The 55,106-nt window shown below is 45.4% G+C and carries 61 protein-coding genes, 2 tRNA genes, 1 other RNA gene and 1 riboswitch (2 of these 65 cut by a window edge); of the genes, 29 read left to right on the forward strand and 35 right to left on the reverse strand.

Annotated features, from left to right (window positions below):
• The 5 genes from resB to CLV27_RS04590 form a co-directional block, all read left to right on the forward strand.
• Window positions 1-327: the final stretch of a cytochrome c biogenesis protein ResB gene (resB, locus tag CLV27_RS04570; RefSeq protein WP_132526283.1), read on the forward strand. It extends 1,002 nt beyond the left edge of the window; 327 of the gene's 1,329 nt are visible here — the last part of the coding sequence; its start codon lies beyond the left edge, outside the window; the stop codon is at window positions 325-327.
• Window positions 324-1,331: a c-type cytochrome biogenesis protein CcsB gene (gene ccsB / locus CLV27_RS04575; RefSeq protein WP_132526285.1), complete on the forward strand. Its 1,008-nt coding sequence runs from the start codon at window positions 324-326 to the stop codon at window positions 1,329-1,331. The genes resB and ccsB overlap by 4 nt, the downstream gene beginning before the upstream one ends.
• A 67-nt stretch (window positions 1,332-1,398) precedes the next feature.
• Complete coding sequence (locus CLV27_RS04580; protein WP_132526287.1) at window positions 1,399-2,208, forward strand: YihY/virulence factor BrkB family protein; 810 nt, start codon at window positions 1,399-1,401, stop codon at window positions 2,206-2,208.
• Window positions 2,205-3,059 (forward strand): pantoate--beta-alanine ligase, encoded by an 855-nt coding sequence (gene panC / locus CLV27_RS04585; protein ID WP_132526289.1) that lies wholly within the window; start codon window positions 2,205-2,207, stop codon window positions 3,057-3,059. Before CLV27_RS04580 ends, panC begins: the two co-directional genes overlap by 4 nt.
• Before the next feature lie 17 nt (window positions 3,060-3,076).
• Window positions 3,077-3,478 (forward strand): secondary thiamine-phosphate synthase enzyme YjbQ, encoded by a 402-nt coding sequence (locus tag CLV27_RS04590; RefSeq protein ID WP_132526291.1) that lies wholly within the window; start codon window positions 3,077-3,079, stop codon window positions 3,476-3,478.
• Between the two features lies 1 nt (window position 3,479).
• Here the strand turns inward: CLV27_RS04590 and rnpB are convergent.
• Window positions 3,480-3,809: RNase P RNA component class A (gene rnpB / locus CLV27_RS04595), an RNA gene on the reverse strand.
• A gap of 29 nt (window positions 3,810-3,838) precedes the next feature.
• Entirely contained in the window at window positions 3,839-4,153 is a 315-nt protein-coding gene (locus CLV27_RS04600) for an MTH1187 family thiamine-binding protein (RefSeq protein WP_132526293.1), read from the reverse strand.
• A 79-nt stretch (window positions 4,154-4,232) separates the two neighbouring features.
• Here CLV27_RS04600 and CLV27_RS04605 point away from each other — a divergent pair, with 79 nt between their 5' ends.
• Genes CLV27_RS04605 through CLV27_RS04640 form a run of 8 tightly spaced genes read left to right on the forward strand, consistent with a single transcriptional unit; the run spans window position 4,233 to window position 10,485 of the window.
• On the forward strand, window positions 4,233-5,756 hold the full coding sequence (locus tag CLV27_RS04605) for a helicase HerA-like domain-containing protein (RefSeq protein WP_132526295.1): 1,524 nt from the start codon (window positions 4,233-4,235) through the stop codon (window positions 5,754-5,756).
• A gap of 2 nt (window positions 5,757-5,758) precedes the next feature.
• On the forward strand, window positions 5,759-7,030 hold the full coding sequence (locus tag CLV27_RS04610; RefSeq protein ID WP_132526297.1) for a cation diffusion facilitator family transporter: 1,272 nt from the start codon (window positions 5,759-5,761) through the stop codon (window positions 7,028-7,030).
• Complete coding sequence (locus CLV27_RS04615; protein WP_132526668.1) at window positions 6,999-7,586, forward strand: LabA-like NYN domain-containing protein; 588 nt, start codon at window positions 6,999-7,001, stop codon at window positions 7,584-7,586. Before CLV27_RS04610 ends, CLV27_RS04615 begins: the two co-directional genes overlap by 32 nt.
• Entirely contained in the window at window positions 7,546-8,193 is a 648-nt protein-coding gene (locus CLV27_RS04620; protein WP_132526299.1) for an MBL fold metallo-hydrolase, read from the forward strand. The genes CLV27_RS04615 and CLV27_RS04620 overlap by 41 nt, the downstream gene beginning before the upstream one ends.
• Window positions 8,190-8,699: a metal-dependent hydrolase gene (locus tag CLV27_RS04625; protein WP_132526301.1), complete on the forward strand. Its 510-nt coding sequence runs from the start codon at window positions 8,190-8,192 to the stop codon at window positions 8,697-8,699. Before CLV27_RS04620 ends, CLV27_RS04625 begins: the two co-directional genes overlap by 4 nt.
• Entirely contained in the window at window positions 8,696-9,358 is a 663-nt protein-coding gene (fsa, locus tag CLV27_RS04630) for a fructose-6-phosphate aldolase (RefSeq protein WP_132526303.1), read from the forward strand. The genes CLV27_RS04625 and fsa overlap by 4 nt, the downstream gene beginning before the upstream one ends.
• 25 nt (window positions 9,359-9,383) lie before the next feature.
• Complete coding sequence (locus CLV27_RS04635) at window positions 9,384-9,932, forward strand: hypothetical protein (RefSeq protein WP_132526305.1); 549 nt, start codon at window positions 9,384-9,386, stop codon at window positions 9,930-9,932.
• A gap of 19 nt (window positions 9,933-9,951) precedes the next feature.
• On the forward strand, window positions 9,952-10,485 hold the full coding sequence (locus CLV27_RS04640; protein ID WP_132526307.1) for a GIY-YIG nuclease family protein: 534 nt from the start codon (window positions 9,952-9,954) through the stop codon (window positions 10,483-10,485).
• 12 nt (window positions 10,486-10,497) lie between these two features.
• Here the strand turns inward: CLV27_RS04640 and CLV27_RS04645 are convergent, their stop codons facing one another.
• From CLV27_RS04645 to CLV27_RS04660, 4 genes are all read right to left on the reverse strand, one after another.
• Window positions 10,498-10,737 carry a KH domain-containing protein gene (locus tag CLV27_RS04645; RefSeq protein ID WP_132526309.1) on the reverse strand — a complete coding sequence of 80 codons (240 nt, stop codon included), beginning with the start codon at window positions 10,735-10,737 and terminating at the stop codon, window positions 10,498-10,500.
• A gap of 11 nt (window positions 10,738-10,748) precedes the next feature.
• On the reverse strand, window positions 10,749-10,979 hold the full coding sequence (gene rpsP / locus CLV27_RS04650) for a 30S ribosomal protein S16 (RefSeq protein ID WP_132526311.1): 231 nt from the start codon (window positions 10,977-10,979) through the stop codon (window positions 10,749-10,751).
• Between the two features lie 63 nt (window positions 10,980-11,042).
• Window positions 11,043-12,389 (reverse strand): signal recognition particle protein, encoded by a 1,347-nt coding sequence (gene ffh, locus CLV27_RS04655; protein WP_132526313.1) that lies wholly within the window; start codon window positions 12,387-12,389, stop codon window positions 11,043-11,045.
• Window positions 12,382-13,110, reverse strand: a complete 729-nt coding sequence (locus CLV27_RS04660; protein WP_132526315.1) for an MBL fold metallo-hydrolase — start codon at window positions 13,108-13,110, stop codon at window positions 12,382-12,384. Before CLV27_RS04660 ends, ffh begins: the two co-directional genes overlap by 8 nt.
• Before the next feature lie 126 nt (window positions 13,111-13,236).
• On the opposite strand from CLV27_RS04660, the gene CLV27_RS04665 reads away from it, so the two are divergent.
• The 3 genes from CLV27_RS04665 to CLV27_RS04675 all read left to right on the forward strand — a co-directional run bounded on the left by CLV27_RS04665 (window position 13,237) and on the right by CLV27_RS04675 (window position 15,781).
• Window positions 13,237-13,323: transfer RNA gene (locus tag CLV27_RS04665), tRNA-Leu, on the forward strand.
• Between the two features lie 22 nt (window positions 13,324-13,345).
• Window positions 13,346-14,947, forward strand: a complete 1,602-nt coding sequence (locus CLV27_RS04670) for a DUF262 domain-containing protein (protein WP_132526317.1) — start codon at window positions 13,346-13,348, stop codon at window positions 14,945-14,947.
• Window positions 14,948-14,962: 15 nt separating this feature from the next.
• Complete coding sequence (locus CLV27_RS04675) at window positions 14,963-15,781, forward strand: SIR2 family NAD-dependent protein deacylase (RefSeq protein WP_132526319.1); 819 nt, start codon at window positions 14,963-14,965, stop codon at window positions 15,779-15,781.
• On the opposite strand, the gene CLV27_RS04680 is transcribed toward CLV27_RS04675, so the two are convergent.
• Window positions 15,703-17,268 (reverse strand): ArnT family glycosyltransferase, encoded by a 1,566-nt coding sequence (locus CLV27_RS04680; RefSeq protein ID WP_132526321.1) that lies wholly within the window; start codon window positions 17,266-17,268, stop codon window positions 15,703-15,705. The two genes, CLV27_RS04675 and CLV27_RS04680, sit on opposite strands and share 79 nt — an antisense overlap.
• Window positions 17,258-17,494, reverse strand: a complete 237-nt coding sequence (locus CLV27_RS04685; protein WP_132526323.1) for a hypothetical protein — start codon at window positions 17,492-17,494, stop codon at window positions 17,258-17,260. The genes CLV27_RS04680 and CLV27_RS04685 overlap by 11 nt, the downstream gene beginning before the upstream one ends.
• A 61-nt stretch (window positions 17,495-17,555) precedes the next feature.
• Here CLV27_RS04685 and CLV27_RS04690 point away from each other — a divergent pair, with 61 nt between their 5' ends.
• From CLV27_RS04690 to CLV27_RS04700, 3 genes are read left to right on the forward strand one after another with little or no spacing between them, the layout of a single operon-like run.
• Window positions 17,556-19,112, forward strand: a complete 1,557-nt coding sequence (locus tag CLV27_RS04690) for an ArnT family glycosyltransferase (protein ID WP_132526325.1) — start codon at window positions 17,556-17,558, stop codon at window positions 19,110-19,112.
• On the forward strand, window positions 19,099-20,061 hold the full coding sequence (locus CLV27_RS04695; RefSeq protein WP_132526327.1) for a glycosyltransferase family 2 protein: 963 nt from the start codon (window positions 19,099-19,101) through the stop codon (window positions 20,059-20,061). The genes CLV27_RS04690 and CLV27_RS04695 overlap by 14 nt, the downstream gene beginning before the upstream one ends.
• Entirely contained in the window at window positions 20,051-20,956 is a 906-nt protein-coding gene (locus CLV27_RS04700) for a lysylphosphatidylglycerol synthase transmembrane domain-containing protein (RefSeq protein WP_132526329.1), read from the forward strand. Before CLV27_RS04695 ends, CLV27_RS04700 begins: the two co-directional genes overlap by 11 nt.
• Here the strand turns inward: CLV27_RS04700 and CLV27_RS04705 are convergent.
• From CLV27_RS04705 to thpR, 8 genes are read right to left on the reverse strand one after another with little or no spacing between them, the layout of a single operon-like run.
• Complete coding sequence (locus CLV27_RS04705; protein ID WP_243644877.1) at window positions 20,933-21,433, reverse strand: shikimate kinase; 501 nt, start codon at window positions 21,431-21,433, stop codon at window positions 20,933-20,935. The genes CLV27_RS04700 and CLV27_RS04705 overlap by 24 nt on opposite strands.
• 2 nt (window positions 21,434-21,435) lie before the next feature.
• On the reverse strand, window positions 21,436-22,245 hold the full coding sequence (locus CLV27_RS04710) for a hypothetical protein (protein WP_165863683.1): 810 nt from the start codon (window positions 22,243-22,245) through the stop codon (window positions 21,436-21,438).
• Between the two features lie 32 nt (window positions 22,246-22,277).
• Window positions 22,278-23,522 carry a tetratricopeptide repeat protein gene (locus CLV27_RS04715; protein ID WP_132526333.1) on the reverse strand — a complete coding sequence of 415 codons (1,245 nt, stop codon included), beginning with the start codon at window positions 23,520-23,522 and terminating at the stop codon, window positions 22,278-22,280.
• Window positions 23,476-23,922 carry a TIGR00725 family protein gene (locus CLV27_RS04720; protein WP_132526335.1) on the reverse strand — a complete coding sequence of 149 codons (447 nt, stop codon included), beginning with the start codon at window positions 23,920-23,922 and terminating at the stop codon, window positions 23,476-23,478. Before CLV27_RS04720 ends, CLV27_RS04715 begins: the two co-directional genes overlap by 47 nt.
• A gap of 2 nt (window positions 23,923-23,924) precedes the next feature.
• The gene (locus tag CLV27_RS04725) at window positions 23,925-24,815 is read right to left on the reverse strand and encodes a KaiC domain-containing protein (protein WP_132526337.1); all 891 of its coding nucleotides are present in this window, start codon (window positions 24,813-24,815) and stop codon (window positions 23,925-23,927) included.
• A gap of 42 nt (window positions 24,816-24,857) precedes the next feature.
• Window positions 24,858-26,249 carry a phosphoglucomutase/phosphomannomutase family protein gene (locus CLV27_RS04730; RefSeq protein WP_132526339.1) on the reverse strand — a complete coding sequence of 464 codons (1,392 nt, stop codon included), beginning with the start codon at window positions 26,247-26,249 and terminating at the stop codon, window positions 24,858-24,860.
• A gap of 37 nt (window positions 26,250-26,286) precedes the next feature.
• On the reverse strand, window positions 26,287-27,441 hold the full coding sequence (locus CLV27_RS04735) for a DUF445 family protein (RefSeq protein ID WP_132526341.1): 1,155 nt from the start codon (window positions 27,439-27,441) through the stop codon (window positions 26,287-26,289).
• On the reverse strand, window positions 27,434-27,982 hold the full coding sequence (gene thpR, locus CLV27_RS04740; protein ID WP_132526343.1) for an RNA 2',3'-cyclic phosphodiesterase: 549 nt from the start codon (window positions 27,980-27,982) through the stop codon (window positions 27,434-27,436). The genes CLV27_RS04735 and thpR overlap by 8 nt, the downstream gene beginning before the upstream one ends.
• Before the next feature lie 59 nt (window positions 27,983-28,041).
• On the opposite strand from thpR, the gene pyk reads away from it, so the two are divergent.
• Window positions 28,042-29,442, forward strand: a complete 1,401-nt coding sequence (gene pyk / locus CLV27_RS04745; protein ID WP_132526345.1) for a pyruvate kinase — start codon at window positions 28,042-28,044, stop codon at window positions 29,440-29,442.
• A 12-nt stretch (window positions 29,443-29,454) separates the two neighbouring features.
• Window positions 29,455-30,795 (forward strand): SLC13 family permease, encoded by a 1,341-nt coding sequence (locus CLV27_RS04750; RefSeq protein WP_132526347.1) that lies wholly within the window; start codon window positions 29,455-29,457, stop codon window positions 30,793-30,795.
• 5 nt (window positions 30,796-30,800) lie between these two features.
• Here the strand turns inward: CLV27_RS04750 and CLV27_RS04755 are convergent, their stop codons facing one another.
• The 3 genes from CLV27_RS04755 to proC all read right to left on the reverse strand — a co-directional run bounded on the left by CLV27_RS04755 (window position 30,801) and on the right by proC (window position 33,758).
• Window positions 30,801-32,126 (reverse strand): TolC family protein, encoded by a 1,326-nt coding sequence (locus CLV27_RS04755; RefSeq protein ID WP_132526349.1) that lies wholly within the window; start codon window positions 32,124-32,126, stop codon window positions 30,801-30,803.
• A gap of 73 nt (window positions 32,127-32,199) precedes the next feature.
• On the reverse strand, window positions 32,200-32,937 hold the full coding sequence (locus CLV27_RS04760; RefSeq protein WP_132526351.1) for a UPF0280 family protein: 738 nt from the start codon (window positions 32,935-32,937) through the stop codon (window positions 32,200-32,202).
• A 2-nt stretch (window positions 32,938-32,939) separates the two neighbouring features.
• Window positions 32,940-33,758: a pyrroline-5-carboxylate reductase gene (gene proC / locus CLV27_RS04765; protein WP_132526353.1), complete on the reverse strand. Its 819-nt coding sequence runs from the start codon at window positions 33,756-33,758 to the stop codon at window positions 32,940-32,942.
• 98 nt (window positions 33,759-33,856) lie between these two features.
• On the opposite strand from proC, the gene CLV27_RS04770 reads away from it, so the two are divergent.
• Together CLV27_RS04770 and CLV27_RS04775 are read left to right on the forward strand one after the other, a co-directional pair.
• Window positions 33,857-33,943 (forward strand) — tRNA-Leu (locus CLV27_RS04770).
• Between the two features lie 146 nt (window positions 33,944-34,089).
• On the forward strand, window positions 34,090-34,509 hold the full coding sequence (locus CLV27_RS04775) for a hypothetical protein (RefSeq protein ID WP_132526355.1): 420 nt from the start codon (window positions 34,090-34,092) through the stop codon (window positions 34,507-34,509).
• A 43-nt stretch (window positions 34,510-34,552) separates the two neighbouring features.
• Here CLV27_RS04775 and CLV27_RS04780 read toward each other — a convergent pair whose 3' ends face one another.
• The 9 genes from CLV27_RS04780 to CLV27_RS04820 all read right to left on the reverse strand — a co-directional run bounded on the left by CLV27_RS04780 (window position 34,553) and on the right by CLV27_RS04820 (window position 41,443).
• On the reverse strand, window positions 34,553-34,729 hold the full coding sequence (locus CLV27_RS04780) for an ATP-binding protein (RefSeq protein ID WP_132526357.1): 177 nt from the start codon (window positions 34,727-34,729) through the stop codon (window positions 34,553-34,555).
• Between the two features lie 12 nt (window positions 34,730-34,741).
• Window positions 34,742-35,299, reverse strand: a complete 558-nt coding sequence (gene frr / locus CLV27_RS04785; RefSeq protein ID WP_132526359.1) for a ribosome recycling factor — start codon at window positions 35,297-35,299, stop codon at window positions 34,742-34,744.
• Entirely contained in the window at window positions 35,296-36,018 is a 723-nt protein-coding gene (pyrH, locus tag CLV27_RS04790; protein WP_243644878.1) for a UMP kinase, read from the reverse strand. The genes frr and pyrH overlap by 4 nt, the downstream gene beginning before the upstream one ends.
• Before the next feature lie 69 nt (window positions 36,019-36,087).
• Window positions 36,088-36,684 carry a translation elongation factor Ts gene (gene tsf / locus CLV27_RS04795; protein WP_132526363.1) on the reverse strand — a complete coding sequence of 199 codons (597 nt, stop codon included), beginning with the start codon at window positions 36,682-36,684 and terminating at the stop codon, window positions 36,088-36,090.
• 30 nt (window positions 36,685-36,714) lie between these two features.
• Complete coding sequence (gene rpsB / locus CLV27_RS04800) at window positions 36,715-37,449, reverse strand: 30S ribosomal protein S2 (RefSeq protein ID WP_165863691.1); 735 nt, start codon at window positions 37,447-37,449, stop codon at window positions 36,715-36,717.
• A 236-nt stretch (window positions 37,450-37,685) separates the two neighbouring features.
• Entirely contained in the window at window positions 37,686-38,870 is a 1,185-nt protein-coding gene (locus CLV27_RS04805) for an NAD(P)/FAD-dependent oxidoreductase (protein ID WP_132526367.1), read from the reverse strand.
• Window positions 38,871-38,921: 51 nt separating this feature from the next.
• Complete coding sequence (locus CLV27_RS04810; protein WP_243644879.1) at window positions 38,922-39,710, reverse strand: sulfite exporter TauE/SafE family protein; 789 nt, start codon at window positions 39,708-39,710, stop codon at window positions 38,922-38,924.
• 3 nt (window positions 39,711-39,713) lie between these two features.
• Entirely contained in the window at window positions 39,714-40,031 is a 318-nt protein-coding gene (gene cutA, locus CLV27_RS04815; protein ID WP_132526369.1) for a divalent-cation tolerance protein CutA, read from the reverse strand.
• A gap of 74 nt (window positions 40,032-40,105) precedes the next feature.
• A complete protein-coding gene (locus CLV27_RS04820; RefSeq protein WP_132526371.1) occupies window positions 40,106-41,443 on the reverse strand; it encodes an MATE family efflux transporter in 1,338 nt (445 codons plus the stop codon).
• A 9-nt stretch (window positions 41,444-41,452) separates the two neighbouring features.
• Between CLV27_RS04820 and CLV27_RS04825 the strand changes: the two genes are divergently transcribed.
• Complete coding sequence (locus tag CLV27_RS04825; protein WP_132526373.1) at window positions 41,453-41,926, forward strand: GNAT family N-acetyltransferase; 474 nt, start codon at window positions 41,453-41,455, stop codon at window positions 41,924-41,926.
• On the forward strand, window positions 41,926-42,771 hold the full coding sequence (gene nfo, locus CLV27_RS04830; protein ID WP_132526375.1) for a deoxyribonuclease IV: 846 nt from the start codon (window positions 41,926-41,928) through the stop codon (window positions 42,769-42,771). Before CLV27_RS04825 ends, nfo begins: the two co-directional genes overlap by 1 nt.
• A gap of 38 nt (window positions 42,772-42,809) precedes the next feature.
• On the opposite strand, the gene CLV27_RS04835 is transcribed toward nfo, so the two are convergent.
• From CLV27_RS04835 to CLV27_RS04850, 4 genes are read right to left on the reverse strand one after another with little or no spacing between them, the layout of a single operon-like run.
• Window positions 42,810-44,720 carry a TonB-dependent receptor plug domain-containing protein gene (locus tag CLV27_RS04835; protein ID WP_132526377.1) on the reverse strand — a complete coding sequence of 637 codons (1,911 nt, stop codon included), beginning with the start codon at window positions 44,718-44,720 and terminating at the stop codon, window positions 42,810-42,812.
• Between the two features lie 4 nt (window positions 44,721-44,724).
• Window positions 44,725-45,444 (reverse strand): ABC transporter ATP-binding protein, encoded by a 720-nt coding sequence (locus tag CLV27_RS04840; protein WP_165863685.1) that lies wholly within the window; start codon window positions 45,442-45,444, stop codon window positions 44,725-44,727.
• On the reverse strand, window positions 45,431-46,348 hold the full coding sequence (locus CLV27_RS04845; RefSeq protein ID WP_165863686.1) for a FecCD family ABC transporter permease: 918 nt from the start codon (window positions 46,346-46,348) through the stop codon (window positions 45,431-45,433). Before CLV27_RS04845 ends, CLV27_RS04840 begins: the two co-directional genes overlap by 14 nt.
• The gene (locus CLV27_RS04850; protein ID WP_132526383.1) at window positions 46,330-47,094 is read right to left on the reverse strand and encodes an ABC transporter substrate-binding protein; all 765 of its coding nucleotides are present in this window, start codon (window positions 47,092-47,094) and stop codon (window positions 46,330-46,332) included. Before CLV27_RS04850 ends, CLV27_RS04845 begins: the two co-directional genes overlap by 19 nt.
• Before the next feature lie 32 nt (window positions 47,095-47,126).
• Window positions 47,127-47,313: riboswitch (cobalamin riboswitch) on the reverse strand.
• A 59-nt stretch (window positions 47,314-47,372) separates the two neighbouring features.
• Here CLV27_RS04850 and CLV27_RS04855 point away from each other — a divergent pair.
• From CLV27_RS04855 to pyrF, 3 genes are read left to right on the forward strand one after another with little or no spacing between them, the layout of a single operon-like run.
• A complete protein-coding gene (locus CLV27_RS04855; protein ID WP_132526385.1) occupies window positions 47,373-48,590 on the forward strand; it encodes an aminotransferase class I/II-fold pyridoxal phosphate-dependent enzyme in 1,218 nt (405 codons plus the stop codon).
• Between the two features lie 15 nt (window positions 48,591-48,605).
• Entirely contained in the window at window positions 48,606-49,889 is a 1,284-nt protein-coding gene (locus CLV27_RS04860; RefSeq protein ID WP_132526387.1) for a homoserine dehydrogenase, read from the forward strand.
• Between the two features lies 1 nt (window position 49,890).
• Window positions 49,891-50,598: an orotidine-5'-phosphate decarboxylase gene (gene pyrF, locus CLV27_RS04865; protein WP_132526389.1), complete on the forward strand. Its 708-nt coding sequence runs from the start codon at window positions 49,891-49,893 to the stop codon at window positions 50,596-50,598.
• On the opposite strand, the gene CLV27_RS04870 is transcribed toward pyrF, so the two are convergent.
• Genes CLV27_RS04870 through CLV27_RS04880 form a run of 3 tightly spaced genes read right to left on the reverse strand, consistent with a single transcriptional unit; the run spans window position 50,587 to window position 54,447 of the window.
• Window positions 50,587-51,171, reverse strand: a complete 585-nt coding sequence (locus CLV27_RS04870; protein ID WP_132526391.1) for a flavin reductase family protein — start codon at window positions 51,169-51,171, stop codon at window positions 50,587-50,589. The genes pyrF and CLV27_RS04870 overlap by 12 nt on opposite strands.
• Window positions 51,165-52,313, reverse strand: a complete 1,149-nt coding sequence (locus CLV27_RS04875; RefSeq protein ID WP_132526393.1) for a pyridoxal-phosphate-dependent aminotransferase family protein — start codon at window positions 52,311-52,313, stop codon at window positions 51,165-51,167. The genes CLV27_RS04870 and CLV27_RS04875 overlap by 7 nt, the downstream gene beginning before the upstream one ends.
• A 22-nt stretch (window positions 52,314-52,335) precedes the next feature.
• Window positions 52,336-54,447: an ATP-dependent helicase gene (locus CLV27_RS04880; RefSeq protein ID WP_243644880.1), complete on the reverse strand. Its 2,112-nt coding sequence runs from the start codon at window positions 54,445-54,447 to the stop codon at window positions 52,336-52,338.
• A 202-nt stretch (window positions 54,448-54,649) separates the two neighbouring features.
• Between CLV27_RS04880 and CLV27_RS04885 the strand changes: the two genes are divergently transcribed.
• Window positions 54,650-55,106, forward strand: partial view of an FIST C-terminal domain-containing protein gene (locus tag CLV27_RS04885; RefSeq protein ID WP_132526395.1) — the start only. It continues 695 nt past the right edge of the window; the window shows 457 of its 1,152 coding nt (coding positions 1-457); its start codon is at window positions 54,650-54,652; its stop codon lies beyond the right edge, outside the window.

The raw sequence follows: 55,106 nt of genomic DNA on the forward strand, positions 1-55,106 counted from the left end.
TATAAAGTTCCAAAAACGGACGTAACCTTTGCCGTTGTTGATTTTAAACCCGTCTTTTACACAGGTCTTCAGGTATCAAAAGACCCCGGCACTTGGATAGTCTGGGTAGGAAGCACTATATTGATAGTTGGTTTAATAGTTGCCTTCTTTATTCCCCACAGGAGAGTCTGGGCAAGAATTGAAAAGAAGGGGGAAAGGAGAGTAAGGCTCGTGATTGGAGGACTCACCAACAAGGGAACGGAAGGCCTTGCAAGGGAGCTAGAAGAAGTCCTACGGGCTGTCAAGTCTTCATACTGTCCAAATACCCGTAGGGAGGAACAGTCATGATTAGCTCCGTAACCCTCTTTAACGCAGGAATGGTGGCCTTTTTCTTTGCATTCCTCTTCTACACCATCCACACGTTCTCAAAGAGCTCTTGGTCTGGGAAACTTGCAACCCTTGCAGGCTGGTTGGGAGTCCTCATTCAGGGCACAGCGTTCATCGTAAGGGGAATAGAGAAGGCAAAGGTAAATATGGTTTCCGACTGGTTGGCCTTTTACAAGTACGCCCCCTTTACAAACATGTATGAGTCCCTAATGCTTTTTGGATGGACTGCAGTTCTCCTATACCTCCTCTTTGAGTGGAAGTATAAGAACAAAGCTTTCGGAATGTTTGTAATTCCTTTAGCACTGATTGGAGAGCTCTCAACCCAGATACTTGGCTTTAACCCAGAAGCTCAGCCCTTAGTTCCCGCTCTCCAGAGTAACTGGCTACTCTTCCACGTTGTTACTACCTTTGTCGGTTACGCTGCAGCTGCCGTAAGTGCTGGAGTAGCTTATGCCTACTTCTCAAAGAGAGAGGACACTACCCAAAAAGACTGGGCAGTTATCTTCGTTACAACGTGGTTCATCTTCTTCTTTATCATCTACTCAGCTTACAGGGAAAACGTTCCCTACTACCTCGCCATTTCAGCCGTTGCTGCTGTAGTCTTCTGTGCTTTCCTCTACGTCTTAAAACGTTACGGTATTTCAAGGATATTCCCCTCAGTTGAAACGATGGAACAGATAATGTACCAGTCGGTTGCCGTTGGATTTGTATTTCTCACAATTGGAATAATTCTTGGGGCTGTCTGGGCTAAATATGCTTGGGGCGGTTACTGGTCCTGGGACCCAAAAGAGACTTGGTCATTAATCACGTGGCTCGTTTATGCAGCCTACCTTCACGCCCGCTATATTAAAGGGCTTTCTGGGAAACCCCTTGCCTACTTCACAATTGTAGGTTTCTTAAGCGTAATCTTTACCTACTACGGCGTTAACCTGATAATTCCCGGCCTCCACAGCTACGCCCAGTAGTGGGCGTGGCTTTCCTCTAACCGTGTTAAAATGGTGAAAGAGACTAAAGAAAGGAATACAGAGTTTTATGATTTGCAGAAAGTTCCTGAAGGAGGATTCACTTTTAAGTCTTGCCCTCTACGCCTTTTGCGACCTGCTTGAAAGTAACTACTCCTTCTACGCAGCCTCTATAGCCTACTACACAATCATGTCCGTCATTCCCCTCTTTATATTCCTCTTCTTCTTAGGGATGGTCGTCCTCCACGTGAACCTTCATGACCTTATACCGGTGGAGCTCCTAAACTCACCCCTAAAACCTATCTTTCTCCGGATAGAGGAACTCATAAACAACTCAGGCCTCATAAGTGGAACGGCCGCTCTCTTTATGCTCTGGTTCTCAAGAGGAATTTTCCTATCCTTGGAGAAATCCTTCTGTGAGATTTTAGAAGTTGAAAGCCCCTCTAACTTCTTCTACAGGAACTTAGCCATCATTTTTGCCATATTTTTTCTCTGGGTTTTACTCTTCATCTTCTACATAACCAAATACACGATAGCCCTGCTACTTCCTCAAATACCTTTTCTGTCCTTTTTATCGTCTCTCCTTGTTCTAATCCTACTCTTCACGATTTTAGTGAGTACGTACTACTTTATGCTACCCGTTAGCGTCCCCTTCGGCTTCATTCTTAAAATTTCATTTCTTGTCTTTACCCTCCTTCTCTTTTTTGAAAAGGCCTTCGTGTGGTTTATACTCAACGTATCTAAGGTAAACATCCTCTACGGTTCTTTTGCTGCTCTAATTGTTTCTCTCTTATGGATATACTACTCAGCAACGGTTATCCTTTTGGGGGTCGGAATAGTAAAGGGGAAGTTAATAGTTGAGAGGGAGAGGAAAGAATGAGAGTTGTAAGAAGCGTGAAGGAGATGCAGTCAATATCTGAAACCTTGCGGAAAACGGGAAAGACGATTGGCTTCATCCCAACGATGGGATACCTACACGACGGCCACATGAGCTTGGTAGAGCGCGCCCGTAAGGAAAACGACGTTGTCGTTATGAGCATCTTCGTGAACCCTGTCCAGTTTGCGCCGGGAGAGGATTTTGAAAGATACCCGAGGGACATAGAGAGGGACAAAAAAATTGCACAGGAGAAGGGCGTGGACTACCTCTTTGTTCCAGAAGTTTCGGAGATGTACCCAGAGGGCTACTCTACCTACGTTGAAGTGGAGGGAATTACAGAAGTCCTCTGCGGGGCGAAGAGGCCGGGACATTTTAGGGGCGTTGCAACGGTAGTTACAAAGCTCTTCAATATCGTTAAACCCCACAGGGCTTACTTTGGTAAAAAGGACTTTCAGCAACTAAAGGTAATAGAGAGGCTCGTAAGAGATTTAAACTTTGACGTTGAAGTTATCGGCTGCCCCATAGTCAGAGAAGAGGACGGCCTCGCAATGAGCTCCCGTAACGTCTACCTCTCTCCAGAGGAGAGGGAATCTGCAACATCGCTTTACAGAGCTCTAAAGCTTGCAAAGGAGCTCATAGAGAAAGGAGAAAGAAACCCAGAAACTATAAAGTCAAAGATGGAGGAGTTTATCCTCTCCCATCCCCACGTAAAGGCCATTGACTACATAGAGATAGTAGACTCAGAGACCCTTAAGCCTGTTGACGAAATTAAAGAGGGAACGCTCATAGCCCTTGCAGTCTTTGTGGGCAACGCAAGGCTTATAGATAACTGGGTTGTCGGTGAAAGAATTTAACACTTGGAGGGGTTGCTATGGTTTACGAAATTTCCCTTAAAACAACTGGAAGAACCCAGTTTGTTGACATCACAAGACAGGTTGAAGGCATCGTCCTTCAGTCTGGAGTTAAGAAAGGAATCTGCGTTGTTTACGTTCCCCATACAACTGCAGCCGTAACGATTAACGAAAACGCAGACCCCACAGTTAAGAAGGACATTAAAACAATGCTGGATAAGCTAATCCCGTGGAGAGAGCCTTTTTACGAGCATGCAGAAGGGAACTCTGCTGCCCACATAAAGTCTTCACTCGTAGGGTGCAGTGAAACGGTTATCATTCAGGACGGAAGGCTTCTCCTTGGAACGTGGCAGGGAATTTTCTTCTGCGAGTTTGACGGTCCAAGAACCCGTAAAGTCTACGTAAAGGTTATCGCCGGTTAAAAGGCGGAGCAGGAACGTAAGCCGGGTTCTGTTTTACGGGGTCATTTATCTGTGCGGCTTACCCGCTGGCATCGGGCGGGCCACCCTCAAGCGCCAGCCTATTTAGCCTTGCTCCGGGAGGGGGTTGCCGTGCCCCTTTCCCTCGCGGGAAAGGGCGGTGGTCTCTTACACCACCCTTTCACCCTTACCACCTTATAGGTGGCGGTCTGCTCTCTGTGGCCCTTTCCGCAGGGTCGCCCCTGCCTGGCTCAACGCCAGCTCCCTGCCCTGTGGAGCCCGGACTTTCCTCTCAAGGGGAGTAGTCCCCTTGAGCGACCCCTCGTCCTGCTCCGCGCCTCTATAATATAGGGAAGGTAAAAGCTACTTACTAACTTCCCTTCCCAGCTTTGTCTCAATGGACTTTATCTTCTGGACGAGTCGGTTCTCCTTCCCTTTCCTAATGTCAAACTTCACGACGGAGTAAACCCTGTTGCAGTCCGGCTCAAGCTCCTTGTAGGCCTTCTTGATGATTTCAAGGGCTTCCTCAATAGTTTCTGTCTCAAAGACCGTTCCCATGGAAGTTAGCTGGTAGGGAATACCGCTTTCATCAATCATCCTTATTATCCTTGAGACGTAAGCACTCACGCTTTCCCCTTTATCGGTGGGAAACATGGAAAATTCAACTAGAACTGACATCTCTCCCTCCTTTAGACTGTTTGACTGCTAATATCTTAACAATTAACTTATTCCTCAGTTAAACATTTTGGAGGTAACAATGGCACAGCCTATCGGCTTTGCAATTGGGGAGCCTACAACGAGGGAGGTAGAGTTTATAAGTTCAAGTAACGTTCAACTCGGCGATTACGTGGAGCTCTCCTACGAAGGCCACAGAGTTCTCGGCTTCATTAAAGAAATAAAGAGGGTTAACAGAAAGTTAACCGATGACCTTGACCCAGAGGATATAGAGCAGTTAAGGAAGCTAACCGGAAGGGATTCCTTCTTTAGGGGAAGGATTTCTCTCTTAGGGGACGTAGACAGAAAAATGTTTATCCCCAGAGTTCCCCCGGAGCCGGGGACCCAAATCTATCCGGCCTCCCGCGAAACCCTTGAGAAGGTCTTCGGAAAAGAAGACGAGGGGAAGATTCACATAGGCCACCTTTTAACGAGGAATGACGTTAACGTTTACCTTGACATAGACAGCATAGTGAGCAGACACCTTGCCGTCTTAGCCGTTACAGGGGGAGGAAAGTCAAACACAGTTTCTGTGATTATTGAGGGACTCCTTGAAAAGGACGGAACTGTCTTGGTCTTTGACATGCACGGCGAATACGTGAACTTCTCCTTTACCAAAAACGGAAAACCTGCAGTAAGGCGTATAGACGTCCTACTCAACCCCGTAAGGCTCAGCTACCACGAGTTTAGGATATTTGCAAACGTTGATGACAGCGCCTACATACAGGACAGGTACTTAAGGAGGGCCTTTAAGCAGGTAGTTGAGGAGATAAGGAACGGGGAGACTCCAGCCTCAGACTTTTGGGCAAGGTTACTGCTGGAGCTCCAGTCCTACAGAACCGACGAGGCCTTTAAGGACGACTGGAAGTCCATCACCGGCGTTATAAACAAGGTTGAGGATATGCAGGAGTTTTACGGGGAGCTCTTTGACACCCTCCACCCTCCAATCGTTGAGCAGATAGAGTTTGGAAAGCTCAACGTAATAGACCTTTCCCACGTTGACGAGAAAATCGCCGATATCGTTGTAAGCCACGTTCTAAGGAACATTCTTGAAAAGAGAAAGGCCTTTGTCAGGGGAGAAGGAGGAGGTCTTGAATTCCCAGTCTTTATGGTTCTTGAAGAAGCCCACATACTCGCCTCATCAACTCTGAACACCCGCTCCCGCTACTGGATCTCAAGGATAGCAAGGGAAGGAAGAAAGTTTGGCCTTGGACTCTGCCTCGTCACCCAGAGGCCAAAAGCCCTTGACTCAAACGCTTTATCTCAGGCAAACAACATGATAATTCTCAGGCTCGTTGAGCCGGGAGACCAGAGACACGTCCAGCAGGCCTCAGAGTCCTTAAGCTCAGACCTTGTAGAGCAGCTTCCCTCACTAAACGTCGGAGAAGCCCTCGTTATGGGAAAGATGATACCCGTTCCTGCACTTGTTAAGATTAGACTTGCAAAAGCGAAAAAGAGTGGCAACGATATCAGCGCAGTTGAGGAGTGGAAAAAATACAGAGAGAAGTTTGAAAGAGATAGAAAAGAACTTAGCGACTTCTCCATCTTAGGAGACACGGAGTTTTAACTATGGACATCGTAAAGGAAAAGAAACAGATAGCCCTATACTCTGTTCTCTTAAACCTATTCCTATCACTCATGAAGATAACCGTCGGTTTCCTCGCAGGTTCAACTTCCTTAGTAGCCGACGGTATCCACTCAGTAGCAGACCTTGCTGCAGCTCTCTCCGTCTACGCAGGCATAGTTATCGCCAACATGAAGCTAAAGGAGTTCCCCTACGGGCTCTACAAAGTTGAAAACATCATCTCCCTTGCAAGCGCCTTTGCAATCTTCTTTGCAGGCTACGAGATAGCAAGGGACGTTCTCTTCAGCGGGCAGGTAATGGAGATAAAGAACCTGCCTTTAGCTGTAGCCGCAATATTCGTTACCATCGTTGTTACGTACCTCTTTTCCCGTTACGAGAGGAGAAAAGGAGAAGAGCTCAACTCACCAAGCCTTATAGCCGACTCAGAGCACATAAAAACGGATATGCTCTCCTCTGTAGTAGTCCTTGCCGGTATTATCGGTAACTACGCCGGCTATCCAATAGTTGAAAAGTTGGCCGTCCTCATCGTTGTCGTCTTCATCTTCCACTCCGGATACGAGATAATGGTTGAAGCGCTAAAGGTTCTCCTTGACGCATCAGTTGACAGGGAAACCTTAGAGAAGATAGAGAAGATACTACAGTCTCACCCTCTAATAACCTCTGTGAAATCTGTAACGGGTAGGAGCTCCGGCAGCTACCGTTTTATAGAGGCAGAAGTCTGCATTGCTACAAACAGCTTAGAGAAAGCCCACAACATCGTCCACGAGCTGGAAGAAAAGGTAAAGAGGGACGTTCCCTTCATAGAGAAGATAATCATTCACTTTGAACCAGAAGAGAGGAAAGAGTTTGTATACGCAATTCCCGTTGAAGGAGATAGGGTCTGTAGCAAGTTTGGAGAGTGCCCAGAAATCCTTCTCCTTAAAAAGAGCAACGGAGATATTGAAATCCTGCAGAGATTAAAAAATCCAGCGGTAAACCTTAAGTACGGCAAGTGCATTGAGCTCGTTGAGTTCTTGGTCTCAAAAGGAGTAAACTGTATAGCCGTTAACTCCCTCCCAGTAGGAAAGGGCGTGATATTCGCCCTATCCAACTACGGAATCGGAATGACACTAATTCCAGAAGAAAACCTCAACGCTTTCCTGAAAGAGCTAAGAGAGAAACCGTGCGAGCCCCCCCTTGCCGTCTGGAACAGGTACGCCTGTGACATCAACGGAGGAGGTGAACGTGAAACCCCACGACCTTCTGGCCAGAGATAGTATGCAGTCCCACCTAAACGTGGCCGTCTTTGTTGACATGCAGAACATCTATTACGGCGCAAAGAACACTCTTAGGAAGAAAGTTGACTTTAAAAGGCTTCTCCACATCGGAGTAAGGGGACGGAGGCTCTACAGGGCAATTGCCTACCTCATAAACCTTGACAGGGTAAATCAGGACAGCTTTATCTACGTCCTCAGAAACCTCGGCTATGAAGTCAAACTAAAAGAGCCCAAAAAGTTCTACAACTGGGACAGGGTAGAGTACAAAGCAGACTGGGACATGGGAATTGCCATTGACGCCATTGCTATGGCAGAAAACGGAAAAATAGACGTAGTTGTCCTAATGAGTGGCGACGGGGACTTTGTTGACCTTGTAAATTTTTTAAAAGCAAAAGGTATAAAGGTTGAAGTTATCTCCTTCAGGACGATAACGGCAAAAGAGCTCATTCAGGCTGCAAACGAGTACATAGACTTAGAGGAGATGGGAGAATACATAGTCTTAGAGGAGAAGGACGATGAAGTTGGTGACAATTCCAGCAGGAGCTTTCGTAGTTAACACCCTTTTACTCTGGGACGAAGAGACAAAAGAGGCCGCCATTGTTGACCCGGGCGATAGGCAGGCAGTAGAGGAGATAGAGGACCTCGTTTCCCGCCACGACTTGAAAGTAAAGTACATCATCAACACCCACGAGCACCCAGACCACACGGCAGCAAACGCTTGGGCAAAGTTAAGTTTTAAAGAAGCTAAGCTCCTAATGCACCCCTTAGCTGCAGAAAACCTTAACTACTGGACAGAAAGCGAAGTGGGGGAGCTCGCAGGAGCAGAGTACTCACCCCAGCCAGACGAAGTAGTAAACGACGGAGACGTTATAAAAATTGGAAACCTCTCCCTTGAGGTTATCCACGCCCCGGGACACTCACCGGGAAGCATAGTTCTCTTCTCTCCGGAGACCAACGTGGCAATTGTCGGCGACCTGATTTTTAAGGGAAGCATAGGCCGTTACGACCTTCCGATGAGCGACTATACGACCCTTAAAAGATCCATAGTAAAGGTGCTAAACAGACTAAACCCCGACACCACAATAATTCCCGGACACGGCCCAAAAACCACAGTAAGAACTGAGGTCGCTGAAAATCCTTTCATAAGGGAATTCTTAGGATGACAGCCGGAACCCACGTCCTTGCAGCAATTTCTGTAGCAGCCATCTTTAACCTTCCGGCCATTCCTGCCGTGGCAGGGAGTATACTCCCTGACGTTGACCTTAAAAAAGGGCTGCCCTTTCCTCCTAAGAGGACGCTATTTAACAGCCACAGGGGAATCACCCACCACGTCGCCATTCCGATACTTCTGTTCTTCATAGCTATTTGGATAAAGGACTTTGTTAACTTACAGCTTGGCATTTACCTGTTGTCCTTTACCCTCGGTTACGCTTCCCACCTCTTACTTGATTCCCTTAACCCCTTAGGAATACCCTATACCACCAAATACTACCCAAGGTTTTCACTAAAACTAATGAAATCAGGTAGAACCGGAGAGATTTTTGTTATACTTCTCTTGGTTAGCTTCCTTATTTTCTTAGTAAACCAAGGAAAACTGGGTTTTGAAACCCTCTTTAGTGGAGAAATCCTGAAAGCGATAAAAAATCTGACGAAGGAGGTCGCAGGATGAAGTTTTTTATTGATACCGCAGACATCAACGAGATAAAAGCCGCAATGGAAATGGGAATGGTTGATGGAGTAACAACAAATCCTACTCTCATCTCAAAGACCGGAAGACCGTTCCTTGAGGTTGCAAAGGAGATAGTAGAAACCGTTCCGGGGCCTGTAAGCCTTGAGGTGGTAAGCCTTGACACCCAAGGAATGGTTGACGAGGCAAGGAGACTTGCTAAGCTTGGCGATAACGTTGTTATCAAGATACCTATGACAACAGAAGGCCTTAAGGCAGTTAAGATACTCTCACAGGAAGGAATCAAGACAAACGTTACCCTTGTATTCTCTCCACTTCAGGCAATCCTCGCTGCCAAGGCAGGGGCAACCTACGTTTCACCCTTTGTTGGAAGGCTTGACGACATAGGACACGACGGAATGGAGCTCATATCCCAAATTGTTCAAATCTACGACAACTACGGTTTTGACACAGAGATTATAGTCGCAAGCATAAGACACCCACAGCACGTCCTTCAGGCAGCACTGATAGGCGCAGATATAGCAACAATTCCATTCAAAGTCATAAAGCAACTTGCAAAGCATCCACTAACAGACGTTGGACTTCAGAGATTCCTTGAGGACTGGGCAAAAGTTCCAGATAGAGACCAGATTTTCCGTTAGTAACTCTCAATAAACTGGGGGGAGTGTGGAATACGGCACTTTAATAAAGCAAGCTTTCCAGCTACTTCAGGAAAGCTTGAGGAAACTTGAAGAGGTTGAGTACGCCATAAAGCTCCTTGAGGAGGAGCTAAAGGAGTACAGGACTCTCGTTGACAAGGAGTCCTACATACCGAAAGAGAAGTTCATAAAGCAGAGGGTCCGCAGGCTCATTGAGCGTATGAAGTACGCCGTTGACGAGCTACTTATGGGAGTGGGAATAAAGATTTCTATCGTCGGAAACATTCCGGACTCTGACAGACACTCAATAGTGAACTACATAGCAACCTACATTGACAGGCACATCAGGCCAAGCGACACCCTCTTTATGCTGGAGGACGACAAGCTGGGAATCATCTTCACAGTTAAGGAGAGGGAACACTTTGAAGTGATAGTGAGGAGACTTGAGTCTATGCTCTTGAACCTTAAAGCACAGACCTACAGCACGAGGAACATCCTTCTAAACTACAAGATAACCTTCTTTGAAATAGAACCAACTATGACGGTAGAGGAGGTTTTTGAGAAATTGAAAACTTAGAGGTTGGGGGGGGGAGGATATGGAAGAAAAAGTAAGGGTAAACGTTCCTTCCTTTTCTCTACCTAAAGAAGTAGAAGATATTTTGAAAAAGATTCGTGAAGGAATACCAATGAAAGAAAGTAGCAAGATTGAAACTGGTAAACATAAAGTTGAACTTAAAGTACTAAAAACTACCGATGAAGATGAACCAGACTCAGATTTAGAGAAAAAAGCTGGATGCTATATTTTTGTAAAAGAAAATAAGGCAGTATATGTGGGTTTTGTTGGAAAGAAAATAAATCAAGAGCAGAAGCAAGATCTTAAAAATAGATTGAAGGATCACCTAAAGGGAAAGCCCGATAATAGCTTTGTGAAAAATTTAATAAAGAAAGAATTAGGAATAGATGCTAAAGACATCACATCAGAAGAGAGAAAAGAACTAATTAGAAGGCACACTGACCTTGTTATCACGATATCCACAGGCAATATAAAAGACGAAGAGGCAAAAAAATTAGCACGGAAATTAGAGAGATGGCTAATTTGTATTTTAGAACCTAAGTATAACCTTGAGTAGCGGGAGCTCCCGCTACTCAATTATCTCAAGAACAGCCCTCTTGCCCATCTTTGTAGCTGCAGCAGAAAGGAGAGTCCTTAAAGCCTTTGCAGTTCTTCCCTGCCTACCGATAACCTTTCCAAGGTCTTTTGGGTCAACCTTTAGCTCAATAACAACTGTTCTTTCGCCTTCTGTTACCGTTACAGAAACGGCATCTGGGTTGTCAACGAGCCTCTTAGCAACGCACTCAACCATCTCCTTTAGAGCAGACATCCTTCACCTCCCTACTGAACCACCTTCTTGATGAGGGACGCAACCCTGTCAGTAGGCTGAGCACCCTTTGCCAGCCACTCCTTCACTTTCTCAACGTCAAGCTGGAGCTCCTTAGACTTTGGGTTATAAGTTCCAAGGATGTCTATTGTCTTTCCGTCCCTCTTAGCCCTTGCGTCTGCAACTACAATCTTATAGATTGGCAACTTCTTCCTTCCCATTCTCTTTAATCTTATCTTTACCAAGGCAATCCTCCTACCTTTAAGTTTTGCACCAGTATTTTATTCCAAAACCAAATTAGTTCAAGCCTAAAAGAAGGGGAAGGGGAATCTTCCTCCCTTCTTCGCCAATTTTTTCTGCATCTTTCTCATCTGCTTCATTGCCATCTTGGCCTGTGCAAACTGCCGTAAAAGCTCATCAACCTCTTTAACCGTCGTTCCACTACCTCTGGCGATTCTCCTCTTCCTGCTTGCGTTGATAATTGCGTGGTTTCTCCTCTCTTCAGGGGTCATAGAGTCTATTATCGCCTCTATCCTCTTGAGCTTCTTCTCATCTATAACTTGCTGGAGCTGTTTTAACATCTTTTGACTTCCAAGTCCCGGTATCATACTGAGTATCTGGTGAAGGGGACCAAGCTTCCTTATCATCCTGAGCTGCTCACGGAAGTCCTCTAAGGTAAACTCTCCAGAAAGTATCTTCTCCTGTAAGGAGAGTGCCTTCTTCTCGTCAATGACTTCCTGAGCCTTCTCAACGAGGGAAACGATGTCTCCCATACCGAGGATTCTTGAGGCTACCCTATCCGGATGGAAGGGCTCAAAGTCCTCAATCTTTTCACCAGTTCCAGCAAACTTAATCGGTTTACCCGTAACGCCCTTTACAGAAAGGGCTACACCACCACGGGCATCAGAGTCCATCTTTGTAAGGATTATTCCCGTCATTCCAACGGCGTCGTTAAAGGCCTTGGCAATGTTTACAGACTCCTGTCCGGTCATTGAGTCAATGACAAAGAGGGTCTCATTTGGGTTAACCCTCTCCCTTATCCTTCTGGCCTCGTCAAGGAGCTCCTCGTCAATGTGAAGCCTTCCTGCAGTATCAATTATCAGGACGTCGTAGCCCTCACTCTTTGCCTTTTCAAGGGCTTTTTCGGCAATCTTTACGGCGTCCTTTTCCTCCTCCATAAGGAATACAGGAACTCCAATCTTATCTCCAAGCTTTTTAAGCTGGAGCATTGCAGCAGGCCTATAAACGTCGGCAGAGGTAAGGAGAACCTTCTTCCCCTGCTTTTTTAGGTAAGCTCCAAGCTTTGCCGCAGTTGTCGTCTTACCAGAACCCTGAAGACCAATGAGAAGGATAACGGCAGGTTTTCCTTTTAGATCTAACTTTGCAGCCTCTCCACCGAGGGCTTCAACAAGCTCATCGTAAACAATCTTTACAAGCTGTTGGGCAGGATTTACACCCTTTACAACCTCAGCACCAAGGGCCTTTTCCCTTACATCCTTAATGAAGTCAGAGACTATCTTGTAGTTTACGTCGGCCTCTAAAAGGGCAAGCTTTATCTCCCTTAAACCTTTCTCTAAGGTCTCTTTATCAATCCTGCCCTTTCTGGCAATTTTCTCTATAGCAGACTGAACTCTCTCTGCTAAAGCATCAAACATTAACATCCTCCTCTAAGGGAATTTCCACGCCAGCAGCAACTTCTATGAACCTATCTCCAAAAATACGGCGGAACACTTCTATGGCTAAATCTCCCGTGCAGTGGCAGGGAGCTACAAGCTGGGTTAGCTCAAGGAGCTCCTTGGCCGTCCTCTCAGCCTCCTCCTCTGAGGCTTCATTTAGGTGGAAACCTCCAGCTATGAGGAAGAGTTCCTCTTTACAGATAGAGACGGCCTTTTTGGCAATCTCAACTACCCCGGGATGGGCACAGCCGGTAAGGAGGAGGTATCCTGCCGGCGTGTTAACGATAAGCGCCTGCTCTTCCTTAGGACTATCCATTCCCGTTGGAAGGACTCCCGTAGAGAGAGCTCTCTCAGAAATTTGAACAGGTTCAGAAACCGGAACGCAGACGGCGGTTTCTGGAAGGAGCTCCTCAAAGCGGTTGCAGTCACTCTCAGGAACAAAGAGCTCTATCTCCTTATTTCTCTCCAAGATAAATGAAAGCCCTCCGGTGTGGTCCCAGTGGTTGTGGGATATAAAGACAATGTCAATCTCCTCTGGAGCTACTCCAGCCCTCTCAAGGTTCTCCTTCAAAATTTCAGGGTTCGCACCGGTATCAAAAAGGATTAACTCATCCTCAAGCTCAACTAAAGCCGAAAATCCCCAGTCAGCCTTAAAACCTTCAGTTGCTCTATTGTCGTAAACAATCACCAAGTTCTCCATCTCTCTCCCCTTAAAGCTTTCGTTCAAACGCTCAATTTATGCACTTCAACCAAAATTGCCTATATTATAGACATAACCTCGCAGGGGGGAATCCGAGGGGGGATGCAATCCCCCCTCGCTTAAAGTGCCCGGGTGGCGGAATTGGCAGACGCGCAGGACTCAGGATCCTGTGGGCTTTCGCCCGTGCGGGTTCAAATCCCGCCCCGGGCACCATCAAGACCAAAGGAGGTAATAAATGGTTGAAGAAGGGGGAACAATAAGCGTAGAAGAACTAGTAAACGGGGTTCTAAGAGGAGAAATTGTTCTTCCTGATTTTCAACGTTCTTTTACATGGGAACCTGAAGAAGTCAGGGAGCTTTTAGTTTCCCTTTTAGGTGGATACTTTATTGGAACGATGCTTATTCTAGAAACCGTCAGAGAAGATGCTCCGTTTGCGTTGAGGTTTATAGAGGGAGCAAAAGAAGTTAATGAAAATATTGAAGTACAATCGCTTATTAAAATTATATTGGATGGACAGCAACGAACAACAGCTATATTTTATGCCTTATACGAACCTAACATACCTTTGAAAGGAAGAAAAAATCCCTATTTCTATTTCCTTGATTTGGAAAAAGCTTTAAACGAGGAATGGAACGAGGCAGTAATTGGAGTATCAAAAAGCGACAGGAGGAAACTTGGAGAATTAGAAGAAAAAGAGCTTATCATACCCTTTAAGCTGGTGAAAGATAGAAAGGAAATACTTAAACGATTTAAAGATCATCCCCGATTTAGCGAAATATATGAGCTAGTTGACAAATTTCTTAAGCGTCCAATTCACATTATTAAGTTACGGCGAAATACACAATTAGATAAGATAGCAGAAACCTTTGAAAGAATAAATAGAATAGGAAAACCTTTGTCAATTTTTGACCTCCTTTCCGCTCGCCTTTATAAACATGACATAAATCTTAGGAGACTCCTTAAAGAAACCAAAGACAGATACGAGTTCGCGTCTAACGTAAAAGAGGAATACATTTTAAGAACAATAGCACTAATCCGTGGACGTGAACTAAAGGCCAAAGAAATACTTTCTCTTAATCACGAAAACTTTGAAGATGACTGGGACAAAGCAGTAAAAAGTCTTCAAAAAGCATACGAAAGAATTACAGACATAAGAGATGGATATGGTGCTTTTGACTTTTCCAAATGGGTTCCTTATACTCCAATGATTGTACCATTAGCAGCACTTATTCACTACCTTGAATCACGAGGTAAGGAAAATCCCAAGAACTATGCCAAAATTGATAAATGGTATTGGATCTCCGTATTTACAAATCGGTATGACCAAGGTGCCAATACTACATCTTTTAAAGATTATAAAGCTCTTATAGAATGGATTGAAGACGATTCAAAAATACCATCTTTCGTGAACAAGTTTAACATATCAGATGTAGATTTAGACGTAAACAAACAAAGTTCTGCAACGTATAGGGGAGTAATGAACTTAATAACTTTGAGTGGAGCTCTTGATTTCCAAACAGGACAACCTCCACAGTTTAATCAAGAAAAAGTTCAAGACGATCACATTTTTCCAAAATCAAAATTTAAAACAAACAAGGTTAACTTTGTATATAACCGAACATTAATAACTACAAACGCTTCCAAAGGGAACAAGCCTCCTTCTCTTTATTTTGAAAAGCGAATAGAAGAATACGGAAAAGAGAAACTTAAAGAAATACTCGCAACTCACCTTATCCCTGCAGACGCGATAGATGACTTATTAAGTGATAACATAGAATCCTTCTTGGAAAAGCGAAAAAAAGCGATTCTAGAGAAAATTTCTGAAATTACCCAATGAGGTTAACTGTATACAATGGAAGTCTCCAAACTGATTATTGCACTCCAACGTTCAAAAAACGTTTCCATCTTCACCGGCGCTGGAGTAAGTGCTGAAAGTGGGATTCCTACTTTTAGGGGAAAGGACGGGCTCTGGAACAAGTACGACCCGACGGAGCTCGCCACCCTTTACGCCTTCAGGGAAGACCCTCTAAAGGTGTGGAAGTGGTACCTCTGGAGGATGAGACTTATCGCTTTAGCAGAGCCAAACACCGGCCACAGGGCAATAGCTGAGATGGAAGAGCTCTTCCCTAACTTCCTCCTCATAACCCAGAACGTTGACGGCCTTCACAGGAGAGCAGGCTCTAAAAAGCTTGTAGAGCTCCACGGGAACATCTTTGAGGGAAAGTGTCGCTCCTGCGGTAAGCGCTACAGTGAAGAAGAGCTCTCCAGTATCTTCCCCTTAGCCGATAAGAACTACCTCAGGAAACTCTCTGAGGACGAGTTCAAAGAGAGGATACTCAACGGCCTTAGAGAAGAGGAGCTCCCTGAGTGCTTAGTCTGTGGAGACCTTATAGGCCCGGGAGTTGTCTGGTTCGGAGAGAGTTTACCAGAAACTGCCCTGTCTAAGGCTTACAGGGCTTCTGAAAGCTGTGACGTGTTCTTCTCCGTTGGAACTTCTGCCCTCGTCCAGCCGGCAGCCTCCCTACCACTAATAGCGAAAAGGTCTGGAGCTCTCTTAGTGGAGATAAACCCTGAAGAAACCCCTATCTCCTCTTACTGCAACTTCGTCTTTAGAGCTCCCTCCTCTGAGGTTCTATCTGAAATACTTTTAAGGCTAAAAGAGCAGAGGTAGAACTTATGCTTCCCTAAGGGGAACTCTTTAAGAACATTTCCCTCTTTTCTACTGCTTAAGAATAGGGAATCTTTCGGGGGATTTTTAGAGAAGGGAAGGATTCTATCCCTATACTTTTCAACGTAAAAACAGAGCTGAAGGTACTTTGTCTTCGTGTAGAGTTGGTGGTCTTTCGTTAGCTCAGCAATTTCTTTTGCAACTTCCCTTACAGGTGGATACTTATACTCGGCAACTGAAACGTAGTAGGAGCTGTAAAATCCCCTTAAAAGCAACATCAGGAGGGCAAATAAAACTACAACCGGAGTGTAGTTAATCCTCGGCATAAAGAAGAAGTAGAAGAGGTATGCAAAAATTAGAAAGAGAATCGTCTGTTTTAGTATGAAAGAAGGGTTATGGGTTGCGACAACTCCGGCCACTATCCCGATGGGAACAAGGAGCTCCAGAGTAAACCTCAAGATATCCTTAGCCCTCTTGTGGACAAAGCGAATTTCCCCTATCCACACGGCCAAAAGAACGGCTAGCAGAGGGAGAATAGGCATTACGTATCTTAGCCTTGAGCCGGGAAATATCCAGTAGACGAGAAGGTTAAGGAAAAAGGAAAGGAGCAGAAAACGAATGGTTCTGTCATTTAAGCTCTCTGAAGGATTTATCCTTCCTTTAATGAAGTAGTAAATAAAGACCAGTGACCAAGGGAAAGTCGCCCCAACAAAACGGAAGGGAAAAGAGATGTAACGCTTTAAGGTCTTTACGGCATCAAAGTGTCCCGGCGAACGGGAAACAACCTCAGAAAGAAGAGTTGCAACCGCCTGCTCCGTCTTTACCGAAAAGAGCCACCCTACAAAAGGCAAAAGGCCGACAGTAAGGCCGAGGAAATGGTTAAAGGAGAAAAGCCTCCTGAAATTTCCACTTATGAAGAAGTAAACTCCAACCGAAATCAGGAAGAAGTGAACTGCCGGAAGTCCCTTAGTTAGGGCTGCAAGGGAAGTTAAAAAGTACCCAACTATCCAAGCAGGGAGCTCCCTCCCCCTTTCCATCAGGTAAAACCAGAAGAGTATGGAAGAGGATACCAATAGCGTAAAGAGGGTGTCGGGCTCACACTTACTTCCGTAGCCAAAGAGGACTATGTAAAAGGTGGAGAATATGAGGGAGGAAAGGAGAGCCCTCCTCCTGTCAAAAAACCTCCCAGTAAACCAGAAGACAAGCAGTGAAGTCAGGAGAACGGAAAGGACGGACGGGAACCTTAGAGCTACTTCAGATACAGAGCCAAAGGCCATAGCAGAAAGCGAGAGAATCCAGTTATGGAAGGGGGGCTTTTTATAGTAGGGTTCCCCGAGGACAGTAGGCTGGAGGAAATCCCCCGTTTTTAACATCTCAAACGTAACTATTCCTCTCCTCGGTTCTTCGTGGTAAAGGGTAAGCGTTCCAATATTTATTGATAGTGCAAAAAGGAGAAAGAAAAGAAACCACCTAAAGTCCCTACTCTCCATCCGTTACCTCTTTAAAGAACTCTTCTGGAATGTCTGGCTCTTCCCCAACGGGGTGAAACTCCACTTCAACAGAATTACACTCTGGACACCTAAAGTAGCTTATCCACATACTCAGCTCCCCGATTATATCCGAAACATCCCCTTTCTTGTTGACGTCCCTTGAACCTATGTAGGTAAACTCCCCAACGTTTCCGCAAACGGAACACTTTAAAATTCTCTTGTACATCTTAGCCACCTCCCTATTCTCTGTTATACTTCAACTTGCAACATCTTGAGAGTAGGACAGTATGAAAGATAAGAAGTTCTGGATTCTTGTCGTTATCTCCTTCCTACTTCTCGTGCTGCCAAACGGCCTCTACTCTGCTTTTGACAAAGATGAGCCTAAATACTTAGAGGCAGCACGGGAGATGATAGAGAGTGGAGACTACATCACTCCCTACTACAACTACGAGTACAGGTTTGATAAACCCGTTCTCGTTTACTGGCTTATAGTCCTTGGCTATAAACTATTTGGATTAAACGAGTTTGGAGGAAGGTTTTTTGTCTCCCTTGCTGGCCTCTTAACCGTCCTCCTACTCTTCTGGTGGCTGTCGCGACACAAAGGAAAAGACTTTGCCTTCTGGGCATCCTTAGCTCTCCTCTCCCTCCTTGACTTTATCGTTATGGCCTCTGTTGCAATGCCCGACGCCCTACTTACCCTATTTATGACTGCAAGCTTAGTCTTCTTCTTTGAAGGTTACCACAGGAAGAGTGAGAAGTTCTACATCCTTGCCTTTGCTTCCTCAGGACTTGCAACCCTTACAAAAGGACCCGTTGGACTGGCGCTTCCGGGACTTATAGCCATCATTTACCTCATTCTACGGAGAGATTTAATCAGAACCCTCAAGGAAATACCGTGGTTTAAGGGATTTGCCGTTTACCTTCTAATCGTAGCTCCATGGTACGTGGCAATCCTAAAAAAACATGGCTACCAGTTCTTTAAGGACTTCATCATATTCCACAACATCCACCGCTTTACATCAAAAGTTCCGGGACACCCAACGGAGTGGTGGTACTACTTGGCAAACTACTTCTGGCTATTCTTACCCTTTAGCTTCTTCTTCCCCTTTGCCGTATATAAACTCTGGAAGGAGAAGTTAAACGTAACGGATGAGGTGTTTAGCTTTGTAGCAGTGTGGTTCTTTACGGTAGTTATCTTCTTCCAGATAGCCCACACAAAACTTGCCCACTACCTTCTCCCATCATTTCCAGCCTTTGCAGTAATAGTTACGTGGTACGTGAGGAAGTACAAAGATAAGCTTCCCTACCTAATCACTACCGGCATTTTCCTGCTTCTAACGGTTGGAGCAGTAGGATTTTTTGTCTACAAAGGATGGAAACCGGTAGGACTCATCGCCCTTCTGCCGGCCCTTTTGGGAGCTCTCCTCTCCCTCAAAAGGAAGGACTACCGCTTTTTACTCACATCCTTTGTAGGAACGATGATTCTCTTTAAGTGGGTAACGCTACCCTCCCTTGAGGATTTAAGGGCAAAGCCGGCAGTCGGTAAGGAGATTAGGGAAATCGCCGAAAAACATCCAGAGCTCCGCTTTTTCTTCTTTGACTACACAAGCCCAGAAATCGTTTACTACTTTAGAAAGGGTAAGCTTGAAAGCATTAACCCCAAGAAGGCGAAAGAACTTCTTTCAGGTGATAAACCGGTAGTCATCGTTACAAGGGAAAACAGGCTAAAGCATCTAAAGGGAACTAAGTACTACGTTTGGGATAAAAAGAAGGAGCTCATAACTAAACACAGCATCGTAGTTATCTCCAACGTTTCGGAGGAAAAGTTAAATGGAAACGGTTAAAAAACTATCAGTAGTCATACCAGTTTACAACGAGGAGGAAAACGTCCCTCTCCTCTACAAAGAGCTCAAAGAGGTGCTGGAAGAGCTCCCCTACGACTATGAAATCATCTTCGTTAACGATGGTAGCAGGGACAGAACGGGTGAAGTACTTGAGGAAATTGCAAAGAAAGACAGAAAAGTTAAGGTCATAGAGTTTGCCAGAAACTACGGACAGACCTCTGCAATGATGGCCGGTATGGACATAGCCTCAGGCGACGTCATTATAACGATGGATGGAGACCTCCAGAACGACCCTAAGGATATACCGAGGCTTCTTGAAAAGATAAAGGAGGGATACGACGTAGTTAGTGGCTGGAGGAAAAACAGGAAGGATGCGGCCATATCGCGGAAACTGCCGTCAAAAATAGCCAACTGGCTCATAGGAAAGATTACCGGCGTTAGAATCCACGACTACGGTTGTACACTCAAGGCTTACAGAAGCGACGTTATAAAGAGGGTAAGGCTTTACGGAGAGCTCCACCGCTTTATCCCAGCCCTTGCCTCAACGGTTACCTGCGTGGATAAAATCATAGAGATTCCAGTAAACCACCGTCCAAGAAGGTTTGGAAAGTCAAAGTACGGCATTTCAAGGACCTTTAAGGTTCTTTCAGACCTATTTTTTATCTGGTTCTTAAAGAAATTTATGCAGAAACCCATACACTTCTTTGGAATTCTCGGTCTAATCCTCTTCACGGTCGGTTTTATACCCTTCATCTACCTGATTGGACTAAAACTTACAGGACACTCCATAGGCGGTAGGCCTCTGCTTACCATTTCTGTTCTCTTTATACTCTCCGGCCTTCAGATGTTCACAACAGGAATAATCAGCGAGATACTCATGAGAATCTACTACGAATCTCAGGATAAAACTCCCTACGTTATAAGGAGAGTAATAAACGTTGAGGATTAAACATTTTATTCCCGTTGCAGTTGCAGTTATTTTTCTCTACTTCCTCTTTAAGTACGGCGTATTCTGGAAGCTGAAGGAGATATTCTCCGCTCTGCGTCCTGAGTACCTCATCCTCTCCCTTCTCTTTTACACCTCCACCTACATATTTAGAGCTCTAAGGTTTTCGGTTATGTTTCCAAGTATCCCAGTGTCAGAACTTTCAGCCGTTATGGGAGTTCACACCTTCTTTAACAATCTCCTCCCCTTTCGCTCTGGAGAGGCATCATTTCCCATAATCCTAAAAAAACTTTTTGGAGTTGACGCCGCAATATCATCAGTTGCTTTACTGCTTGTAAGGGTTCTTGACGTCCTATCACTATCACTCCTCTTCTCCATCTCAGCCTTTGTCGTTGCAACGCAAAAAACAGAGCTCCTCTGGATTCCCCTTTTAATCTCAGTAGCACTTTTAGGAGCTCTCTTTGTAGGAGCTAAACTGCTTAAAAAGCTAAAGGACAAGTTTTCCGTAGTAGGAATGGTTTTTTCCTTCCTTCAAGGTTTTGTTTCTCCCTCTAACCTCTTGCGTCTTTCTGCTTTTTCCCTTCTTACGTGGCTTTTCAAGTTTATCTCCTTCTTCTTCATACTGAAAGCTGGAGGAGTGGAGCTCTCTTTCTTCCAGACCACTTTTGCATCAACTTTCGGGGAACTCACCAGCATCCTACCAGTTCACAGCATAGGGGGCTTTGGAACTTATGAAGCAGGCCTTACCGGAGGTTTTGCTTTACTTGGAATTAAAACAGACCGCGCCTTAACGGTAGCCTTTTACTTCCATTTACTTTTACTTCTTATGTCCGCCGTATTGGCGGCCTTAGGGTGGAGCTTTTTAAGCTTTAGGCTAAAGAAAAGACAGGGAGCTTAGAATTTCCTCTACGCAAGCTTCCGGAGAATTTACGTCGGTTTTTACCCGCAGCTTTGCCCTCTCGTAAAAAGGACGCCTTTTCTCAAAAAGCTCCCTTACCCTCTCCTTCCCCAGCAAAACAAGAGGCCTGTTTTTGTCCTCTGAAATTCTCTGCCAGAGTACTTCAAAGTCCGCCTCAAGGTAAACGGTAAAAGCCTTTTGGTTCAAGAGCTCCATATTGTTAAAGTAAGTAGGAAGTCCTCCGCCTGTTGAAATTACTGACTGCTGGGGAAGCGACAGGAGCTCCTCAATTAAAAGTCTTTCTAACTCTCTAAAATACTCCTCTCCCTTTTTCTTAAATATTTCAGGAATGCTCATTCCTGTCCTTTTCTCTATCTCTGCATCGGTATCAATCAGAGGAACGCGCAAATGCTCAGAAAGAAGCTTTCCTACAGTTGATTTTCCGCTACCCATAAAGCCTACAAGGGCAATCTTCACAACTACCTCACTGGAAGGGCAAAGAACGGCTTATAGCCCGATTTTGGTAGGGATTTTTTCTTATCGTCTTCAGTGCCAAGCTGTCCATCAAGACCGGGACTCACGACAGCGTCCTCTATCAGCCACACGTTCTTGCCCAAACAGTCAGTAACGGGGAGCTCCCTCCTGTCTACCTCCTCATCAAGAACTTTTTCCTTCATGGCCCAGTTTAAGGCCTCTAAAAGCTTTATATCCGTAAACCTTAGGAGATTAACAGGGAGAAAGAGGTAAAGGAGTGACAGGACAAGCAGAAGGATTACCAGTATTCTCGCCTTCAGCGGTATTGCTTCCTGATAATCGTAGGGCTCTATTTCTATAGCTCCCTCTTCCATCAGCTTCAGGAAATCAGCTATGGAGATTCCCAACCTGTGAAGGTCTACTTTCATCACCGGCTTTTTAGCCGTCCAGTAACTTACAAGAGCCGGCGGGAACTTAGAAGCGTCCATAAACTTTATGATGAAGCTCTCCGGAAGCTTCTTTATAGACTTGAGGTGAGGGTCTCCCACTATCCCTAACAACTCCTCTTCAGAGAGAGTACCACCATAATCCTCTGAGCAGTCATCCGCCTCGTAGAGCTCAAATACAGGACGGGTTCCGGAAAGAACCCACCTCTCAACAAACCTCTTTACAGCGAAATCGGGAGGGAGTTCCTCAAGAGCTCTCACGTGAACCACAGAACCATCGTAACACAAAGTTAGCTCATCAACACCGTAGGGAAGCGTAACGGTTATCCTACCTGTGGTTCCCTTCTCTTTCAGAACGTCCAAAAGCATTGAAAAATCTTGAGGCTCCGATAGCTTCCCCTTTAGATACTGCATACTGTCCTACCCAGAATGTAATTTGCTACTAAAACAAGAACAAAGACAGCCACAAAGAAGGTTAAACTTCCGTTTATGTAGCTGGTAATTCCCGGAATTCTCAAAAGTTGAGGCTCATAAGAGCCTAAGCGAACAGGGAGAAACTGAATAATCAGGGCTCCGAGAGCTGCTCCCAAGAGCGCAATAAACAGCTCCTTTAGCGGGAAGTAGAAACCGTAGGAAGGAACTGGAACGTGAATCACAAGCGGTACCGCCTTCATAAAGAAGAATTCATCCTTTTCAAGTTCATTCTTTAGCTCGGCCGCCTTATTAACTTCCAAGAGAGCGGAGTAGGCTAAGTAGAGGTTATACTTTGTAAACGGAGAAGGGTCCAACCTTAGGGAAGCAGAGAAGTAATTCTCTGCGAGTTTATACTTGCCTTTCATAAAGTAGTAGTAACCAAGGTTATTGAGAATAACAGCTTTAAGCTTTGAATCGGAAACGGTATCTTTCAGTTTTTTTAAAGTATCCGCAGCTTTAAAGTCACCAACAGCTAAAAGGTTGCTCGCTTTTTCCACCTTCTTCGCTAACTCTCCTTCAAGGGCAAGATCTATAAGGTACTCCGGTACGTAGCCGTCCCTTTCTACTTTAAGACTATAGAGAGTTTTAGGACTCTTAAGGTAAGAAATGGCGTTCTTTTCAAAGGCGTGATAGAGGAAGATAAAAAGGATGCATAAAAAAGTAGCAACTGCCGTCTTTTTCTTCTCTACCCTGAAATTAAGCAGAACCGCTACAGAGGCAGAGAAAAGGAAAAGAGAAACGCCACCAACAAAGAGAGAGACAACTGGAACAACGAGTGAGGTAAAGGTCAGGAGTAACTTCTTCCTCCCAGAACCTTCAACCTGCTGAAAGTAGAAGAGAAACGTATAAAAAACAACAAGGAAAAGCACTGCGTAAATAGCCCTTGAAAGCTGACTAAAGTAGTAGAGCCCCTCCTTGATCCTTGAAAGACTCGTAGGAGGAACCTTTTCTACTTCCCTGCCAAGAAGGTAGTTAAGCTCTGGAACGTAATTAACCGGAAGGTGTTCTTTGGCGTCTAATATCTTCTTTACATCTTTCTCAATAACAGCGGTGTTCTTCTTTGCCCGAATATCGGACTCAAGCTTAAGGAGCAGAGAGTTTAAAGGCTCTCCCTTCGCCGTAACGCTAAAGAGAACGAAGAAGAGTACTAATAAAACCTTCCCTATCCTCATAGTAGTCAATCCCTTCTATTTTCCAAGTCTTGTATCCTAACACCCGCTTCCCGAGCTTGAGGGCGTGAGCTATTTCACTCAAAGTTCCGTAGTTCCCACCCAAGGCAACAACAACCTCAGAAGATGAGACAACTAAAACGTTTCTTGCCTGTCCCATCCCCGTCGGGATTTCTATGTCTATGTAGGGATTGGCCACTGAGCTATACTCCGGTAAGATTCCAACCGTTATTCCACCGGCTTCTTTAGCTCCTTTTGCCGCTCCCTCCATTACGCCGTAAAGTCCCCCACAGACCAGAACGTACCCCTTTTCTGCAATAATCCTTCCAACCTCAACGGCTGTCTGGTAAAGCTCACTGCTACTTAAAACATTTCCGTCCCCTATGACGGAAACCGTCTCCACCGTTAGCCCCTTGTCTTCAGGTATTCCGTCAGGGGTTCTTTTACCTCAACAAGTCCCAGCTCCGTTATTTCCATAAGGTGGATTTTCGTATCGTGTCCGCACATACGGCACCCGTCAATCCTGAAAAGCCGCAGGATATCCCCTAAGTCCTTCTTAAAGGCCTTTGCCCTTGAAGGAGAAAGGAGAACCTCCTTTGAGAGGACTATAGTGCAGTCTACAATGTGACCAACGGCGTAGCCACCGGCAGCTTCAGCAGATAGCTCATCGTGTCCACTCCTCTTCTGGGAGACAAAGATTGCCGTTTGATACCACTTCTTCATGAAGTTGAAGAAGGCCCTTACGATTGAGCGGGCAAGCATCTCTTTCGCTTCGTAGAGTCCCGTTATAGAGTCTATGATTGTCCTGTGGCACTTGTAGGTCCTGTAGACGTAGGCAAGGGTGTCAAGCATTGTGGGTATGTCGTCCCTTAGCCTTGCGTTGCTTGCAGCGTCTATGAGGATGATGTTGTCCTCAATCTCCTCAAAGTTAACTCCCATTGCTGTAGCTCTCTCCTTTAAACCGGCAGCAACAAAAGAGGCAGGGCTTTCAACAGTTACAAAGCAGACCTTTTGCCCCATTGACGCCTGCTTTATCGTAAACTGCTCGGCTATGAGGCTCTTTCCGGTATCAGGCATTCCGGTAAGGTTTACAACGGCATATTCAGGAATTCCCCCAAGAGGTTTCCTGACAGGTTTTCCATCCTCCCACTCAACCTTAAAGAAGAGCTCGTCAAGCCCCTTAACGCCGGTAGGAACTCCCCGGAGCTCCGGAGCTCTCTTTATGGCCTCTCCAAGTACGTAAATGTAATCTTTCATTACCTGAGGCTGTCTATCCTGAAACTGATAGTCAGACATACTTTCCTCCACAAATCGGCTCAAAAAACCATATTAACAAAATCACTCACCCCTAACAAGAGAAACGCCCCAAGAAAGGAGTTCCTCTGTCCTTTCTCTTTCTGGAGTCTCGGCGTAGACTCTAAATACTGGCTCTGTTCCAGAAGGCCTAAAGAGAATCCAAGAGTCGTCCTCAAAGATTATTTTCAGGCCGTCTATTGTGAGAACCCTGTCAACTTTAAGGCCCTTCCACTTTTCCGGCGGATTTTCCTTTAGAGTTTCAAGCGTCTTCCTCTCCTTCTCTGTAACCGGTAAGTCCATCCTCTTATAGTAAGCCGTTCCAAACTCCTTAAAGAGCTCCTCAACCATCTGGGAAACGGTCTTTCCTTCCGCAAGCATCTTTTCAACTACTAAAAGACCCATTAAGAGTCCATCCCTTTCGGGGAGGTAGTCCATTATGGCGTATCCACCACTTTCCTCACCACCAAAGAGAACTTTCTCCTTTAGTGCAACCTCTGAAATGTTCTTAAAGCCCACAGGAACTTCTTTAAGCTCTATACCCTCCTGCCTACAAATCCTATCCACCAAGTAGCCAGTTGAAACGGTCTTTACGACCATTCCACCTCTTTTGCCTTTGTTCCTAAGAACGTGGAGAAGGGTTAAAGCAAAGGCAATTTGTGAGTTAACGAAGTTCCCTTTTTCATCCACCAGACCTACCCTATCGCCGTCCCCATCGTTGGCTATTCCAATGTCTGCCTTTACCGCCCTAACCTTCTCCATAAGGGCTGTAATGTTCTTTTCAACTATGGGCTCTGGGTGCTTCCCTCCAAAGAGAGGATCGCGGTATGCGTGAATCTCCACAACAGAAGCTTTTGTTCCCCTTAGAGCTCTCGGCATGAGATTCTGCTGAGCGCCGTACATGGGGTCGTGAACGATTGTGACTTCTTTCTCCTTAAAGAGGGAGAGCTCTAACTGGCTTCTAACACCTTCAACGTAGGGGGTTTTAAGGTCTTCTTCTTTAAACTCGCCGAAGGTAGGCTCTACGCCCTCAACTTCGGGTAGTTTTGCCTCAATCTCCTTTGTGAACTCCGTCCTTGCTGCCCCACCAAAGGACTCTTTTATCTTGTAGCCGTTGTACTTTCCGGGGTTGTGGGAAGCCGTAATCATAACGCCGTTGTCAAAGTTTTGATACTTTGTAACGTAAGAAATAGCTGGCGTTGGAAGGAACTCTTCCGCAAGAACAACTTCAAACCCCATCCCTGCCAATATCCCAGCTACAAACTTTCCGTACTCTTCAGATAAAAACCTCAAGTCGTATCCAACAACTACCCTCTTAGCTCCTTTTTCCTTTAGTACTTTCCCGTGGGCGAGAGTTACTTTTTTTAGGTTCTCAAAAGTAAACTCCCTTGAAATAACTCCTCGCCATCCGTCAGTTCCAAACTTAATCTTAGCCATTCTCCCTCCACACTTTTTTTTAGCAATTATATCCAAATTATTGGATAAAAAGCTGAGAAAGTCCTATGAGAAAGCCAAGAACCCCGCCAAGGAGGGTTATGTAGCGGAGCTCCTCCCTTATCAGCCTAAGAACTATCTCCTCAACCTCTTCTATAGGGAGGGAATTAACTCTTTCCTTTACGAGAGATTCAAGGTTTATGGATTCCAAGATTACAGGGAGCTCCACCTCTATTATCTTAAGTAGCCTGTCGGCTATAAGTTTGGATAGACTTTCTTTCTTCTTCCTTAAGAGCTCCTTTAAGGCAGAGAGTATTTCTAAAACCAATCTTTCCTTTGTAACCTCTGAGAGCCGTTTTTGTTTTACCTTATCTAAAACCGATACGGCCACTTCCCTTATGACGAGCTTAACGTTTTCTCCCCTTTCCCCCGAAAGGTCTATGGGTTTAGACAGGAGTTTTGAAAGCTCCACCCAGATAAACTTAGAGAGCTTAAACCTTAGCTCCTCACTCTTTGCTGCTTCCTCAATTAGCTTTAATAGCTGATGGGAGAGCTTTTCAGAAACATTATCAACAAACTTATCGCTAATTATTGGAACATAAGCTTTTAATCTTTCCACCCCGCTTTTAACGCTACTGAATAGAAGGTCTCTAAACTCAAGGCTCTTTGAAGCCTTAAGGAGCTCTTTAGTAACCTCCTCCGTTTTCTCATCAATGAAGGTTAAAAACTTTTTCCTCAAATGTGGTGGAAGGAGCTCCTCAAGGCTCTTTCCGTTAAGGCTTTTGACCAATCCCTCAATGGCGGGCTCTAAACTCTTTTCAACTGCTTTAAAGTCCAAAAGTTTTCCAATCTCCTCGTCGCCCACGCTCCCTACGAACTCCTCAAGGTAGTCATCCCCCTTTAAAAGGAGCTCGTCAATGAACTTAGATACTAAGGTTTCTAAACTCTGCCTTATCTTCTCCTCATTTAGACGCTTCCTTATAACTTCTTCTGTTAAGAGGTTTTCTTTAACCACCTTCGCTATGGCCTCGGCGAGCTTCTCCCTTTTTGATGGAATGAGTCCCGGCGTAAAGGGAACTCTCTTTCCAAAGATGTAGTATGGTTTAAGAGGCCTAAAGAGCATCTTTATAGCAACGTAGTTTGTGAAGTAGCCGATTAGAGCTCCAAAAGTTGGCGGGACTAAAAGTTCAATCAAGGAGTATTTCCTCCAGAACTGAGTATATAGGCCCCTGTGGGGTCAGCTTACTCTCAATAAGACAAACCTTTGCCTCCAGCTTCCTCTCAAAGAGGTGCTCTCTCATCTTAAAAAGGTAGTTCTTAAATTTTGTCTGGTGTCTGAGTTTCTTTATTCTCAAAAGAGTAAGGTGAGGAGTAAAACGCTCTTCAAGAGGGAAACCAAAGGGTAAGAGAGCCATATCAACCTTCCTCTTTACCTCATAGAGAGCCTCAGAGTTCATTCCAACCCACAAAACTCTTGGAGAGCGTAAGGAAGGGAAAACGCCGAGTCCCTTATACTCAACAAGGGGAGCTCTTACTCCTCTTAGCTTTCCCTTTAACATACTCGCAATGCTTGGGATTTTCTCTTCGTCAACATCCCCAAGGAAACGGTAGGTAAAGTGGATGTTTTCCCTCTCTACCCACTTTCCTGTGATTCCAAGGGAGTCTATGACCTCCCTTACAGCTTCAAGACCTGAAACAAAGGTGAGAGTTCCGATAAATAACCTCTTTTTTGGCATGCTCTCCTCGCTTTTGCCAAAAGAGATACAATTATTGTAAACCCTTACTTGGAGAAAGAATGAAAAAGAGAACAAAGATAGTAGCAACCCTTGGACCTGCCTCCTCAAGTGAAAAGGTTCTAAAGAAGATGGTTGAAGCTGGCCTTGACGTCGTAAGGCTCAACATGTCCCACGGAACTCACAAGGAACACAAAGAGAGAATAGCTCTCGTTAGAAAAGTAGAAAGGGAGGTAGGACGTCCCTTACCGATACTGATGGACCTTTGCGGTCCAAAGATAAGAATTGGAAAGATAGAGAAAGAGCCTCTATACCTTCACAGGGGAGATTTAATCACCCTTACAACGGGAGAGCCTAAGAAGGGGAAGATAACTGTTAACTACCCTCACCTCCATAAGGAAGTTAAAAAGGGGGAGACGATACTCCTTGCAGACGGAACTTTTAGGCTGAAAATCAGGGAGGTTAAGAACAGGGATATTATCTGCGAGGTAATTGTTGGAGGCCCTCTTACATCCCACAAGGGAGTAAACCTTCCTCACTCAAATCTTTCCGTTCCGGCACTTACAGAAAAGGATAAGGAAGACGTCCTCTTTGGCGTTAAAAACGGCGTTGACATCATTGCTCTTTCCTTTGTCAGGAAGGCTGAAGACGTCTTAGAGCTAAAGGAGCTCCTTAAATCCTTAGGAAAGGACATTCCAGTCATAGCGAAAATAGAAAAGCCAGAGGCTGTAAAGAACATAGACTCAATCATCGCTGCTGCAGACGGAATAATGGTTGCCCGGGGAGACCTTGGAGTGGAGCTCCCCTTAGAGAGAGTCCCAGTTATTCAGAAGCAGATAATCAGGAAGGCAAACGAGGCCGGAAAACCCGTTATAACTGCCACCCAGATGTTAAGGTCAATGGTTGACCTCCCAACCCCCACAAGGGCAGAGGCCACAGACATCGCAAACGCCGTCCTTGACGGAACGGACGCCCTTATGCTCTCAGAGGAAACTGCAGTCGGAAAGTACCCTGTAAGGGTAGTAAGAACCATGGCAAAGATAGCGATGGAAGCCGAAAAGATATACCCTTACAAGCGTTACGCTGACTTCTCGGCAAAAACACTGCAGGACTCACTCGCAAAGTCTGCCTGTAACCTATCAAGGGAGATAAAAGTAAAGGCCATCGTTCCATTTACAAGGACCGGAGCAACAGCCATTGCCGTAGCAAAGTACAGACCTCCTGTTCCAATCTACGCCGTTACCCACGATTCAAGAGTTTTCCGAAGGCTAAACCTCATCTGGGGAGTTGTTCCTCTCTTAACAACGCCTGCAAACTCTACAGACAGGATAATTGAGGAGTCAATCAAGGTCGCCAAGATGAAAGGCTTTGTCAAAAAGGGCGATAGGATAATCGTCCTTGCTGGAGCTCCCTCCGGAGTTCCCGGAACGACAAACCTTATGAGAGTGGTTACGGTGAATTAGAGGAGAGCTGTTATGAAGAAAGGAATTGCCGTTGCCGTTGCTTTCTTTGCGTTTTTTGCTACTCTCCTCTTCTTCCCCACAGAAACAGAAGTGAGGAAAGGACTCGCCATCCTCTTTTTTGCAGCTATCCTCTGGATTAGCGAAGCACTTCCCCTTCCCGTAACCTCTCTCTCAATACCCCTTCTGGCCTCTCTCCTTGGAGTTCTTGACGTTAAGTCAGCCTTTTCTTCCTTTGCCCACCCGATAATCTTCCTCTTTTTTGGAGGCTTTGCCCTTGCTACTGCTTTAACAAAGTACAAGCTTGACAAGTTCTTGGCCTTTAAAATCGTTTCCCTCTCAAAAGGTTCTCTTCTCTGGACTTCCCTTTCAATCTTTGCGGCAACGGCCTTCGTCTCAATGTGGATAAGCAACACCTCCACAACCGCAATGATGCTCCCCTTAGCCCTCGGAATTGCTGGAGCGGTCTCGGCGGACAAAAGGTTAAGGAGCTTTTTGCTCCTTGGTATAGCCTATTCAGCAAGCGTTGGCGGAATAGGCACGGTGGTGGGAAGTCCTCCCAACGGAATTACGGCTGCAAATCTTGGGATAGGTTTTTACGACTGGATGAAGTTTGGCCTTCCAACCGTAGCCATCCTTTTTCCTCTTCTCTTTTTGGCTCTCTACTTTTACTTTCGGCCTAACTTAAAAGAGAGGGTAACCATTGAGAAGTACTCCTTTAACCTCAGCAAAAAGAGCATTGGTGTTCTGGCCGTTTTTGCCCTTACGGTCTTTTTATGGCTTTTCGGGAAAAAGCTCTCCTTAGTCTTGGGAATTAAGAAATATTTTGACGCCCTCGTCGCAGTAACTGCGGTCTTCTTACTCTTTGCCTTTAAGCTTGTTGACTGGAAGGACCTTGACAAGGGAACAGACTGGGGGACCCTCTACCTCTTTGGAGGAGGGCTTTCCCTCTCCCACGTTCTTAAAACAACCGGCGCAAGTAAGTTCTTGGCCGAAAGCTTTATACAAGCTTCCGGCCACCTTCCCGCCTTCCTGCTCGTCTTTTCGGTTACGCTCCTTATGATATTCTTCACAGAGCTAATGAGCAACACAGCAACGGCGGCTATCTTTATCCCAATCTTAATAACGCTTGCTTCTGAAATGAACCTCCCTCCCCACGAGCTTGCTCTGCCGGCGGGAGTAGCCGCTTCCTGCGCCTTTATGCTGCCCGTTGCAACTCCCCCCAACGCAATAGTTTATGGAACGGGGGAAGTGGAACAGAGGGATATGATAAAAGTGGGACTACTCCTAAACGTTATTTTTGCTGTCGCAATTAGCGTTCTCTCCGTTCTCCTCATAGGAAAAGTAGTAGGTTAACCGCTTCACTCAACGAGTTCCCTATACTTTTCCTCCAAAATTCCAGCTGCGTGGTAGACCTCGGCCACTGCCGTCCTGTAGAGGGAAAGGGCTGCAACGTAGTTGCTTCTTGCTTCGTTTAGGGCTGTCTGGGTGTCAAGGAGTTCCGTTATGGTCGCAAGTCCATTCTTGTAGCGCTTCTCAACAATCCTTAAGGACTCCTCAGCCGACTCAACAGAGGCTTGTGCAAGCTTTAACTTCTGTTCTGCCTCAAGGAAGCGGTAGTAGGCTCTCGCTACCTCAAAGGCCACTCCTTTTTCCGCCCTCTCTATGTACTCTTGGACTTTAAGCTTTGTAAGTCTTGACTTCCTGAGCTTTTTGAACTTTATACCGCCGTCAAAGAGGTTAAAGGTTACCTGCAGGCCAAAGGTCCAACTTGAGTTTTCCTTGTTCCACGGGGCGGTATCGGCGGCCATAAAGTAATCGCCAAAGGCAGCAACGTTTGGCATAAAGTCCGACCTTGCAAGTCTTTCCATATCCTCAGACTGCTTGAGCCTCACCTTTAGCTCTTTTAGCTCAGGTCTACTCTTCAAAGCGGTCTCTATCAGCTCGTTTAGGTCTAAGTAAAAGGGTCTATAGGTTAGTTCCCCTTCAACGTTAAGGTCTGTGGTTGGTTTTAGCCCCATCGCTACAGCAAGGGCTCTCTTAGCTATCTCGTAGTTGCTCTTGGCCTCAACGAGGGTCTCTTTAGCCCTCTCCAAGTAAACCTTTGCCCTTAAGAAATCGGACTTAACGCCTAAGCCGGCCCTATACACCGTTTCTGCATCTTTCAGGTGTTTTTCGGCGTCCCTCACGGCAAGCTCTGCGGTTTTAACAAAGGCCTTGGCCGTTAGAGCACCGTAGTAGGCCTTTACAACGTTATACACAACCTCTTCTTTGCTCTTTTTAAGCTGCTTCTTAGAAGCCTTTACCTCTTTTTCTGCTAAATCAACAGCAATCCTTAACTTTCCTCCCATCCATATTGGAACGGTTGCCCTTACTCCCGTCTTAAAGAGCTGGAACTTTGTAGGGTCGTTAAAGTCGGTAACCCTCGGGTCAAGCTTCTTAACCTCCATCCTGTTCATTATGGCGTAGGGAGGGTCTGTCGTCTTGTTGTACTCAGAGTAAAAGTCAACTCTCGGCAACAACCGAAGCTTAGAAATCTTAAAGTCAAGCTCCTTCTCTTTGAGCTCAAGCTTCTTGGCCTTTATCAGGTTGTTCTTCTCTAAGGCCGTCTGAACTGCCTCTTCAAGGGTCAAGGCGTTGGCGTTCCCAATTAAAAAAGCCGAAAGGAGCAAGAGCTTTAATTTCATACTTAGACCCCGTTGATTCAAATATTGCAATTAATTTATATGGACTTTCCCATTTAATGTCAAGGAATTAATCTTAAACAAGTCTTACAAGCTCTACCCTTCCCCGTATCACGAAGCGGTCGTTTAAGAGTCCTAAAGCGCCTTCAACCTCCTTTAGCCTATCTGTCCTCTCTATGAACTCCTCTTCTGTCCTGCTGTTTCCTAAGAAGGTAGCTGCACAGTCTGAGATAACAGGGTCTTTACAGATAGCCGTCGCTATGGTGGTGTTTCCAAGACTTAAGGAGTGACCAATCTTACTTGAGGAAGTACAGACGCCCCACTCCCCAGCTGGAAGTGAAACCCCAAGCTTTCCGTCAAGCTTAGGTACTCCCGTTATTAAGGCTAAAGTAACGCTGCGGCTGGAAGAAACGTAGACGTCTCCGCCATTTTCTATCATAAACTCCGTTATGCCAAGCTCTTTTAGCTTCTTGCCCAAGAAGTAGTTAATAGCTCCGGCCACCCCGGCCATAGGACCTACGCCAATTCTTTTAGCAGCCTCGGCCATCTTCTTAACGATAGAAGGAGCAAGGAGAGGAACTTTAACAGGGGTAAGGGAAGTTAAAAACTCAGGGTTTTCCTTCCCAAAGGCAAGAAGCTGAGTTCTTAAGGAAACGAGACAATCAAGGAGGAGAGAGGGGAGCTCCGGCCTAAAAGATTTTTCTGGGACAGATATCCAAACGTCGCTTTCGCCGGCAATAACTTCAAATGACTTAAATCCCGGCCTCTTTATTAGTGCCCTGTAAAATCTCTTCTCAGGCCTAAGCTTTTTCAACGTTACATTCCTTCAACGAGCTTTGTTATTTCTACAGAACGTTTACAGGCCTCCTCAAGGGCCTTAATTAAGGCAAACCTCGTCCTGTTTTCCTCAAGGGCAGAAAGACCAGCTATCGTAGTTCCCGCAGGAGAGGTTACCTTATCTTTAAGAACCTCAGGATGCTCTCCAGCCCTTACCATCTCTGCAGAGCCAATTAGAACCTGAGTGGCAAGTTTCAACGCAACGTCCCGAGGCAGTCCAAGTTTAACTCCTCCATCGCTCAGAGCCTCAAGTATGAGAAAGACGAAAGCAGGCCCACTTCCAGCAAGGGCTGTAACGGCGTCAAAGAGCTTCTCGTCAAGGTCAAAGACTTCAGAGCAGGTGGAAAGGAGCTCCTTCACGTATTTTCTCTCTTCGTCAAGAAGTCTTTTGTTATCACAGTAGGCAACAACACCCTTTCTTATTTTTACGAGGATGTTAGGCATAATCCTCACTACCTTTTTATCGTCTCCAATAATTTCCTCTATTTTCCTTATCGGATACCCAGCAGCCATAGAAACGACAATTTGAGAAGGGTAAAGTGAACCAGCTACCTCCTTTAAAACGGTCGTCATAACCTGAGGTTTTACAGCAAGAAAAATAACGTCACTCTCCGTAACTACCTGCAGGTTACAAAGGTAGGTTTTAACCCCATACTTTTCCTTTAAGTAGTCAAGCCTTTCTTTTAGTACGTCAGAAACAGAAATCTGACTTGGAAGGAGGAGCTCTCCGTCAACAAAAGCACTTATAAAAGCCTCTGCCATATTACCACCACCGATAAAACCAACTCTAAGATTCATTTTCCGCTCCCAAATTGTTTTAAAACTCTTTGAGCCTATATTATAATTCCCGAACGGGGGGAGTCCGAGGGGGGATAAAATCCCCCCTCGCTATATATGCCCGGGTGGCGGAACTGGCAGACGCGAGGGACTCAAAATCCCTTGCCCGTAAGGGCGTGCGGGTTCAAATCCCGCCCCGGGCACCAAATAATTAAGCTTGAAAAACTTAGCTTTAATTGCCGTATCTCCCACTTTCCTTTTATTTTGGCAACCTTCAAATGGTCTACTCTTCCTACTAACTAAGAAGGAGTGCTAAAATTGAAAAAAAAGAACTTTAAACTAGAGGGGAGCTATGAATGGCGATTCTATCCTACTGCAAAAGCTTAGAGATATTGAAGAAAAACTCCAAAGTTTGGAACACCAAATAAACTTAGTCTATTACTCAAGGTACTATCCTTCTTTTGGAGTATTCTACGAACTAGGACTTTCCAAAGAACAAGTAGATAAGCTTTACGACATTCTTGATAAGTTCATGGAAATCCTAGAATCAGGAGAAACATTTAGCCGCATAGAATTAGAAAAAGCCTTATCTGAAGTAGGTATAGGCTATCAGAGTCTGAAATCAATATTCAATGCTTTTTGGGAAGAATCAAAGTACCGGCCTGTTATAGTTACATATCTCAAAGATATTATGAAGCTTTTCAAATCAATACCGAGCGAATACCATAGAATTTGGAAAGAAATTGAAGAAACGGAAAGAAAAAATTCCTAACTTTTAACTTCAAAGAATAAAAGGGGGCAGTAGCCCCCGAATGTTACTCGGCGGAAATGGCGTCTGTTGGGCAAACTTCTACGCAAGCACCGCAGTCAATGCAGTCGTCAGCAGAAATTGCGTACTTTCCGTCGTCTGTTGGGTGGATTGCGTTTGTTGGGCATACTGATGCACACGCACCGCATCCGATACAGAGTTCAGCGTCAATCTTGTGAGCCATTTTTCACCTCCCTTAGACTGTGAGAATTTCCTCCTCTTTCTTCGAGAGGAGTTCATCAACCTTTTTGGTGAATTTATCTGTAATTTTCTGGAGTTCCTCTTTCGCCCTCTTTATGTCGTCCTCAGAGAATCCCCCTTCTTTCTTGAGCTTGTCAAGTTCTTTCATAACCTCATGGCGGACGTTCCTAATAGCAATCCTTGCCTGCTCTGCAAGCTTACCAGCCTTCCTTACGAGCTCCCTACGCCTTTCCTCCGTAAGTGGAGGAAGGTTTATCCTGATTATATTCCCATCCCTTTGAGGCTGAACTCCAAGGTCAGATTCCCTTATGGCCTTCTCAATGTTCGGAATTACGGACGTATCCCACGGTTGAATTGTAATCTGCGTAGGTTCTGGGACGGCAATCTGTGCAATTTGCTTGATAGTTACAGGCGTCCCGTAATAGTCAACCTTGATATCCTCTACAAGGACAGTTGAAGCCCTTCCAGTTCTAAGACCAGCAAATTCCCCCTTCAAGACCTCAACGGCCTTACCCATTCTCTTTTCTGCATCCTTTAACAGCTCCTCAATCATAGCGCCTCTCCCTCAACGAGTGATCCTACGGCTTCTCCTCTAACGACCCTTTCTAAGTTACCGGGCTTGCGGACATCAAAGACAACTATAGGAATGTTATTTTCCATACACAAACTTACAGCAGCAGAGTCCATTACCTTTATACCGTTTGTAATTACTTCCTTGTACGAAAGTTTGTCAAGTTTTTTGGCGTTTTTATCCTTTAGAGGGTCTGCTGTATAGATTCCGTCAACTTTTGTCGCTTTTAAAAGGACATCTGCGTTAATTTCCGCAGCCCTCAAGGCCGCAGCCGTATCTGTTGTAAAGAAGGGGTTACCAGTTCCAGCCCCAAATATAACAACCCTTCCCTTTTCAAGGTGTCTAATGGCGCGCCTTCTGATGTAAGGCTCGGCGATTTCCCTCATTTCAATTGCTGTTAAAACTCTCGTGTGGAGGCCTTCTTTTTCAAGGGCATCCTGAAGGGCAAGGGCGTTTATGACGGTTGCAAGCATTCCCATGTAGTCAGCAGTAGCTCTGTCCATTCCTTGAGTCGCACCAGAGACTCCGCGGAAGATGTTACCGCCACCTATGACAATTGCAACTTCAACTCCTAACTCAACAACCCTTTTGATTTCTTTGGCAAGTCTCCGCAAGAATTCAGGGTCTATTCCGTAGTTTTTGTTTCCCTGTAGTGCTTCTCCACTTAGCTTGAGGAGTATCCTTTCGTACTTTATCTCCATTTCCCGCCTTTTCACCTTCAGTTTTTCGCAATTATACATAAAAAAAAGCCCCCAGAAGGGGGCTAAGGATTACTTCCCAACTTCAAACCTACAGAACCTTTTAACCCTAATGTTTTCTCCAAGCTTCGTAATGTAGTCCCTAACGAGGTCTGCAATCGTCTTGCTGTCGTCCTTAATCCAAGGCTGGTCAAGGAGGCACTTCTCAGAGTAGAACTTGTTTAACCTTCCCTCAACTATCTTCTCAACGATGTGCTCAGGCTTACCCTCAGAAAGAGCCTGCTGTCTGAGGATTTCTTTTTCCTTCTCAATAACTTCAGCTGGAACTTCTTCCCTGCTAACGTATTCAGGCGCCATTGCCGCAACTTGCATTGCAATCTCACGACCGAGAGTCTTGAAGTCCTCAGTCCTCGCAACAAAGTCCGTTTCGCAGTTGAGCTCTACGAGAGCTCCAACCTTTCCACCGGCGTGGATGTAGGAGATAACAATTCCTTCTGCAGTTGCCCTGTCAGCCTTCTTAGCAGCCTTGGCAGCGCCCTTCTTCCTGAGTATCTCAATGGCCTTTTCCATATCACCGTCGGCTTCCTGAAGGGCCTTCTTACAGTCAACGATTCCTGCTCCGGTCTTTTCCCTCAGCTCCTTTATCATCTGAGTTGTAATTTCAGCCATTACTACCCCCTAATAAGCTACTTAAAGTTTTTACTCCTCTTCTGGGATGAAGTCTACCTCTTCTGCCTCTTCACCTTCGGCAAGCTTAACGGCTTCTCTTCTCATCTTCCCTTCAAGAACGGCGTCAGCAATCCTTGAGGTAAGAAGCCTGATAGCCCTTATAGCGTCGTCGTTTGCAGGAATTGGAATATCAACAAGGTCTGGGTCTGCGTTGGTATCAACGAGGGCTACAACGGGAATTCCCATCTTCCTTGCTTCTGTTACGGCTATCTCTTCCCTAACAATGTCAACTACGAAGAGGGCATCGGGAAGCCTGTTCATATTCTCAATACCACCGATGTACTTCTCAAGCTTCTCCTTCTTCCTCCTCATTCTCATAGCTTCCTTCTTAGGAAGCTTGTCAAGGACGCCCTCTTCTTCCATCTTCTTGAGCATCTTCAGCTTGAAGATGGACTTCCTTATTGTCTGGAAGTTTGTAAGAGTTCCACCGAGCCACCTCTTGTTAACGTAGAACATTCCACATCTTTCAGCTTCTTCCTTAACGATGTCCTGTCCCTGCTTCTTTGTACATACAAAGAGAACAGTTCCACCGTTTGCAGCGAGGTCTGCGATGTAGTCGTAGGCCTGCTCAAAAAACTTGATAGTCTGCTGGAGGTCAATGATGTGGATACCGTTACGCTCTGTGAAGATGTACTTCTTCATTTTGGGATTCCAGCGTTCCTTCTGGTGACCAAAGTGAACGCCGGCCTCAAGGAGCTCCTTCATAGTAACTCTCTGGCCGGGTGGCCTTGGCTTGAAGGTCTCCTGTTCAGCTACCTCTTGGGTCTGCTCAAGCTTTTGCTCCTGCTGTTCCTGAGTCTCTCTGATTTCCTCAGACATGTCTCCTCCTTTTTAAGTGGGTTTTGCCTCCCGAGCCATCCTCCTCCGGAAGAACCCAAAAAGGCACCCCTTCCGGAGTCCGGCCCGGTGAGTTTTTCGGAAAAGGAATAATATAGTATCCATTATGGAGCGTCAAATCCCGGAATTCTTGGAATCTTCCTCAACTTACTTGCCTTATAGTACCAGCCCCAGAGCTTTTTCAAGTAGTGTCCAACAATCGGAAGGGGTAGCATTATTGAACGCTTGTCGTTCCTGAAGACGAGAGCTCCTCCCATACTTCCCATATCCATGAGACAGAGGATGCTAAGGTGGTGAATGTAACTTTCCCTTTCTGGGTTTCCCTTTTCTTTGTTTTCTATGTTCCTTGCAACAATTCTTCCCATCACTTCTGCAAGGTGTCCCTGCTTTGCCTTCCACTTTGGCCCTTCAATGGCAGCGCTGTCGCCAATTGCCCAGACCGTTTCTTCAGTTCCCGGCACTGCACAGCTTGGCTCAATTTTTACGAACCCAGCTTCATTCAAGGGTAAGTCGGAACGTTGAAAGACAGGATGACCGTTAGTGGCAGCTATGAACATCGTCAAGTCTGACTTTAAGAAGTAATCGCCTTCAAACAAAATACCGTCCGGACGGAACTCAACTATCTTCCTGCCGAAGTGACGGCGAATACCAAAGCTGTCAAGCATCTTGTAAGCTCTTTCTGCGTTTTTCTCACCAAGTCTTATACCGGGCTTTGGCATCGGAGCAAAGAACTCAAGCTGAAATTTATCTCTAACTCCTTTCTTCTTTAAGTAAACGTGAAGGTTGAAGATGAACTCAAAGGCGGGCCCTCCTCTCACACCACTGGGGTCTTTCGGGTTTCCTCCAAATCCAGCGGCAACTATCCCCCCACCCTTTTCTATCAACTGGTCAATTCTTTCTCTTATCTTGAGGGATTCTTCTGGAGCTCCACAAATTGATAGGGTGTTCTCAACTCCCTTATGTTTAACCTTTGAACCGCCTATCGCTATAACGAGGTAGTCGTACTCCTTGACAGTTCCATCTTCAAGATAGACTTTTTTCTCCTGCGATAAAATTCTTTCAACCTTCCCGATGGTTAGTTTGAAGCCGTTAGCCCTTGCCACGTCTTCAAGGGGCATTACTACATCTTCCCAGTCGTACTCGTGAGTTGGAATCCAGATGGAAATCGGGTATATGTAGAGGTAGTCCCTGTCAGAAACTAACTCAACGTCAAAACCTTTACGGCACAGGGCAAAGGAAGCTTCTATACCACCAATCCCCCCACCCAGAACAAGAACCTTTTTACTCATCTTTCTCCCCTTAATTGGCATTTCAGAATAAAATAATAGCACATTGGAGGGCTAAATGACCAACTTGATAGAAACCAAGAGCAGGAGGAGGGCAAAAGCTTTCCTTAGGAAGTGAGCATTAACTCTGTGAAGGATGTGCACCCCCAACTTGATACCGGGAACTGCCCCCAAAGCCGCTAAGAAAACAGCAGGAAGGTAAACAAGGCCTACTTGCCAGTCCAAAACTTCCTGTGTGGGGATTGCTGCGTAAAAACAGCCTCCAAGGAAAGCGTTGAAAAAAGAAACCGCCGACGCCAGAGCAACTACTTTCTCGGCAGGTCTTCTTGAAAAGGTAAAGAGAAGGGAGTTTATGACGATGCCCCCACCTATGCCAAGCATTGAGCTGAGGAAAGCCGAAAGGTAAACGGAAAGGGGAATCAAGACTTTTTCTTTGAGCTGGAGCTTAACCTCTGCTCTACCTTTAAGTAGCTTTAAACCCGTGGCTAAAAGGATAAAAGCAAAGCCTTTCTTAAGAAGAGAGGTCGGAAGATATGTGGAAGCTATCGTTCCACACGATACCCCTAAAGCTATCCAGACAAAAGTTCCCGCCAGCTCTTTCCAGTTGAGTCTTCCTCTTAAGAAGTGAAACCCGGAGGTAAAAAGCGCAACGGAAGTTATTACGGCAAGACTTGTTCCAACAGAGAGCCTAACCGCTATATCCTCAGAAACGCCTAAGGAAGAAAAGAACCACCAGAAGAAAGGAACTAAGATAATTCCGCCACCGATTCCAAACAGGCCAGCAGCAAAGCCCGATAGAGCTCCGAAGAAAAGCAACAAACCCCATAGAAAAACTTCTTCCAAAAACTACCTCACTTCCGACTCTATCCAGTCAAGGTATGGTTTATAACCGGCCACAATAGGCACAGCTATTATTTCTGGAATCTCATAAGGATGCAAGTTCTTTATGGCCTCCTCTACTCGCTCGTAAAGCTTCTTCTTTGTTTTCGCTATGAGTATCCATTCCTGAGAGATTTCCTGTTTTCCTCTCCACCAGTACATACTCTCTATGGGACCAACAATCTGGACGCAGGCTACAAGCAGGTGGTCAAGGAGTCTCTCCCCTATGCGCTCAGCATCCCTTTTAGTCGGTAGGGTCGTTACAACTTGAATGTATTTCTCCATTTACACCTCCGACTTCTTATTCTGTATCTTTTCTGCAAATTTTAGGTTAAACAAAAATTCGCAAATGACAATACTTACAGACGGGAAACTCTTTTCCACAAAGCTAAATAGGTTAGAGCTCTCCAAACACTCTCTAACACCATAGCCCCCCACGGAACGTAAGGGGTTCTATAGAAGCTTAGGAGTAGTAAGGAAGGTATCACTCTCACAATCCAGAAACTCAGAGTATTCACTACCAAAGGTAACTGGGTTTTTCCAAGCCCCCTGATAGCTCCCGACAGGACGAATGCTATAGCTATAAGCGGCTGAGACAGAGCTATCATCCACAGGTAGCGAACAGCCCAGTAGACTACCTCCCTGTCGCCTGTGAAAAACTCCGTAAGCCATCGGGAAAACAGTCCCATAGAGAGGCCTAAGAACGTCATTATTGAAACTGCCAGAAGCAGAGTTGCCCTTACCCCCCTTTTAATCCCATCCCAGTTAACTGCACCAAAGTTCTGTCCAACTACGGTCGTCGCCACAAAGGAAAAAGCCATTCCGACAGCAAGGGAGAAAGACTCTACCCTTAATCCTATGTGAAAAGCAGCTAAGGCGGCCGTTCCACAGGTCGCGACAAGTCCAACGAAGAAGTTATAAGACAGCGTCATAACTATCTCTTCTAACCCTGCTGGAAACCCTACTTTTACGAGCTTTGAGAGATTTTCAAGCCGAATTTCTACATCCTTTAGAGGATTTATCTGCTCCTCCTTTAAGAGAAAAGGAAGGTAGAAAAAGGCTGCAAGGCTCTCTGATATAGCAACGGCCCAGCCGGCTCCCTCCACACCTAAAGCGGGAAACCCTAAAAGGCCGTAGATAAGAACTAAGGAAAGGGCAACGTTGAGAATACTTACAAAAAGCGTAGCGAAAAAGATAACTCTTGTCTTTCCAAGGCCGTTAAAACCTGCGTTAATTGCGTTAGTTATAAAGACAAGTGGAAGGAGAAGAAGTATTGGCCGGAGGTATTCTAAGGCAACGTCTATCACTCTATCGGGGGTTGAAAAGGAGGTAAGGAATAGGCGGAGGAGCTCCTCTCCCCAAAGGGTTACAGGGAGGGATATCACTATTGAGAGAATGAAGCCGGCAAGCAGGATGCTACCTCCCCTCTTTCCAGCCCCTACTACTTGCGCAACAAGGACGTTTACGCCGGTGTAGACAACTTCCGTAGTTGCGTAAATGAGCCACAGGAGGGTTGACGCAAACCCTACCCCCGCAATAACTTCTTTACCCAGTGGAGACACTAAAAGAAGTGAAACAACGTTCTGAAAAGTGTAGAGCAGATTTGAAAGAAGGATGGGAACTGCAAGGTTTAGCACAGTCCTTAATACTTCCTTCTGAGAAGCCTCTTTTCTTATAAACCCCAAGGAGGTAGACATAGAAACCCCATGGAGAAGGTAAAGGTTGAAAGGTGGAAATTTATGGAGGATTTTAACTCTTTCTTCCCGATGCTTAGGGGAATGCTTGAGACCATTTACGGCTCTGCAGAAAAAGGACTCAGAATTTACTCTGAGCGCTACGACGCCATAAACTACTACAAAAACTACAGGGCAAGACCTCACTCCTACCTTCTCGTCGCAAAGAACGAAAAAGGGGAACCCATAGGCTTTCTCTACGCAAGGAGGAAGAAGAACCACACCTACCTATACGATATCTTCGTTAAGCCCGAATACCGGAAAAAGGGAGTTGCAAGGAAGCTAATCAGCACCTTAGAGGAGATGGCCGGAGGGCCTATTAGAGCAGATACCCACGCCGGAGCTCTCAAAGCATTCCAAAAACTCAACTTCAAGGTGCTAAAAGAGTACACAGAAGACGGAATAAAGTGGTATCTCATAGAAAAAGACCCTAACAAGGAGAAGTGATGAAGTTCGTCGGTGCACACGTTAGCACAGCGGGAGGAGTCTTTAACGCTCCCTTAAACGCCAAAAACATAGGTGCAAAGGCCTTTGCACTTTTTACAAAGAACCAGAGACAGTGGAAAGCAAAACCCCTAACAGAGGAAGCGGTAAAGAAATTCAAGAACAACCTTAAAGAGGTAGGAATCTCCCCTAAATACGTTTTACCCCACGACAGCTACTTAATAAACCTTGGACACCCTGAAGAGGAGAAGAGGAGAAAGTCCATTGAAGCCTTCGTTGACGAAGTTGAAAGGTGCTATCAACTTGGGCTTAAGTACCTCAACTTCCACCCCGGAAGTCACCTACGGAAAGTCTCTGAAAAAGAGTGCCTGCGCATCATAGCCGACTCCATAAACGAGATACTCGGCAGGACAAAAGACGTCATATTAGTCCTTGAAAACACGGCAGGTCAGGGCTCAAACGTAGGGTATAGGTTTGAACACTTGGCAGAGATTATTGAAATGGTGGAGGATAAATCAAGAATCGGCGTCTGCCTTGACACCTGCCACATGTTCGCAGCAGGCTACGACATAAGGACAGAACCGGCCTACTTAAAGACGATGGAAGAGTTTGACAGCATCGTCGGCTTTAAGTACTTAAAAGGAATGCACCTAAACGATGCAAAATCTTCATTTGGCAGTAGGGTTGATAGACACCAGTCTATCGGTAAAGGAAACATAGGTCTTGAAGCTTTCAGGCTGATAATGAACGACCCAAGACTTGATGATATTCCCTTAATCCTTGAAACCCCAGACCCTTCAATCTGGGCAGAGGAGATAAAGCTTCTCTACTCACTTGTAGAAAAGTAATCCCCTCCCAAAAAAAGCGGGAGGGGTTAATTAATGGGCTACTTAAAGGAGACTTCAAGGCCTGCGAAGAGAGCTCTACCCATAGTGTTGTAACCGTAAGCAAGCTCGTAGTCTTTGTCCGTTAGGTTAATGCCTTTAAGGTAAAAGTTAACCCTGTCGTTAAGCTGGTAGGAGGCGTAGCAGTTGTAAGTCGTAAAAGGAGATAGAGAAACGTACTGGTTAGAAGAAAAATCTTTATCTTTCCTTGAGCTATAGTGTTCTCCCCAGAAGGAGAACTTAAAGTCTCCATGTTTAATGTTGAATCCGAAAACGTAACTATCTTCTGGTCTTCTCAGAACGAAAGCATCATCCCCACTTAGTCGTTGGTGAGTATAGCTACCAAATACGTCTAACTCCCGTAAAACCTTAAAGGAAAGCTTCACCTCCATCCCTTCGGTAATTCCTTTATTTGCATTCTGATACTTTGGATCTGCCGAGCTATCATACACAATGGGATCCCAAATATGGTTCTTGAAATAATTTGCCTCAATTTCTCCTTTAACAACTAAAAGTTGCTGCTTAACTCCTAAAATCCAATTTTCACTTGTTTCAGCTCTTAAATGTGGATTTCCCAAAACAGTCTCTCCCCATGGAAAAACTGAAACAGCATATAACTGATAGGGCGATGGAGCTCTAAATCCAGTTCCGTATTGTCCCTTAAGAGTTGTTCTTGTTTGTCTGACAGTGTAAACAGTGGAAATTTTGTATGTAGTTTTCGCTCCAAATTGGCTATGAAAATCCCTTCTTAAAGCCAAAGTGGTATGCAAGTTATAGTAATTAGAATGAACTTCTCCAAAAATAGAACGTGTATAAAGGCGTCCTTCAGCCTTTATGCTTGTTCCCCACGAAGGATAGTCTCCACTAAAGTCACCAATCTCTTGTTTATAGCTAAAACCAGAAGTAAAAATCAGGCTATCCTGAAAATAATATGCTAATTGCACAGAAGCATATCTCGTAATCCCTGTGTAATCCCCCTCTCCCGAGGAATCTATGGCAGTCCTTTCCTCTTTATTATTTCCGAAATTTGCTGTTATAAGTAAGGAATCGGTCAAAGCAGAATCAACCTTAATATTTGCAAAGTAGTTATAGTAAGTAGTATATGTATCAGAGTAAGGTTCACAACCTATGAGAGCCCAAGTTGTCGGATCATACTCACATTTTGCACTATCATATTCTGCTTTACCATCCTTCAGTCTAAAGCTACCTCTTATCTTTGTAAATTCATTAAGGTTCCAACCATAACTGAACCAAGCAGTTCTGTAATTATAGCCATCGTTATCTGGATCATAAGTAAAAATTCCAGCCTTATTGTTTGTAGCACTAAAACCATTCGTTTTAAAGTTCTCTACCGAGAATAATAAGTAACCGTCATTAAACTTTAAAGAAGAAAAAACATTTTCCTTAAAAGTTTCGTACTTTCCACCCTCAAATCCAAACTTAAACTCATTTTTCTTAGGTTTTTTAGTAATAATGTTAATTACACCAGCAATAGCCTCAGAACCATAAAGGGCTCCTTGAGCTCCCTTAAGAACTTCTATTCTCTCTACGTTATTTAAGTCTATGTAGGCAAAATTAGCCTGAGAATCAACATTACTTGGATCGTTTATCGGTACTCCATCTATCATAACGAGAATATGTTTTGTTGGAAGTCCAAGCATATAAACACTTGTTGTCTGTCCAAAACCACCGTTTGAACTTATATGAATCCCCGCGACATACTTCAGAACATCTGTAATACTTGTAAAACCATACTTCTTAATCTTTTCCTCCGTAATAATCTCAACGTCATCTCCAACGTGCTCTACCGGGACTTCAACCCTTGTGGCAGTTACCTGAATTTCGGGAACTTCTCCGGCAAAAGCCGTTGTCGCTGTAAGTAACGTAGTTAGAAGAATCAGGCTCTTCCTCACTCTCTCACCTCCTCAAAAGTGGTTTTATGAAAGTTTCTCCTGAGACATGAACGACTCTAAGTTTTGTGTCATAAAGGTTCTCAAGGTTCTTAAGGAAGGTTTCTCTATCACCGTAAAAGAGGAGCTCCCCCCCTTTAAGCCCCAAAAAGACATCACAAACGTCAAGGAGAAAGTTAACGTCGTGGGCAGTTACAAGAACTATTTTTCCTCTCTCTTTAAGCTCCAGTATTATCTCGGCAAGGAGGGGTAGAACCTCTACATCAAGGAATGCAGCAGGCTCATCAAAGAGGTAAATTTCAGGGTCTATAAGCAAAAGCCTTGCTATAAAGACCTTTACCTTTTCACCACCACTTAAAAGCCTAAATGCTCTACTCCTTAAATGGAGAATACCTACCCTTTGCAGAGCTCCCTCTAAAGCCTCTCTTTCTACCCTAAAGGGGATAGAGGCTGTAAGGAGCTCCTCAACCGTGAATGGAAAGAGAACCTCTATACTCTGTGGAAGGTAATTTACGAGCTTAATCCTCTGCTTTAATGGAAGGTTTCCTATCTCTCTTCCATTCCAGTTAATACGGCCACTATAATGGTAATACCCTCCTAAGCACTTAAGGAGCGTCGTCTTTCCTGCACCGTTCTTCCCTGCAAGGCCAACGACAGTAGCGGACTCCACAGAGAAGGTGATTCCCCTGAGGATATCCTTGAAGCTAAGGTTTTTAACTTCTAACAAGAGAGAACCTCCACAGGATATAGAGGAAGGCCGGAACGCCAATAAGGGAAGCAACTACTCCAACGGGTAGAACCGTTGGGTAGATTACGTTTCTGGCAATCGCCTGTGAGAAAATGAGGAGAGCTCCTCCTGCCAAAAAGGAAACCGGTAAGAGCTCCCTGTGCACCCTAAACCCTAAGAACCTTACAGCGTGGGGAACTACTATCCCGACAAAGCCGACTATTCCCGTCTTGGCGACAAAGACAGAAACAACGGCAGAAGTCAGGGCTAAGAGGAAAACACCTTCCTTCCTGAACTGAACGCCGGAAAAGTAGGAGAGCTCCTCACCTAAGGAAAGGGCGTCAACTTCCCTTGAGAAAGGTAAAAGCAGTAAAAGAAGGGCAAGCGATAGGAGTAAGAGTAAGAAGGCCTCCTTAATGCTTACAGGAGGAATAAATCCGAGGGTAAAGTAAATCGCCTCCTGCAAAGAGAGCGTCGGAATAACGGCGTAGGCAAAGAAAACACAGGCAGAAAGGAAGGCGTTTACACCAACTCCAAAAAGTAAGACCCTGAGGCTATCGTGAAAGGCAAGGGAAACAAGAAGCAAAAGTAGGATAGTGGCCATTCCTCCCATAAGTGCAAAAATCTCCAAGTTGCCGTTCAGTACCGTGCCGAGAGTCGCCCCAAAAGCTCCTCCGGCAGAAACTCCAAGTATGTAAGGGTCTGCCAGAGGATTTCGGAGGACTCCCTGATAGATACACCCTCCCACCCCTAGGAGTCCTCCGAATGAAAGGGCTAAAAGGAGCTCCGGCAGACGAATATCAAGAAGTATCTCCCTACCACCTTCCGGTAAGTTCCAAAAAAGTAGTAAAGCCGAGCTTAAAAGGAGAGCTCCCACTAAGCCAACTATCCCCGCTTTTCGCAAAGCTTTCTCTCCAGAACTTCTAATCCTTCCAATACTTTTGGGCTTGGATGGAGAAACACGTTCGGGTCAACCTCTAAACTCTTTATCCCGAAACGGCTGAAAAAGCTCTTAGCGTCTTCCGGATCTTTTAGGGCAAGGATTACAAGTGAAGGCTTCTCGGTTAAGAAAAACTCTAAGGAGAGAGCTCCAAAGGAAACGTCAGGAATAACCTTAGCTCCTGCTCTCTCAAGTATCTCTCCCAAGTAACTCCTCTTTCCGGCTACGTACAAAGGCCTAAAGGAGATTAAAAAGGTTACTTTCTGACCACCTATACAGCTTTTAAGCCTCTCGGTTTTCTCCCTTAAGAGCTTTAAGAACTCTTCCTTTTTCTCCTTGCCGTCTTTCCCTACTAAATTCCCAACTTCCTCTATGGCCTTTTCTATATCGCTTAAGGCGACGAGCCTAAAAACGTAAACCTTTATGCCGTAAGAAGAGAGCTTTTCAAGGAGAGCTCTCGGTGTAAGCGTTGTGGCAATAACTGCATCTGGATGTAGGGAGATAATCTTCTCAAGGGAAGGGTTCACAATTCCACCAACCCGTTCAACCCTCTTAGGAACGGAACAGAATACCGTTGCTCCCTTTAACTTCTCAGAAGCCCCGACGAAAAAGACTACTTCCGTGAGGGCTGGAGAGAGAGAAACTACCCTGTCAAAACCGTAGGCTACACTGCTTAAGAGAAAAAACAAAAAAAGGACAATACTCCTCATCTTTCCTCCCTGCCCTGAACCCCCGCAGGGCAGAAAGAGAGTTCGCGCAGGCCGGTCTCCCGGCTCGCAGGGTTTTAACGGACTTTAACCTTCCCAGAAGGGGAGCTCCTCACCCGACCCTTCCAGTGGCCAAAGCCCTTTTTGTTCCCTGCTCACGGTTGCGGGGACAGCGCCGGACTTTCACCGGACTTCCCGTTCACCTGCGCGGGCGCTATTTTAGCAAATAGACAACTTAGTTATAATTTCAGACTACTCCAGCTTCAATCGCGGAGAAGAGGATGCCCAAGTTCCAGTTTGCAAGGATAGACAGACTTCCACCCTACGTGTTCGCCGTCGTAAACGACCTAAAGACCAAGCTGAGAAGGGCAGGCGAGGACATCGTTGATCTCGGAATGGGTAACCCAGACCTTCCTACGCCCCAGCACATCGTTGATAAGCTCTGTGAGGCTGCCCAGAACCCTAAGAACCACAGGTATTCACAGACAAAAGGACTCTACAGGCTAAGGGAGGCTTTAGCCCTCTGGTATAAGAGGAAGTACAACGTAGACCTTGACCCCGAAACAGAGGTCATAACTACCATAGGCTCTAAAGAAGGTCTTGCCCACTTAGCGTTAACCCTCATAAATCCCGGGGACGTTGCAATCGTTCCAAGTCCTGCTTACCCCATTCACCCTTACTCAATCATCATAGCCGGTGGAGACGTAAGGAGCGTTCCCCTCTTTACAGACGACGTCTTTGACGAGGAAGCCTTCTTTGAATCAATCGTCAAGGCCTACAAGGAGAGCTGGCCAAGGCCTAAGGTTCTCATCCTCAACTTTCCCCACAACCCGACAACTGCCTGCGTAAGCCTTAAATTCTTTGAAAAGGTCGTTGACTTTGCAAAGGAGAACAACCTGATAGTTATTCAGGACATTGCCTACGCCGAGATTTCCTTTGACGGTTACGTTCCACCGAGCATACTTCAGGTTAAGGACGCAAAAGAAGTTGCCGTTGAGTTCTACTCTCTCTCAAAAACATACTCAATGGCCGGCTGGAGGGTAGGCTTTGCAGCCGGAAATAAAGAAATCATCCACGCCCTCTACAGGATGAAGAGTTACCTTGACTACGGTATGTTCCAGCCGATACAAATCGCTGCAATTATAGCTCTAAAGGGCGACCAGTCCTGTGTTGAGGAGTACAGGAAAATCTACGAGCGCCGAAGGGACGTCCTCGTTGAGGGACTAAACAGAATCGGTTGGAAAGTTGAGAAGCCCAAATCTACAATGTTTGTCTGGGCAAAAATCCCGGAGCAGTTTCAATCAATGGGCTCTCTTGAGTTTGCAAAGATGCTCCTCCTTGACGGTAAAGTTGCCGTCTCTCCCGGTATAGGCTTTGGAGAGTACGGGGATAAGTACGTAAGGTTTGCACTCGTTGAGAACGAGCTCAGGATAAAGCAGGCCGTCAGGGGAATAAAGAGAGCCTTTGAGAAGTACGGCCTAAGGAATATTAAGGTTTAATTTTTGGAGGGGAGCTTGGAGAGCTTTAAAGTTGGAATAGTTGGCTGTGGAACTGTCGGAGGGGGAGTTGTAAAGCTCCTCCTTGAAAATGCTAAGGTGATAGAGAGGCGAATCGGCAAAAAGGTAGAAATAGCCTTTGTTGCAGATAAAGAGATTGAAAAAGTTAAGAGGCTTGGGATACCCGAAGAGAAAATCTTTGACGATGGATTTAAAGCACTTTCAAAAGAGTGCGACGTAGTTGTTGAGCTAATAGGTGGAACTACAATCGCCAAGGAAATTATCCTGAAGGCAATAGAAAAGGGAAGACACGTTGTAACAGCAAACAAAGCGCTCCTTGCAGAAAGTGGTGAGGAGCTCTTCAAAAAAGCGAGGGAAAGAGGCGTCTCTTTAAAGTTTGAGGCAAGTGTTGGGGGAGGAATTCCGGTAATAAAAGCCCTAAGGGAAGGGCTTTCAGGAAACAGGATAAAGAGGATATACGGGATAATAAACGGAACGGCCAACTACATACTTACCGAGATGACAGAAAAGGGCGTTGACTTTGAAACTGCCCTTAAAAAAGCTCAGGAGCTCGGCTACGCCGAGGCCGACCCTACCCTTGACGTTGAGGGCTTTGACGCTGCCCACAAGATAGCGATACTCTCAACCCTTTCTTTTGGCAGGTGGGTAAGAACTGAAAACGTCTTTGTCAGGGGAATCAGGGAAATTACCCCCCTTGACATAGAGCTGGCTGCAGAGTTCGGCTACAGGGTAAAGCTCCTTGCCATTTCCAAGGTCGTTGACGGAAAGCTTGAAGTTAGGGTTCATCCAACGATGATTCCAGAGGAACATATCCTCTCAAGCGTTAACGGCGTCTTTAACGCCTGCCTCATAGAGGGGGATTTTGTCGGAGAGACCCTCTACTACGGTATGGGAGCAGGTGAAAGGCCAACGGCAAGCGCCGTTGTGGCAGACATAGTTGATATAGCTATGGGTAACACCTACGACGTTCCTGAGGAGCTCTTTTCTGACGACGAAAAGCTTGAAATAAAAGCACCGGACGACTTTATTTCTTCCTTCTACTTAAGGTTTACAGCTGTTGATAGGCCGGGAGTTCTCGCAAAAATCTCCAAAGTTCTCGGTGACTACGGAATAAGCATAAAGATGGCACTTCAGAAGAGCATTAACGTTAATGGTGGCGTTCCGGTGGTTATGACTACCCACCCAGCCCCCAAGCGTAAAGTTCAGGAAGCTATAAATAGGATAGACAGCTTTGACGTTATCCTAAGTCCTACATTTGTCTGCATGATAGAGGAGCTGTAGGATGATTATCGTAGCTTTGGACTTTGATTCTGCAGAAAAAGCGTTAAATCTTGTTGACACTGTAAAGGAGTACACCCCCTACTTTAAGGTAGGGCTGGAGCTCTTTTCCCGCTGTGGAACGAGTATAGTTAAGGAGATTTCAGATAGAAGCTGTAAGGTCTTCCTTGACCTTAAGTATCACGATATACCAAACACCGTTAAGTCTGCTGCCAAAGTAGCCATTGAGGCAGGAGTCTGGATGTACAACATCCACGCCCTCGGTGGATACGAGTTCATGAAGTCTGTCGCCGAGTTTAACAGGGAGTACGCCGAAAAAATCGGAGTAAAACCTCCCCTCCTTATAGCCGTAACGGTTCTCACAAGTTTAAGCAACGAGGATTTAAGGCTTGTCGGAATTGAATCTGACGTTGACGCAGAAGTTTTAAGGCTTGCAGAACTAGCCAAAAAAGCAGGCCTTGACGGAGTAGTTTGTTCCGCAAAAGAAGTAAGGAAAATAAAGGAAAATTTAGGAGAGGACTTCATTACAGTTACTCCGGGAATAAGACCCTCTTGGGCTGCCAAGAACGACCAAAAGAGGGTAGTAACCCCAAGGGACGCCGTAAAACTTGGAACGGACTACATGGTCATAGGAAGGCCAATAACGAGAGCTCCCTCCCCCGCCGAGGCCACCAAGAGAATCCTTGATGAAATAAACAGCTTAGAGGTCTGATAGATCTATCTCCTCATCAACCACAAAGTAGCGCTTTCCGCCAAGGCGGCCGACTATGCCTTTTTGGGTTTCAAGGAGCTCCTCCCTGTAATTAATCGCCACAACCTCACCAATTACTAAATCCATAGGCGTGTCACCAATTTCAACGATTTCCTTTAACTTACACTCTAAAGCTGCCGGAATACCTTTTACTCTTGGAGGCTTAACTAAAGCAGAGGGCTCAAGTTCAATACCGAGCTCCTCTGCCTCGCTAACTTCTGGAGGAAAATCTTTACCGCTAATGTGCATCTTTTCAAGGAAGTCTTTAGAGACAACGTTAATTACAAACTCTCCGGTTTCCCTTATGTTCCTTGCTGTGTCTTTTAACTTTCCGTCCTTCCTCTTACCGATTGAGACGACAACTATCGGTGGTTTTGTTGTAACTGCATTGTAGAAAGAAAAGGGGGCAAGGTTGATTACCCCCTCCTTAGAAAGAGTCGTAATCCAAGCAATAGGCCTTGGGACAACTGTATTGAAAATGAGCTTGCTGATAAGTTTCTGTTCAGCTTTACCGACAACGGCAGTCTTTAACATTTTTCAATTACCTCCATAGCAGCCCTTAGGGAGTCTCCAAGTGAAAACTTCCTGTATCCGAGCTTGTAAAGGGCAAACTCCGTTACTTCCAGAGCCGTTAAAACGTCAAAGATGTCAACGTAACCCATGTGGGAAAGGCGGAAGATTTTTCCTTTAAGGTGCGCCTGACCTCCAGCGATTGTAACGCCAAACTCTTCTCTTGCAATTTTTACTACATCCTGACCGTTAATACCCTCTGGAGCGTAAATTGCAGTTACGCCGTTGGCAGGCCTTTCAGAGAAGAGTTTCAGTCCTATGGCCTCCACTCCTGCCCTTGTGGCCTTTGCAAGGAGCTCGTGCCTCTTAGCAACATTAGCAAGTCCTTCTTCCTCTATCATCTTGAGGGCTTCGTTTAGGGCAACGACTAAGCTCGTTCCCGTAGTGTAGGCCGTCTGTCCCTTCTTCTGGTTCTTTAATTCTTTCTTAAGGTCAAAGTAGTAGCTCCTCGTTTCTACTTCTTCAAGCCTTTTGAGAGCTCTCTCATTTAGAGATATAACGGCAAGTCCGGGAGGAGTCATCAGGGCTTTCTGAGAGCCCGTTATTGCAACGTCTATACCCCACTCGTCGGTTGGAATGTCGTAAACGCCGTAAGCAGTAATTCCGTCAGCAATAAGGAGAACGTCAGGGTAGTTCTTTAAAACCTCTCCTATTCCCTTTACATCGTGAATTGTTCCCGTTGATGTTTCACATATTTGGACTAAAACTCCCTTAACCTCTGGATTTTCTTTTATAGCCTTTTCTATATCCTCAGGGTTTACGCTCCTTCCCCACTCAACTTCAATAACAACTGGCCTTACCCCGTAAACTTCACAGAGCTCCTTCCACCTCTCACCAAACTTCCCTCCAACAACTACAACGGCGCTGTCGCCGGGCTTAAAGAGGTTTACAACAGCAGCCTCCATTGCACCGGTGCCAGAGGAGGTAAGGATGAGAACCTCTCCATCCGTTCTAAAGAGCTTCTTTAGCCTCTCCCTCGTGTCAAGGAAAATCTCCTTGAACTCTGGAGAGCGGTGATAGAGAACAGGCCTTGAGAGAGCTTCAAGAACCCTTTCGGGCACCATTGTCGGCCCGGGAGTTAAAAGTCTCTTCTTTATGGTCCTCAACTTATCCTCCAACAATTAGTTTTTAAGCGAGTATTTTAAGAAACTTCATCACTATCGTTTTTTCACCGTAGTTTGCAAAGAAGGCGGTTACTTTTGCGTTCTCACCCTGTCCCTCAACCCTCCTTACTACACCTTTACCAAACTTCTGGTGGAACACAATCTTTGGTTTCCTTTCCTTTTTGGGCAAGGTAACTGCAACGGGAGACTCCTTTTTGACAGTTCCTTTCCTCTTTACCTCTTTTACAAGGTGTGAGGGAATTTCTGAAAGGAAACGGGACTCCTTTACATCTTTCAGACTTCCAAAGACCCTTCTTTTCTTAGCTCGGGAAAGAATTAGGAGCTCCATCGCCCTCGTTATCGCTACGTAGAAGAGTCTCCTCTCTTCCTCTACCTCCTCGGTAGTGTCTAAACTCTTCACATGAGGGAAAAGTCCCTCCTCAAGTCCCGTTATAAAGACTATCGGGAACTCAAGGCCCTTAGAGGCGTGAACGGTCATAAGGGTAACTTTCTCACCCTCTTTTAGCTCATCTTGGTCTGAAGAGAGGGTTATTGTGTTTAGGAACTCAAGGTAGAGCCCCTCGCCCGTCAGCTTTTCCCTTTCTGCAAACTCCTGCAGGGTATTACCGAGCTCTCTCACGTTCTCCATTCTGGATTCCCAATCTTCGGGGTGCTCTTTCCTCAAAAACTCTTCATAGCCGGTAGCTACAACTATAAACTTAATGAGGTCGTAAGGGGGCAAGGTGTGAACCTTTTCTTTAATGTTCTCTACCGTTGAAAGGAGGTCTGAAACTGCCCTTCTCTGTTTTTCGGAAACCCTTTCTTTTAAGAGCTCTAAAGCTTTGATGTTACTCTTCTCACTCTGGAGAATAGCCCTTAACTCCCTCTCAACGGCCGTTCCAAGGCCCCTCCTTGGAGTGTTTAAGATTCTAAAGAGGGAAATCGTGTCAGTCTCAAAGAGGGCAACCCTCAAGTAGGCAATTACGTCCTTTATCTCTTTCCTCTCGTAGAACTTCACGCCACCGACAATCTGGTAGGAGATACCTTCCCTCCTTAAGGCGTCCTCAAGAACCCGCGACTGGGAGTTTGTCCTGTAAAAAACAGCAATATCTGAAGGCTTTTTTCCCTTCTTTATGAGTTGCTTGATAGTTGAGGCAACGAACTTTGCCTCTTCCGTGTCTGTCTCTGCCGTGAAGACCCTTATCAGCTCGCCTTTGGGGTTATCTGTAAAGAGTACTTTTCCCTTCCTGAGCCTGTTGTTCTTTATGACTGCGTTGGCAGCTTCAAGGATTGTTTTCGTACAGCGATAGTTCCTCTCAAGCTTTATGATTTTTGCGTTGGGGAAGTCCCTCTCAAAGGAGAGGATGTTCTCTATGTTTGCTCCCCTCCACGTGTATATACACTGGTCCTCGTCCCCAACGACACAGATGTTACCCTTTTCCTTTGATAGAGCTCTAACTATCTCGTACTGGAGGTTGTTTGTGTCCTGATACTCGTCAACGAGAACGTAGGCAAAATAGTTGGAGTAGCGCTTTTGGAGCTCTGGGTCTTTAAGGAGCTCCCTTCCGTAGATTAGGAGGTCATCAAAATCAAGGGCGTTATTCTCCCTTAACCTCCTGTTGTAGGCCTCAAGGACATCCTTAATCCTGTCGTAGTAAACAGACATAGACTCTTCAGAGTAGAGCCCGTTCTTTATGTTGCTTATGACGGAGGCTATAGCAGAAGGGCTGTACCTTTCAGGGTCAAGGTTAAGGTCCCTAATGACTTCCCTTAAAAGCCTCCTCTTGTCGTCTGTATCCAGTATCAAAAAGTTGGGACTGTAACCTACTCTTTTGCTGTGAGCCCTTAAAAGCCTTACGCAGAAAGAGTGAAAGGTTGCAACAAAGACAGGAGCCTCCTGTCCAACTAATTTCTCAACCCTCTCCTTCATCTCCCTTGCCGCCTTGTTAGTGAAGGTAACGGCAAGGATTCTCTCCGGTCTGACCTTAAGCTCCTTGACCATGTAGGCAATCTTGTACGTAATAACTCTCGTTTTTCCAGAACCAGCACCAGCTAAGATTAAAAGGGGAGAGTCAAAATAAAGAACCGCTTCTTTCTGCTCCGTATTCAAAGTTTCAAGGAGTCCTTCCAATGCCATCACTCCTTTTAGATTTTTTATACCTTCCTTCTATTGATACAGCCTTTTGAAGGCTATAATTTAGCTCATTAGTAAAGAAGTAAAAACCAGCTATAAGGTTCGCATCGGATAAATCTTTCAACAAGGAGGAACCCGCTGATATACTTTCATAATAACTTGGAGGGTAATAGAGGACCAAACTACAATCAGGGAGGGCAAGGGTGTGAAAGTTAAGATTCTCTCTTCAACAAATCCTGTGCTCCAGTTAGCCTTTGAAGAGATAGCAAGAAGATTAGAAAGAAAACCCGACTTTGCCTTTATATCGGTTTCTCCTCTTTACCCAGCTCAGGACGTTCCTTACTGCATAGAGAAAATCTTAGGCCTTGAAAGGGGAAAATACGTAGGTTTCAGTGCAGTAGATGCCTTTGAGAATACCAAAATAATAGCAGGCGGAATTGTTGCCTGTTTCTTCTGGTTTGAAGGGAAAGGAAGAGTTAAACAGTACCACTTTCCAAGCATAGACAAGCGCTTAGCAAACCAAGAACTTTTAAAGGAAGTAACAGAACTCTTTGCAAGTCAATCAAACAGCCTCAATATCGTTATTGCAGACTACATACATGGGCTGTTCCCGCTGTTCTTCAGAAAGGTTGGTACCTACCTTGATAGAGAAGGCGTAAAAA

It is taken from the genome of Phorcysia thermohydrogeniphila, from assembly GCF_004339575.1.
Taxonomy (GTDB): Bacteria; Aquificota; Aquificia; order Desulfurobacteriales; family Desulfurobacteriaceae; genus Phorcysia; species Phorcysia thermohydrogeniphila.

Excerpts from the sequence above, each read along its gene's own strand:
- CLV27_RS04870 (WP_132526391.1), bottom strand. The coding sequence starts at position 51,171 with ATGTTAAAGACTGCCGTTGTCGGTAAAGCTGAACAGAAACTTATCAGC.
- cutA (WP_132526369.1), bottom strand. The coding sequence starts at position 40,031 with ATGGAGAAATACATTCAAGTTGTAACGACCCTACCGACTAAAAGGGAT.
- CLV27_RS04710 (WP_165863683.1), bottom strand. The coding sequence starts at position 22,245 with ATGCTTTTGGACGTTCTGAAAGAGAAGGGAACCACAGGTAGGATAACC.
- CLV27_RS04820 (WP_132526371.1), bottom strand. The coding sequence starts at position 41,443 with ATGTCTACCTCCTTGGGGTTTATAAGAAAAGAGGCTTCTCAGAAGGAA.
- tsf (WP_132526363.1), bottom strand. The coding sequence starts at position 36,684 with ATGGCTGAAATTACAACTCAGATGATAAAGGAGCTGAGGGAAAAGACC.
- ffh (WP_132526313.1), bottom strand. The coding sequence starts at position 12,389 with ATGTTTGATGCTTTAGCAGAGAGAGTTCAGTCTGCTATAGAGAAAATT.
- ccsB (WP_132526285.1), top strand. The coding sequence starts at position 324 with ATGATTAGCTCCGTAACCCTCTTTAACGCAGGAATGGTGGCCTTTTTC.
- panC (WP_132526289.1), top strand. The coding sequence starts at position 2,205 with ATGAGAGTTGTAAGAAGCGTGAAGGAGATGCAGTCAATATCTGAAACC.
- CLV27_RS04590 (WP_132526291.1), top strand. The coding sequence starts at position 3,077 with ATGGTTTACGAAATTTCCCTTAAAACAACTGGAAGAACCCAGTTTGTT.
- CLV27_RS04780 (WP_132526357.1), bottom strand. The coding sequence starts at position 34,729 with ATGGCTCACAAGATTGACGCTGAACTCTGTATCGGATGCGGTGCGTGT.
- frr (WP_132526359.1), bottom strand. The coding sequence starts at position 35,299 with ATGATTGAGGAGCTGTTAAAGGATGCAGAAAAGAGAATGGGTAAGGCC.
- CLV27_RS04880 (WP_243644880.1), bottom strand. The coding sequence starts at position 54,447 with ATGGCATTGGAAGGACTCCTTGAAACTTTGAATACGGAGCAGAAAGAA.
- CLV27_RS04755 (WP_132526349.1), bottom strand. The coding sequence starts at position 32,126 with ATGAAATTAAAGCTCTTGCTCCTTTCGGCTTTTTTAATTGGGAACGCC.
- CLV27_RS04670 (WP_132526317.1), top strand. The coding sequence starts at position 13,346 with ATGGTTGAAGAAGGGGGAACAATAAGCGTAGAAGAACTAGTAAACGGG.
- CLV27_RS04675 (WP_132526319.1), top strand. The coding sequence starts at position 14,963 with ATGGAAGTCTCCAAACTGATTATTGCACTCCAACGTTCAAAAAACGTT.
- CLV27_RS04725 (WP_132526337.1), bottom strand. The coding sequence starts at position 24,815 with ATGTCTGACTATCAGTTTCAGGATAGACAGCCTCAGGTAATGAAAGAT.
- CLV27_RS04695 (WP_132526327.1), top strand. The coding sequence starts at position 19,099 with ATGGAAACGGTTAAAAAACTATCAGTAGTCATACCAGTTTACAACGAG.
- CLV27_RS04645 (WP_132526309.1), bottom strand. The coding sequence starts at position 10,737 with ATGTCTGCTCTAAAGGAGATGGTTGAGTGCGTTGCTAAGAGGCTCGTT.
- pyk (WP_132526345.1), top strand. The coding sequence starts at position 28,042 with ATGAAAAAGAGAACAAAGATAGTAGCAACCCTTGGACCTGCCTCCTCA.
- CLV27_RS04730 (WP_132526339.1), bottom strand. The coding sequence starts at position 26,249 with ATGGCTAAGATTAAGTTTGGAACTGACGGATGGCGAGGAGTTATTTCA.
- CLV27_RS04690 (WP_132526325.1), top strand. The coding sequence starts at position 17,556 with ATGAAAGATAAGAAGTTCTGGATTCTTGTCGTTATCTCCTTCCTACTT.
- CLV27_RS04715 (WP_132526333.1), bottom strand. The coding sequence starts at position 23,522 with ATGAGGATAGGGAAGGTTTTATTAGTACTCTTCTTCGTTCTCTTTAGC.
- CLV27_RS04610 (WP_132526297.1), top strand. The coding sequence starts at position 5,759 with ATGGACATCGTAAAGGAAAAGAAACAGATAGCCCTATACTCTGTTCTC.
- proC (WP_132526353.1), bottom strand. The coding sequence starts at position 33,758 with ATGAATCTTAGAGTTGGTTTTATCGGTGGTGGTAATATGGCAGAGGCT.
- CLV27_RS04600 (WP_132526293.1), bottom strand. The coding sequence starts at position 4,153 with ATGTCAGTTCTAGTTGAATTTTCCATGTTTCCCACCGATAAAGGGGAA.
- CLV27_RS04825 (WP_132526373.1), top strand. The coding sequence starts at position 41,453 with ATGGAGAAGGTAAAGGTTGAAAGGTGGAAATTTATGGAGGATTTTAAC.
- CLV27_RS04605 (WP_132526295.1), top strand. The coding sequence starts at position 4,233 with ATGGCACAGCCTATCGGCTTTGCAATTGGGGAGCCTACAACGAGGGAG.
- CLV27_RS04580 (WP_132526287.1), top strand. The coding sequence starts at position 1,399 with ATGATTTGCAGAAAGTTCCTGAAGGAGGATTCACTTTTAAGTCTTGCC.
- pyrF (WP_132526389.1), top strand. The coding sequence starts at position 49,891 with ATGATTATCGTAGCTTTGGACTTTGATTCTGCAGAAAAAGCGTTAAAT.
- CLV27_RS04660 (WP_132526315.1), bottom strand. The coding sequence starts at position 13,110 with ATGGAGAACTTGGTGATTGTTTACGACAATAGAGCAACTGAAGGTTTT.
- CLV27_RS04850 (WP_132526383.1), bottom strand. The coding sequence starts at position 47,094 with ATGAGGAGTATTGTCCTTTTTTTGTTTTTTCTCTTAAGCAGTGTAGCC.
- CLV27_RS04680 (WP_132526321.1), bottom strand. The coding sequence starts at position 17,268 with ATGGAGAGTAGGGACTTTAGGTGGTTTCTTTTCTTTCTCCTTTTTGCA.
- thpR (WP_132526343.1), bottom strand. The coding sequence starts at position 27,982 with ATGCCAAAAAAGAGGTTATTTATCGGAACTCTCACCTTTGTTTCAGGT.
- fsa (WP_132526303.1), top strand. The coding sequence starts at position 8,696 with ATGAAGTTTTTTATTGATACCGCAGACATCAACGAGATAAAAGCCGCA.
- CLV27_RS04640 (WP_132526307.1), top strand. The coding sequence starts at position 9,952 with ATGGAAGAAAAAGTAAGGGTAAACGTTCCTTCCTTTTCTCTACCTAAA.
- pyrH (WP_243644878.1), bottom strand. The coding sequence starts at position 36,018 with ATGGAGATAAAGTACGAAAGGATACTCCTCAAGCTAAGTGGAGAAGCA.
- CLV27_RS04855 (WP_132526385.1), top strand. The coding sequence starts at position 47,373 with ATGCCCAAGTTCCAGTTTGCAAGGATAGACAGACTTCCACCCTACGTG.
- nfo (WP_132526375.1), top strand. The coding sequence starts at position 41,926 with ATGAAGTTCGTCGGTGCACACGTTAGCACAGCGGGAGGAGTCTTTAAC.
- rpsB (WP_165863691.1), bottom strand. The coding sequence starts at position 37,449 with ATGAAGGAGCTCCTTGAGGCCGGCGTTCACTTTGGTCACCAGAAGGAA.
- CLV27_RS04750 (WP_132526347.1), top strand. The coding sequence starts at position 29,455 with ATGAAGAAAGGAATTGCCGTTGCCGTTGCTTTCTTTGCGTTTTTTGCT.
- CLV27_RS04775 (WP_132526355.1), top strand. The coding sequence starts at position 34,090 with ATGAATGGCGATTCTATCCTACTGCAAAAGCTTAGAGATATTGAAGAA.
- CLV27_RS04625 (WP_132526301.1), top strand. The coding sequence starts at position 8,190 with ATGACAGCCGGAACCCACGTCCTTGCAGCAATTTCTGTAGCAGCCATC.
- CLV27_RS04685 (WP_132526323.1), bottom strand. The coding sequence starts at position 17,494 with ATGTACAAGAGAATTTTAAAGTGTTCCGTTTGCGGAAACGTTGGGGAG.
- CLV27_RS04805 (WP_132526367.1), bottom strand. The coding sequence starts at position 38,870 with ATGAGTAAAAAGGTTCTTGTTCTGGGTGGGGGGATTGGTGGTATAGAA.
- CLV27_RS04620 (WP_132526299.1), top strand. The coding sequence starts at position 7,546 with ATGAAGTTGGTGACAATTCCAGCAGGAGCTTTCGTAGTTAACACCCTT.